This window comes from Oxobacter pfennigii, assembly GCF_001317355.1.
In the GTDB taxonomy this organism is placed as follows: domain Bacteria; phylum Bacillota; class Clostridia; order Clostridiales; family Oxobacteraceae; genus Oxobacter; species Oxobacter pfennigii.
Genome location: NZ_LKET01000039.1, coordinates 115,343 through 173,013, shown reverse-complemented (window position 1 = coordinate 173,013; position 57,671 = coordinate 115,343). Strand labels below are relative to the sequence as shown.

The 57,671-nt window shown below is 39.4% G+C and carries 55 protein-coding genes and 4 riboswitches (2 of these 59 running past the window's edge); of the genes, 15 read left to right on the top strand and 40 right to left on the bottom strand.

All coding sequences use genetic code 11. The features are described from left to right. Both OXPF_RS14105 and OXPF_RS14100 read right to left on the bottom strand, forming a co-directional pair. On the bottom strand, positions 1-604 hold the 5' end (the start) of the coding sequence (locus tag OXPF_RS14105; protein WP_083479969.1) for a methyltransferase domain-containing protein. Its footprint begins 1,043 nt before the window's first position; only the first 604 of its 1,647 coding nucleotides appear in the window; it begins with the start codon at positions 602-604; the stop codon falls past the left edge of the window. Positions 605-791: 187 nt separating this feature from the next. Beyond that, positions 792-1,529, bottom strand: a complete 738-nt coding sequence (locus OXPF_RS14100) for a sugar phosphate nucleotidyltransferase (RefSeq protein ID WP_054875864.1) — start codon at positions 1,527-1,529, stop codon at positions 792-794. Between the two features lie 195 nt (positions 1,530-1,724). Between OXPF_RS14100 and OXPF_RS14095 the strand changes: the two genes are divergently transcribed. Next, positions 1,725-2,615 (top strand): phage holin family protein, encoded by an 891-nt coding sequence (locus OXPF_RS14095; RefSeq protein WP_054875863.1) that lies wholly within the window; start codon positions 1,725-1,727, stop codon positions 2,613-2,615. 44 nt (positions 2,616-2,659) lie between these two features. On the opposite strand, the gene OXPF_RS14090 is transcribed toward OXPF_RS14095, so the two are convergent. The 15 genes from OXPF_RS14090 to OXPF_RS14025 all read right to left on the bottom strand — a co-directional run bounded on the left by OXPF_RS14090 (position 2,660) and on the right by OXPF_RS14025 (position 16,590). Beyond that, the gene (locus OXPF_RS14090; protein ID WP_054875862.1) at positions 2,660-3,337 is read right to left on the bottom strand and encodes an N-acetylmuramoyl-L-alanine amidase family protein; all 678 of its coding nucleotides are present in this window, start codon (positions 3,335-3,337) and stop codon (positions 2,660-2,662) included. A 304-nt stretch (positions 3,338-3,641) separates the two neighbouring features. Beyond that, positions 3,642-4,889 carry a PDZ domain-containing protein gene (locus tag OXPF_RS14085; protein WP_054875861.1) on the bottom strand — a complete coding sequence of 416 codons (1,248 nt, stop codon included), beginning with the start codon at positions 4,887-4,889 and terminating at the stop codon, positions 3,642-3,644. A 38-nt stretch (positions 4,890-4,927) separates the two neighbouring features. Continuing rightward, positions 4,928-6,136, bottom strand: coding sequence for a S41 family peptidase (locus tag OXPF_RS14080; protein WP_054875860.1), 1,209 nt, complete (start codon positions 6,134-6,136; stop codon positions 4,928-4,930). A 160-nt stretch (positions 6,137-6,296) separates the two neighbouring features. Next, positions 6,297-7,466, bottom strand: a complete 1,170-nt coding sequence (locus OXPF_RS14075; RefSeq protein ID WP_054875859.1) for a murein hydrolase activator EnvC family protein — start codon at positions 7,464-7,466, stop codon at positions 6,297-6,299. Positions 7,467-7,707: 241 nt separating this feature from the next. Continuing rightward, complete coding sequence (ftsX, locus tag OXPF_RS14070; RefSeq protein ID WP_054875858.1) at positions 7,708-8,595, bottom strand: permease-like cell division protein FtsX; 888 nt, start codon at positions 8,593-8,595, stop codon at positions 7,708-7,710. Then, positions 8,585-9,271 carry a cell division ATP-binding protein FtsE gene (gene ftsE / locus OXPF_RS14065; RefSeq protein ID WP_054875857.1) on the bottom strand — a complete coding sequence of 229 codons (687 nt, stop codon included), beginning with the start codon at positions 9,269-9,271 and terminating at the stop codon, positions 8,585-8,587. Before ftsE ends, ftsX begins: the two co-directional genes overlap by 11 nt. A 277-nt stretch (positions 9,272-9,548) precedes the next feature. After that, entirely contained in the window at positions 9,549-10,403 is an 855-nt protein-coding gene (locus tag OXPF_RS14060) for a YitT family protein (RefSeq protein ID WP_054875856.1), read from the bottom strand. 361 nt (positions 10,404-10,764) lie between these two features. Then, positions 10,765-11,121: a type II toxin-antitoxin system PemK/MazF family toxin gene (locus OXPF_RS14055; protein ID WP_341442588.1), complete on the bottom strand. Its 357-nt coding sequence runs from the start codon at positions 11,119-11,121 to the stop codon at positions 10,765-10,767. Then, on the bottom strand, positions 11,081-11,401 hold the full coding sequence (locus OXPF_RS14050) for a CopG family ribbon-helix-helix protein (protein WP_054875854.1): 321 nt from the start codon (positions 11,399-11,401) through the stop codon (positions 11,081-11,083). The genes OXPF_RS14055 and OXPF_RS14050 overlap by 41 nt, the downstream gene beginning before the upstream one ends. 287 nt (positions 11,402-11,688) lie before the next feature. Beyond that, the gene (gene alr / locus OXPF_RS14045) at positions 11,689-12,858 is read right to left on the bottom strand and encodes an alanine racemase (RefSeq protein WP_054875853.1); all 1,170 of its coding nucleotides are present in this window, start codon (positions 12,856-12,858) and stop codon (positions 11,689-11,691) included. A 33-nt stretch (positions 12,859-12,891) separates the two neighbouring features. Further along, on the bottom strand, positions 12,892-13,527 hold the full coding sequence (locus tag OXPF_RS14040; RefSeq protein WP_054875852.1) for a LolA family protein: 636 nt from the start codon (positions 13,525-13,527) through the stop codon (positions 12,892-12,894). Between the two features lie 71 nt (positions 13,528-13,598). After that, positions 13,599-15,164, bottom strand: coding sequence for a bifunctional ADP-dependent NAD(P)H-hydrate dehydratase/NAD(P)H-hydrate epimerase (locus tag OXPF_RS14035; RefSeq protein ID WP_054875851.1), 1,566 nt, complete (start codon positions 15,162-15,164; stop codon positions 13,599-13,601). A 1-nt stretch (position 15,165) separates the two neighbouring features. Then, on the bottom strand, positions 15,166-15,546 hold the full coding sequence (gene acpS, locus OXPF_RS14030) for a holo-ACP synthase (RefSeq protein WP_054875850.1): 381 nt from the start codon (positions 15,544-15,546) through the stop codon (positions 15,166-15,168). Positions 15,547-15,781: 235 nt separating this feature from the next. Continuing rightward, positions 15,782-15,937, bottom strand: a complete 156-nt coding sequence (locus tag OXPF_RS22555; RefSeq protein ID WP_160317225.1) for a hypothetical protein — start codon at positions 15,935-15,937, stop codon at positions 15,782-15,784. Between the two features lie 281 nt (positions 15,938-16,218). Further along, positions 16,219-16,590 (bottom strand): DUF6514 family protein, encoded by a 372-nt coding sequence (locus tag OXPF_RS14025; RefSeq protein WP_054875849.1) that lies wholly within the window; start codon positions 16,588-16,590, stop codon positions 16,219-16,221. A gap of 415 nt (positions 16,591-17,005) precedes the next feature. Between OXPF_RS14025 and OXPF_RS14020 the strand changes: the two genes are divergently transcribed. The 5 genes from OXPF_RS14020 to OXPF_RS14000 all read left to right on the top strand — a co-directional run bounded on the left by OXPF_RS14020 (position 17,006) and on the right by OXPF_RS14000 (position 23,043). Further along, complete coding sequence (locus tag OXPF_RS14020) at positions 17,006-18,124, top strand: peptidase G2 autoproteolytic cleavage domain-containing protein (protein WP_054875848.1); 1,119 nt, start codon at positions 17,006-17,008, stop codon at positions 18,122-18,124. Between the two features lie 112 nt (positions 18,125-18,236). Continuing rightward, on the top strand, positions 18,237-19,646 hold the full coding sequence (locus tag OXPF_RS14015) for a hypothetical protein (protein WP_054875847.1): 1,410 nt from the start codon (positions 18,237-18,239) through the stop codon (positions 19,644-19,646). A 327-nt stretch (positions 19,647-19,973) separates the two neighbouring features. Next, entirely contained in the window at positions 19,974-20,972 is a 999-nt protein-coding gene (locus OXPF_RS23155; RefSeq protein WP_054875846.1) for a glycine betaine ABC transporter substrate-binding protein, read from the top strand. A 29-nt stretch (positions 20,973-21,001) separates the two neighbouring features. Continuing rightward, positions 21,002-21,865, top strand: a complete 864-nt coding sequence (locus OXPF_RS23150; protein ID WP_054875845.1) for an ABC transporter permease — start codon at positions 21,002-21,004, stop codon at positions 21,863-21,865. 2 nt (positions 21,866-21,867) lie between these two features. Further along, positions 21,868-23,043, top strand: coding sequence for a quaternary amine ABC transporter ATP-binding protein (locus tag OXPF_RS14000; protein WP_054875844.1), 1,176 nt, complete (start codon positions 21,868-21,870; stop codon positions 23,041-23,043). Between the two features lie 138 nt (positions 23,044-23,181). Here OXPF_RS14000 and OXPF_RS13995 read toward each other — a convergent pair whose 3' ends face one another. Next, a complete protein-coding gene (locus OXPF_RS13995; protein ID WP_054875843.1) occupies positions 23,182-24,360 on the bottom strand; it encodes an NAD(P)-dependent malic enzyme in 1,179 nt (392 codons plus the stop codon). Between the two features lie 392 nt (positions 24,361-24,752). Between OXPF_RS13995 and OXPF_RS13990 the strand changes: the two genes are divergently transcribed. Beyond that, positions 24,753-26,138 (top strand): PhoH family protein, encoded by a 1,386-nt coding sequence (locus tag OXPF_RS13990; RefSeq protein WP_054875842.1) that lies wholly within the window; start codon positions 24,753-24,755, stop codon positions 26,136-26,138. Positions 26,139-26,269: 131 nt separating this feature from the next. On the opposite strand, the gene OXPF_RS13985 is transcribed toward OXPF_RS13990, so the two are convergent. From OXPF_RS13985 to hsp18, 5 genes are all read right to left on the bottom strand, one after another. Then, positions 26,270-28,063 (bottom strand): cell wall-binding repeat-containing protein, encoded by a 1,794-nt coding sequence (locus OXPF_RS13985; protein ID WP_054875841.1) that lies wholly within the window; start codon positions 28,061-28,063, stop codon positions 26,270-26,272. Positions 28,064-28,100: 37 nt separating this feature from the next. Continuing rightward, the gene (locus OXPF_RS13980) at positions 28,101-29,273 is read right to left on the bottom strand and encodes a DNA polymerase IV (RefSeq protein WP_054875840.1); all 1,173 of its coding nucleotides are present in this window, start codon (positions 29,271-29,273) and stop codon (positions 28,101-28,103) included. 171 nt (positions 29,274-29,444) lie between these two features. Continuing rightward, positions 29,445-29,963 carry a nitroreductase family protein gene (locus OXPF_RS13975; RefSeq protein ID WP_054875839.1) on the bottom strand — a complete coding sequence of 173 codons (519 nt, stop codon included), beginning with the start codon at positions 29,961-29,963 and terminating at the stop codon, positions 29,445-29,447. Positions 29,964-30,020: 57 nt separating this feature from the next. Then, positions 30,021-30,242 carry a DUF1653 domain-containing protein gene (locus OXPF_RS13970; RefSeq protein ID WP_054875838.1) on the bottom strand — a complete coding sequence of 74 codons (222 nt, stop codon included), beginning with the start codon at positions 30,240-30,242 and terminating at the stop codon, positions 30,021-30,023. Between the two features lie 329 nt (positions 30,243-30,571). Next, positions 30,572-31,012, bottom strand: coding sequence for a heat shock protein Hsp18 (hsp18, locus tag OXPF_RS13965; RefSeq protein ID WP_054875837.1), 441 nt, complete (start codon positions 31,010-31,012; stop codon positions 30,572-30,574). Positions 31,013-31,411: 399 nt separating this feature from the next. Continuing rightward, positions 31,412-31,591, top strand: a riboswitch (cobalamin riboswitch). 133 nt (positions 31,592-31,724) lie between these two features. On the opposite strand from hsp18, the gene OXPF_RS13960 reads away from it, so the two are divergent. The 3 genes from OXPF_RS13960 to OXPF_RS13950 are packed head-to-tail and all read left to right on the top strand — an operon-like array spanning position 31,725 to position 34,565. Beyond that, positions 31,725-32,699, top strand: coding sequence for an ABC transporter substrate-binding protein (locus tag OXPF_RS13960; protein ID WP_054875836.1), 975 nt, complete (start codon positions 31,725-31,727; stop codon positions 32,697-32,699). 32 nt (positions 32,700-32,731) lie between these two features. After that, positions 32,732-33,760 (top strand): FecCD family ABC transporter permease, encoded by a 1,029-nt coding sequence (locus tag OXPF_RS13955; RefSeq protein ID WP_054875835.1) that lies wholly within the window; start codon positions 32,732-32,734, stop codon positions 33,758-33,760. Further along, positions 33,753-34,565: an ABC transporter ATP-binding protein gene (locus tag OXPF_RS13950; protein ID WP_054875834.1), complete on the top strand. Its 813-nt coding sequence runs from the start codon at positions 33,753-33,755 to the stop codon at positions 34,563-34,565. Before OXPF_RS13955 ends, OXPF_RS13950 begins: the two co-directional genes overlap by 8 nt. A 13-nt stretch (positions 34,566-34,578) precedes the next feature. Here the strand turns inward: OXPF_RS13950 and OXPF_RS13945 are convergent, their stop codons facing one another. Continuing rightward, entirely contained in the window at positions 34,579-35,103 is a 525-nt protein-coding gene (locus OXPF_RS13945) for an FmdE family protein (protein WP_054875833.1), read from the bottom strand. Positions 35,104-35,219: 116 nt separating this feature from the next. Between OXPF_RS13945 and OXPF_RS13940 the strand changes: the two genes are divergently transcribed. Further along, positions 35,220-35,462 carry a hypothetical protein gene (locus OXPF_RS13940; RefSeq protein ID WP_054875832.1) on the top strand — a complete coding sequence of 81 codons (243 nt, stop codon included), beginning with the start codon at positions 35,220-35,222 and terminating at the stop codon, positions 35,460-35,462. A gap of 83 nt (positions 35,463-35,545) precedes the next feature. Here the strand turns inward: OXPF_RS13940 and OXPF_RS13935 are convergent, their stop codons facing one another. The 5 genes from OXPF_RS13935 to OXPF_RS13915 form a co-directional block, all read right to left on the bottom strand. Continuing rightward, positions 35,546-36,133, bottom strand: coding sequence for a class I SAM-dependent DNA methyltransferase (locus OXPF_RS13935; protein ID WP_054875831.1), 588 nt, complete (start codon positions 36,131-36,133; stop codon positions 35,546-35,548). Between the two features lie 2 nt (positions 36,134-36,135). After that, positions 36,136-36,672 carry an ECF transporter S component gene (locus OXPF_RS13930; RefSeq protein WP_242854412.1) on the bottom strand — a complete coding sequence of 179 codons (537 nt, stop codon included), beginning with the start codon at positions 36,670-36,672 and terminating at the stop codon, positions 36,136-36,138. A gap of 363 nt (positions 36,673-37,035) precedes the next feature. Then, entirely contained in the window at positions 37,036-37,233 is a 198-nt protein-coding gene (locus tag OXPF_RS13925; RefSeq protein ID WP_054875829.1) for a CooT family nickel-binding protein, read from the bottom strand. Further along, positions 37,220-37,654: a DUF3842 family protein gene (locus OXPF_RS13920; RefSeq protein ID WP_054875828.1), complete on the bottom strand. Its 435-nt coding sequence runs from the start codon at positions 37,652-37,654 to the stop codon at positions 37,220-37,222. Before OXPF_RS13920 ends, OXPF_RS13925 begins: the two co-directional genes overlap by 14 nt. A gap of 369 nt (positions 37,655-38,023) precedes the next feature. Further along, entirely contained in the window at positions 38,024-38,920 is an 897-nt protein-coding gene (locus tag OXPF_RS13915; protein ID WP_054875827.1) for a formate/nitrite transporter family protein, read from the bottom strand. Between the two features lie 277 nt (positions 38,921-39,197). Between OXPF_RS13915 and OXPF_RS13910 the strand changes: the two genes are divergently transcribed. The 4 genes from OXPF_RS13910 (at position 39,198) to OXPF_RS13890 (ending at position 44,489) form a co-directional block, all read left to right on the top strand. After that, a complete protein-coding gene (locus OXPF_RS13910; RefSeq protein ID WP_083479992.1) occupies positions 39,198-39,662 on the top strand; it encodes a winged helix-turn-helix domain-containing protein in 465 nt (154 codons plus the stop codon). Positions 39,663-39,777: 115 nt separating this feature from the next. Continuing rightward, positions 39,778-42,465: a formate dehydrogenase subunit alpha gene (fdhF, locus tag OXPF_RS21875; RefSeq protein ID WP_083479966.1), complete on the top strand. Its 2,688-nt coding sequence runs from the start codon at positions 39,778-39,780 to the stop codon at positions 42,463-42,465. Further along, on the top strand, positions 42,465-43,040 hold the full coding sequence (gene mobB, locus OXPF_RS13895) for a molybdopterin-guanine dinucleotide biosynthesis protein B (protein WP_054875824.1): 576 nt from the start codon (positions 42,465-42,467) through the stop codon (positions 43,038-43,040). The genes fdhF and mobB overlap by 1 nt, the downstream gene beginning before the upstream one ends. After that, positions 43,040-43,157, top strand: a riboswitch (molybdenum cofactor riboswitch). Its footprint overlaps the gene before it by 1 nt. A 117-nt stretch (positions 43,158-43,274) precedes the next feature. After that, positions 43,275-44,489 (top strand): molybdopterin molybdotransferase MoeA, encoded by a 1,215-nt coding sequence (locus tag OXPF_RS13890; protein ID WP_054875823.1) that lies wholly within the window; start codon positions 43,275-43,277, stop codon positions 44,487-44,489. Positions 44,490-44,741: 252 nt separating this feature from the next. Here OXPF_RS13890 and OXPF_RS13885 read toward each other — a convergent pair whose 3' ends face one another. The 11 genes from OXPF_RS13885 to OXPF_RS13835 form a co-directional block, all read right to left on the bottom strand. Continuing rightward, on the bottom strand, positions 44,742-45,527 hold the full coding sequence (locus OXPF_RS13885; protein ID WP_054875822.1) for an ABC transporter ATP-binding protein: 786 nt from the start codon (positions 45,525-45,527) through the stop codon (positions 44,742-44,744). After that, the gene (locus OXPF_RS13880) at positions 45,527-46,516 is read right to left on the bottom strand and encodes a FecCD family ABC transporter permease (protein ID WP_054875821.1); all 990 of its coding nucleotides are present in this window, start codon (positions 46,514-46,516) and stop codon (positions 45,527-45,529) included. The genes OXPF_RS13885 and OXPF_RS13880 overlap by 1 nt, the downstream gene beginning before the upstream one ends. A gap of 79 nt (positions 46,517-46,595) precedes the next feature. Further along, positions 46,596-48,134, bottom strand: coding sequence for an ABC transporter substrate-binding protein (locus OXPF_RS13875; RefSeq protein ID WP_054875820.1), 1,539 nt, complete (start codon positions 48,132-48,134; stop codon positions 46,596-46,598). A gap of 90 nt (positions 48,135-48,224) precedes the next feature. Further along, complete coding sequence (locus tag OXPF_RS13870; protein ID WP_054875819.1) at positions 48,225-49,040, bottom strand: class I SAM-dependent methyltransferase; 816 nt, start codon at positions 49,038-49,040, stop codon at positions 48,225-48,227. A 143-nt stretch (positions 49,041-49,183) separates the two neighbouring features. Further along, positions 49,184-49,364, bottom strand: a riboswitch (cobalamin riboswitch). A gap of 223 nt (positions 49,365-49,587) precedes the next feature. Continuing rightward, the gene (locus OXPF_RS13865; RefSeq protein ID WP_054875818.1) at positions 49,588-50,445 is read right to left on the bottom strand and encodes an ATP-binding cassette domain-containing protein; all 858 of its coding nucleotides are present in this window, start codon (positions 50,443-50,445) and stop codon (positions 49,588-49,590) included. Next, complete coding sequence (cbiQ, locus tag OXPF_RS13860; RefSeq protein WP_054875817.1) at positions 50,446-51,237, bottom strand: cobalt ECF transporter T component CbiQ; 792 nt, start codon at positions 51,235-51,237, stop codon at positions 50,446-50,448. After that, positions 51,224-51,562, bottom strand: coding sequence for an energy-coupling factor ABC transporter substrate-binding protein (locus tag OXPF_RS13855; RefSeq protein WP_054875816.1), 339 nt, complete (start codon positions 51,560-51,562; stop codon positions 51,224-51,226). Before OXPF_RS13855 ends, cbiQ begins: the two co-directional genes overlap by 14 nt. 3 nt (positions 51,563-51,565) lie before the next feature. Then, positions 51,566-52,306: an energy-coupling factor ABC transporter permease gene (locus tag OXPF_RS13850; RefSeq protein ID WP_054875815.1), complete on the bottom strand. Its 741-nt coding sequence runs from the start codon at positions 52,304-52,306 to the stop codon at positions 51,566-51,568. Between the two features lie 142 nt (positions 52,307-52,448). After that, positions 52,449-52,629, bottom strand: a riboswitch (cobalamin riboswitch). A 635-nt stretch (positions 52,630-53,264) separates the two neighbouring features. Continuing rightward, positions 53,265-55,313, bottom strand: coding sequence for a cell wall-binding repeat-containing protein (locus OXPF_RS13845; protein ID WP_054875814.1), 2,049 nt, complete (start codon positions 55,311-55,313; stop codon positions 53,265-53,267). Between the two features lie 28 nt (positions 55,314-55,341). Next, on the bottom strand, positions 55,342-56,481 hold the full coding sequence (locus tag OXPF_RS13840) for a DUF4430 domain-containing protein (RefSeq protein WP_054875813.1): 1,140 nt from the start codon (positions 56,479-56,481) through the stop codon (positions 55,342-55,344). A 124-nt stretch (positions 56,482-56,605) separates the two neighbouring features. Further along, positions 56,606-57,671, bottom strand: partial view of an Ig-like domain-containing protein gene (locus tag OXPF_RS13835; RefSeq protein ID WP_054875812.1) — the 3' portion only. Its footprint extends 1,019 nt past the window's final position; the window shows 1,066 of its 2,085 coding nt (coding positions 1,020-2,085); the start codon falls outside the window, past its right edge — the gene reads right to left on this strand; it ends in the stop codon at positions 56,606-56,608.

Genomic DNA, 57,671 nt, shown 5'->3' with positions numbered 1-57,671 from the left:
AAAGTACCAATGAATATCCCGCTATCCTTATTCTGAAAGAATAATCATCAGCCTCACAGATACCTGGTGTAAATCTTTCATCCAGCAAACCTACCTTATCGATAACTTCCTTTTTAATCAATAGGCAGAATCCATTAAGTCTAAGTTTTTCTTCCCACAAATCAGGGTTTGATCTATTATACTGCTCTGCAAAATCAGCTGCCTCATCAACATTTTTACAGGCTGCATCGATTACTTGATAATAGGGTCCACTATTTGTCACTGCACCAACGGCTCCATTTTTTTTCAAATTATATAGGCATGTTGTTAAATTATCCAGCCATCTTGGTGTAACTACAGTATCATTATCTAAAAGCAAAATATTATCTCCAGACGCAATTTTTATTCCATCATTAATCACCCTGCTAAATTTCATATTATCTTCATTAAATATTGTTACTATATCGTTTTGCTCCTTGAACCAACTTTTTGTGTCAATATTGGGCTTCTCACCAGCTACAATAATTTCATATTCCCCTGGATTTGTATATTTCCTGATACTTTCTATGCATAATTTAGTATAATCAAGCTTATCGTAAGCTAATATGATAATGCTAGTCTTCATATCATTTTTCCCTTCCTTATTTCATGAATTTAATTTAGCCTTATATATATTACTCATTATTTAAAAGAATGCTTATATTTACATGTGCCTTATACTCGAAAGGTATATGTTAATTCCAGGTTAATTTAAAAACAGGCATATCACAAATGGTATACCTGCTTATATACATATAATAATAATAATAAATTTAATTTCTATTTAAAATATCAGCCAGATTCATATCCTTTGCCAATTCGGAAGCAGTCCGCAGGGAGTCGAAGGTTCCGGCGTCTGTCCACCAATCCTTGAAAACATCATAATAAAGACAGCTGTTTTTTATATACCAGTTGTTTACGTCGGTTATCTCAAGCTCCCCTCTGCCGGAAGGCTTCAGTGTATTTACCGCTTCAAAAACCCAACTGTCATACATATAAATACCCGTCACGCAAAAATTGCTTTTAGGAAATTTAGGCTTTTCTTCTATACTCACTATTCTGTCTTTATTAAATTCAGCCACGCCAAATCTTTGAGGGTCTTTAACCTCATGGATTATTATCCTGGCACCGCAATCCTGAGATTTGAATTTTTCAACAAAATAGGCAATTGATTCATTGAAAATATTGTCACCCAGTATGACAACGCATTTGTCATTTCCTACAAAATTTCTGCATAATCCCAGAGCTTGTGCAATTCCCCCCGGCCTGTCCTGTATTCTATAAGTGAATTCAGCTCCTAAATCATATCCGCTGCCCAGCAAATTCACCACAGCACCCATATGCTCTTTGCCTGTTATAACGGCTATTTCTCTGATACCCGCCTCCTTTAGCTTTGAAACGGGATAATATATCATAGGATATCTCCCTATGGGAAGGAGATGCTTGTTTGTCACCTTTGTCAAAGGATAAAGCCTGGAACCGGTTCCGCCGGCTAATATTATGCCCTTCATAAAAATCCCTTCATTTCTGTATGGATTATATAATTCTGATTAATCAGCTATTCCGATACATAATATTCCTGCAAAAATTGAATGTGCCTTTTTTTAAACTATAATTATTTTATGAACAACATCTGCCTGTATTTGAATACTATATTGTGAAAGATGTCGAAGGATGTATGAGATTATGGGAAATGAGGTGATATTATGGATAATTTTTTTGAGATAGTACAAAATTGGCATGAAAAACTGGCTATAAGCCTTGTTATTTCGTATTTTTCGCAATTTCAGACATCTATTCTGGTATTGGTTATTTTGATTATGCTGGATACCATTTTCGGTATTTCCAATGCCATAAAACAAAAGAGATTTTATTTTTCAAAACTTAAGAAGCTGTTTAAAAAGCTCATAACCTATTTTTCCTCCATAGCCACTATTAGGCTGGTGGAAATAGGTGTTGCCTCTTTTATACAAACAAGCTTTCTTACCAATATTATTTCCAGCTTTCTTATCATTACGGAATCCTTGAGCATCCTTAAAAACTTAACTTTGTTGGGCGCACCGCTGCCTTCTGGGTTTTCAAAATTAATAATGAAATATTTAAGGATAGAGCCCTTGGATGATCTTTTAACCAGCAATACAAACGTTCAGAGCTATATATCCGAAATAATGGACATGATGGATTATCAGGTGCCGGGTATCAAGGATGAACCCATGAAGGTTATTTTAAAAATAAGGCTGGAGGAATGGGCCAGGTTCATAACCAGCCTGGACCTGCAATTTCTGGAGAACAATACAAAGGATAATGATCTCATATTCTTTCGTGTGGCGAGCTTGTTCAATACCGCTGAAGAGGTAATCAATACAAAGATAGCTGACGCAGGCATATCCGATGAATGTATAAAAACTTTCAATAATTGGAATGAGCCCCAATTCAAAAAATGGCTGGAGGGTATAAGGGAAGTATGCTACAGTGACATTTCCCCCGAAAGAAAGAAATCTTTGATTTTTGAAAAAATAATAGTAGCCGCATATCAGGCAATAGTAGATGTTCAAAAGGGGGAAGCTCTTTTATTTAAAAACAACTGCAAAAATTAAATTTAGCAGGCGCTGCACCTATTCCTGGTACAGCGCCTGCTCTTTTATCTTATTATGTCTTTCAGCTTATTTACCGATTGAGTCATAAGCTCCAGCATTCTTTCAAGCTCTTCAATGGCTTTTTGGCGGTCTTCATCACTTAATTCCCTTCCTGATGACCCTGGCTCCTCCGGGATTGTGCCATCATTGGGCTTAATCCCAAGATAGTTTAATATAGCTGAGGAAATATTTTTTACAAAGCCTTCCTGCCAAGTTTTATCCATTAACATATTCTCTTCATTCTCATTGGATATAAAGGCAGTCTCCAGTAGTACTGCAGGCATGGCAGTATATACAAGCACATAGTAACTGGCAGTCTTTATGCCTCTGTCTTTATTTTTGCTGTATTGGACGGCTGCATTCTGTATAGCCCGGGCCAACTCCATACCTTCTTTGCTTCCATTATAATAGTAGGTTTCGGTGCCCGATACGGATGTATCTGTAAAGCTGTTGCAGTGTATGCTTATAAAATAATCGCACTTGTTCTTGTTTGCTATATCACATCTTTCCTTCAGTTCAATATATACATCCGTTGTCCTGGTCATAATGACTTCTATCCCGTTTTTTACAAGCTCATCTCTCAATTTCAATGCCAGTTCAAGGTTTATATACTTTTCCAGGGTTTTCTTTCCCTGGGCACCGGGTGTCTTGCCTCCATGGCCTGCATCTATACATATTTTCATATATATCCCCCCTTGTGACAATAAATTGCCCTGCAATTAATTTTTAGTACATTTTAATAATTTTCCCCTATATATTATTCATAAAAATTAAAAATGATACGGAAAGGGGCTGTGCCTTTTAAACAACGTAAATGAATTGTGAGAGTTCTGAACAAGTTCTTGGTGATGGCAGAAAACACTTAAAATTTTTGATTGCTTGAGCGGTAAGAAGTTTAAAAATTCTCGTATTTTCAATGCAGGGAGCCTTAGAACTTGCAAAACTTGAACATAGCAATGCAAAGTTTAAAAGACAACAGCCCCTGTATTAGCTTTCCTTATTGAACAATCTTTTTAAGATACTTCTGCTTTCTTTAACCATTATCCTGTTATTGCTGTTGCTTCCGGGTATGCATATAAGCTCCAGTGAATCAATACCCTCATTATAATTTTTAAATTCCAGTGTCTTTATATCTCCCTTTATATCCTTGACATCCACCCAAATAAAGGATACATAGTCCTTGAAAAATTCATCCATATCCTCTTCTGTTTTTACGCTTTTATTGTTGATAGACATTACTGTATCTCCTGGTTTTATACCCATCTTTTCTCCGGGACCATCAGGTATTGTATCCAATACCTTTATACCTTCCGGTGATGATGAAAAAAGGGGCGCTCGCTCCAATTCCTGCTTCCTGTCCAGCTGTATCAAAAACTCATGGGCAAGAGGTGCGAAAAGCGCGGCAATATATTTAAATACATATATAAATGAAGAAAGTATTGAAAGTATCAAGAGCATGAGTGCAAATACGGCAAGCTTGAAAGATGTATCTTTACATTTATCCTTAGGCATGTAGGATGCCGTAAAGGAACCATGTCCCAATATTGCCGTTAGGGGAAGAGCAACAAATAAAGCTTCCTGCATGCGCTCCGGATCCATAAAAGGCCGAATGATAGGCCACCAGCTTGGGGTGGCTACCACGTCTCCCGTAACTTGCTCATAACCCATGAAAACTATGAGGGCTATGGGCACCGGCCAATATCGCTGCATGGAAAAGCCGCCGGTTATTTCGCCGTTCTTTCTCTCATAAAATACCGGCACTGCTCCGCGAAAGCCATCAACATAGATAAGCAAAGCTTCCATGAGGTGCAACGATGCTACCAGAATCATTATTCCGGTAGGGTCAATTCCCTTTATACCAAATATTAAGCTTACTAATGAAAGTATCCCTCCGGAATATGAGAAGCATAAAAATCTGGGTTCTATAAACATCAAAACCAGAGATATCAATATTAAGTACTGAAGGCCCATATCCCGGCTGAAGGAAATACCGATTATGGTCATGGGCATGCTTATTATAAGGCCGGCTGCAATACCCGACAATACCGAAGTTACCATAAGATTAGTCAAGTCATATTTAGGCTTGCCGTACACTATCTCCTGCAGCCTGATATTTTTTTTATATTGAAAATAAATAACCATCAATAATAATATAAACCAGAGATTTGCATCAGGCATCAGGACTGCAGATGCTACCGCGCTAAAGCATATCTTCAGCATAGCAAGTATATCCATATTCTCACCACCTATTTAATGTCAAGGGAAATATATGCTTATTTAGTCTGCTCCTCTACTATCTCAAGGGCTTTAATAAGCTGAACATCCTCCTGCCGTGTCAATTCCGACTTCCTCTGCAATTCTTCGGGAAGCTCCACCACCACATCGGGTTCGATACCCTTTCCCTGTATGGATATTCCGCTGGGAGTATAATATCTTGCTATTGTAACCTTTACAGCCGATTTGTCCCATGTAAGAGGTATTATTGTTTGAACAAGGCCTTTTCCGAAGGTCTTTGTACCAACCAGCGTGCCTGATTTTGTATCTTTTATGGCACCGGACACTATTTCAGAAGCACTGGCAGTACCGCCGTTTACTAAAACCACTATTGGCACATCTACTTTATTGGGGTCAGATGTCAATACTTCTTTTCTGTTCTGGTTATCTATGGTATATACTATTGTACCTTCACCTAAAAGCATATCAGCCACTTTTTTGCATTCGCTTAAAAGTCCGCCGCCGTTATCCCTCAAATCAAGTACAAGTCCTTTCATTTTCTTGATTTTAAGGCTTTGCAATGCCTGGTTGAAGCTGTCTGCCACATTTTCCTGATTAAAGGTGGAAATTCTTATATATCCAATATTATCTCCCATCATTTCGCTCTTGACGGGATTTAGTACAATGTTTTCCCTTACAATTTTAACTTCAACAGGAGAAGATTCTCCGTTTTTTATAACCGTAAGCTTGACCTCGGTTCCGGCCTTGCCCTTCATCATTGACACGACATCATTGAGCTTTTTACCTGTGGTGGGAGTATCATTTACACCGATTATTACATCACCGGATTTCATGCCTGCCTTATATCCCGGAGTATCCTCAATGGGGGATACAACGGTCACCTTGTCGTCTATCAGAGTGACAATAAGCCCTACCCCCGCATACTCGCCTTCCATGGCTTCAGTACTGGCAGAGTATTCTTCAGGGGTCATGTATTCGGTATAGGGGTCGTTGACTCCTTGGACCATACCTGCTACCGCACCCTCTATAAGCTTGCTCTCATCAATAGGGTCCACATACTGCTTTTCAATTATATCTTTAACCACAAAAAGCTTATTAAACTTTTTTATGAGTTCATTTTCTTTTTCCGTTACTATGTATTTATTCCCCAAGCCTACTGATATAAAATTTGACAACATGAATGTAGAAATATTTGTTACCAGTACTGCAGCAACTACCCAAAGAATCGCCTTTCTTTTAGTTATCATTCCAACACCTCGTATATTCGTATAATAGTGATTATCTCTAAATATTTTATTATATTTTCCTTATCATTATAACACTTGGCATTTTTTTATTCAAAATTATTGCGGGGAAGAAAAAAGATAAGGACAGTAATTCTTTTGAATTCTGCCCTTTAACCTTCTATTAATTTCCTATCAATAAATAAGGAAGAGAATCAATATAATTGCCGTCTTGCATAGCGCCGAAATGTATATGCGGCCCGGTGGATCTTCCAGTGCTTCCTGATAAGGCAATTTTCTGTCCTCCAAGGACTGTTTGTCCAACTGACACCAGCAGCTTATTATTATGTGCATAAAGGGTGGAAAAACCGCTTCCATGATCTATAACCACAGCATTACCATAGCCTCCGTAATATTTTGAAAGTATTACTTTGCCCGGTGCCATGGCATATACGGGAATATTAGTCAAGCGTGCCGTGCCAATGTCTACCCCCGAATGGAAAGCCCCTGCTTTTCCTGTTATGGGGTCTATCCTGCTGCCGTAATAAGAGGTTATTCTGGGGGATGAGCCGCTGGGGAAGTCGGACTTTCTTACAATAGCATACTTGCTGCCGTCATATACTCCCTGGCTGCTCAATAGAAGCTTAATTTCCTCTTCTAACTTTTTAGCAGCTGCTTCTTCCTGCTCTATAAAATTCTTAAGCTCGGCCTGCTTCTTTTCCAAAGCTACAATTCTGCTTTTTCTCTCATTGTTTTTGCTTACAAGCTCTTTTTTCTTCTGGTCCAGATTTGCTTTCAATGCTACTAATTCAGCCTTGTCCTGCTCCAGCTTAATCTTTTTGTTGTTTATTTCTTCCCTTTTAGCCTTCATTTCCTCCAGCATACTCATATCATAATCCACTACTTTTTGCATGATATCAGCCCTAGTTACGAAGTCGGAGAAGCTTGAGGATTCAACCAGCACCTCAAGGTAGCCCATGGATGTGCCGTTCTTGTACAATGCGTTTATTCTCTTTTTCATGAGTTCGTCCTGGCTGTTGTAATCTTCAATGGCAGCATCCAGCTCTTTTGTTGTCACATTTATTATTTGCTGCACATCGGCTATTCTTCCTTCCATTTCAGTTATATCATATTCCACAGTTTCGATATCCTGTTCCAGTGCCTTTACCTGCTTTTGATCTGCTGCAACCTGGTCCTCCAGGCTGTCGTATTCATCTTTTGCGCCTTCAATTTTATCTTGTATTTTATCATAATTGTTTTGCTTTTCCGTAAGCTCGTCTGCAAAAGCCGCAGCATTGAAAACCACCGTCATGGCTGCAACCAGAAGTAAAACCAATAGCTTCTTTCCTTTCAAAAGATACCATCTCCTTACCTATTTATTTCTCCAAAACTTAGGTTTCTTCAAGCAACAGATTACAAAAAGCTATCCAGTTAAAAACCATCCTGATTTTGATGGCCGAGCTCGCATAAGTTGGGGACATTCAGCCAATGTAAGGTGACGCTCCTAAAGGAATGTCACCAACTTATAGTTGTCCCCTTTCCTTTAAGGCTTCGCTTGTCGCTTTTTGCAATCAGTTGCTCCATAAGGTTTTGCTCTAAACTTTTAAAAATCTGCGGAGGGATATTATACTGCCTATGGACCCTAATACCACACCGACGGATATGAACATTACTGCCAGGTAAGGTACTATTTCAAAAGGGTCTACAAGCTGAATAATTGCAAATCTTGATATAGTTGCATCCACAGCTACAAAATATCCGTAGCCCAGTATTATGGCTGAAAACAGGGCTCCGAATGTACCCAAGAAAACTCCTTCTATTATAAACGGCCATCTGATGAACCAGTCTGTGGCTCCTATATATTTCATAATTCCTATTTCTCTTCTTCTGGCCATTACCGTCAATTTGATTGTATTGGAAATTAAAAACACCGCTACTATAAGAAGAATCCCCATCAGGCTTAACCCCAGGACCTTGATAAAGCTGGTAATTTGAATCAGCCTGTCCATTATGGAACGGGCATCGTTTATTTTATCAATTCCGCTCATAGAATTAAGGGTTTCAACAACACCGTCAACATACTGGGGGCCATACATTTTTATGATATAAGAGTTTGGCATAACCTCCTCAGGGTCAATATCGGCTACCAGATCAGCCTTTTCCCCCAATTGCTCTTTAAAATTCTCAAGGGCCTGCCTTTTAGATTCAAATTCTACCTCTTTTACGCCTTCTGATAATTTCAGGCGGCTTTCTATATCGCTTTTCTGTTCGTCCGTAATATCATCCTTTAAAAACACCTTTATCTCAACGCTGCCTTCGACATCTTTGACCACTGAATTCACATTGTACAACGTGATGAAGAAGACTCCGAATATAAGCAATGATGCCATTACAGTACTTATGGATGCAATGCTCATCATCTTATTTCTCATAATGCTCTGGATGCCTTCCTTGAAATAATACTTTACGGTATTAATCTTCATATCCATAACCCCCTTTTTGTTCATCCCTTATAAGGACTCCCTTTTCAAGGGCTACAACTCTTTTCTTCATACTGTCCACAATGTCTTTTGCATGGGTTGCCATAATCACAGTAGTTCCGGAATTATTTATATCCTTTAAAAGCTCCATGATACCCCGGGATGTTTCGGGGTCCAAATTTCCCGTAGGCTCGTCCGCTATAAGTACGGAAGGATTGTTAACAATGGCTCTTGCAAGTGATACCCTCTGCTGCTCCCCCCCGGATAATTGCCCGGGCAATGAATTGGCTTTTTTGCTTAAGCCCACCATACTCAATACCAGGGGCACCCTCCTCCTTATATCCCTAGAAGATGCTTCTATAACATGCATGGCAAAGGATACATTTTCATATACCGTCATTTCCGGAATGAGCCTGAAATCCTGAAACACCATGCCGATGTTCCTTCTGTAATATGGAATTTCTCTTCTTTTTAATTTGGAGAGGTTTACGTTGTTGACAATGATATTGCCTGAAGTGGGGTCTATTTCCTTGAGCATCATTTTGATGAATGTAGACTTTCCGGCTCCGCTGGGGCCTACCAGAAATACGAATTCGCCTTTATCAATCCTTAGGTTTATATTGGAAAGTGCCATTATATTTTCATTATATATTTTGGATATATGCGTCAATTCTATCATAATTTTTAACAGCTCCTGGTTTCGACAAGATTAATAAAAATTACGTCAAACCATCCGAACACCAAAGCCTCTTGGTAAGTTTTGTGTCGAAATGGTTCCACGGAACTATTATATCATACTTTATAGTTATATTAAAAACCTTATAAAAATAATTTTTTTTACATATTTTGCTATTGCTTAATTAAACTGATGAGTATACATGTAGAATATATAAAAAACCTATATCATGGTCGCTGATACAACCACGATATAGGTTTTTTAAGAAAAGCGTCCTGGCTTATTCCGCATCTATTCTTTTAAAGCCTTCGCCTAAGACTTCATGGGCATTACTTACGCTTATGAAGGCCTTTGGATCAACTTCCTTTATATAATCCCTGATTTTTATAAATTCCTTTCTGCTTATTACAGAATAAATTATTTTCATTTCCTTGTTTGTAAAGCCTCCCTCGCCTGAAAACAATGTTACGCCTCTTTCTAGTTCATTCATTATATATTCGGCGATAATATCGTATTTTGAAGACATTATAAATACCTGCATGGCGATGTTGAAGCCCTCTATGGAGTAGTCTATTATAAATCCGTTTAAAATGACAACGATTAGTGCATATAATCCCTTTTCAACACCGAAGGTATAGGAAGCCATTATGGTGATTATAAAATCCGAAGCCAATAGTGATTTGCCTATATCCATGTGAATATACCTGTTCATTATTTTAGCTATGATGTCCGTACCACCGGTGGAGGCATTTTCATTGAATATCATGCCCATCCCCAACCCCGACAGCATAGTTCCTATAAAGGCTGCAAGAAGCACATCTTTCGTTAAAGGAACCTGCATTGGATATATGTGCTCTAATGCCCATATGGCGCCTGACATCCCCAGGCTTGCATAAATGGTTTTAATTCCAAAGCTGCTGCCTAAAAGAATAAAGGCTATTATAAATAAGATGATATTCATAATCAGCATTAAAAGCCCTATATCCAGAAAAGAAAAATAACTGTTGACTATCATAGCCAGCCCGGATACCCCTCCGGCGGCAATGTCATTAGGTATGAGAAAAAAGTGCATGGCTATAGCCACAACTATTATTCCCAGGGTTATTATCACATAACTTTTCATTACTTTTTTCATAGTTATCACCCGCTAAACCTTAATCATTTACTACATAATTATATCATTAAATTTGCTGTGTAAATTTAATGTCAAAAATGATTTCCACGGCTAGGAGCTGTTTTGTTTTGAACACGTAATGAGCATTGTGAGAGTTCTTTAAAAGTTCTTGGCGACATGCCGCAGAAAATGCTTAGAATTTTAGATTGTCTGAGCGAAGCTAAGTTTAAAAATTCTTGCATTTTCAAGGCAGGGAGCCTTAGAACTTGCAAAACTAGAACATAGCGAATAGAGTATTCAAAACAGCGCACCTTAAAGCAAGTCCTAAAAATATAAAAGCTGTTGAAATATCTCAACAGCTTTATGAGGAGAATTTCTCTCCTTATATATCCTTCAAGCCGAAACTTATTTGTAATCCTTCGTTTACACTGAGCATAATCTGCTCATTTATGTGGCCTATTTTCTCTTTAAGCCTTTTCTTATCGATGGTCCTTACCTGTTCGAGTAATATGACTGAATCTTTGTTTAACCCGTATTCATCAGAACTAATTTCTATATGGGTTGGCAGCTTTGCTTTATTAATCTGGGATGTGATTGCTGCTACAATTACCGTAGGGCTATACTTGTTGCCTATATCGTTCTGAACTACAAGCACGGGCCTTACCCCACCCTGTTCAGAGCCGATGACCGGGCTTAGATCAGCATAATATATATCTCCTCGTTTCACCGTCATCGTCATCTATAACATCACACTCCGCAAGCCTTGCTTCATATTTGCACAGATCTATCTGATCTATGGCAAAACCAAATTCTGCAATTTCCTGGTTCATATTTGCCATTTCAATATAACCAAGTCTCATTTTTTCTCTGAGCCTGTGTTTTTTTTTCTCCTCAATATATAGTATTATAGCTTCCATAATAAATTCACTTCTATTTTTATTATCTTTCATTAAAATTTCATCAAATTCATCCAGCATACTCTCGGGGAGATCTACAATTATTTTTTTTGATTCAGCCATAAAATTACTAACCCCCTAAAACAGATATCTTATGTATCCTTTTTTATTATAATGTATGTACACTTGGGGTGTCAAACTATTGAGAGCCGCTGCCGGTACTGCACATTAATATCATTATTTCCATTTAATAAATAAATAACACAAAATTTTATAAGTTGCTAAAAGGCAAAGCGTTATTACTATTATAACCATTTACAATTAATAATCCAACAAGTTATACTTTACACTTATGGAAACAATAGCCTAACCGGCAAAAATTATGTTACACCCGAATAGTACAATATTTTTTATCTGACAAGGTAATTTTTTACCTTTACTATTTCGCCTTTTCTTATATACACCCTGGGAACACGCCTGCTTACCATGCATACTATCTCATAATTAATAGTACCAAGTGCTGCTGCAATATCATCTGCGGAAATTTCAAGGTTTCCGTCGCTGCCCATTATGATTACTTCGTCACCTACATTGACTTCTTTTATATCCGTTACGTCTACCATGCACTGATCCATGCATATCCTCCCTACAATGGGAGCATATTTGCCATTGACTATAACATGAGCTTTGCCAAAAAGAAGCCTTGTAAAACCGTCGGCATAACCTAATGGCAATGTTGCAATTTTGCTCTTTCTCTCTGTTATGAACTTCCTTCCGTAGCTTATGGGCGTACCGGCATCGACTTCCTTGACATGAACTATATTTGCTTTAATTGACATAACAGGCTTTAATTTAAGCCTTTCTTTAAATACCTGGTCTGATGGGTATAGCCCATATTGTATTATACCCGGCCTGACTGCGTCCAGATTGGTATGAGGAAGATCCATTAAAGCAGCGCTGTTTCCGGCGTGCTTCATCGAAACCTCAATTCCTCTTGCTTCAAGCATTCTTAAGAATTCGTTATATCTTTCATATTGATTGTTTGCATACTCCTTATCCTTTTCATCTGCAGTTGCAAAATGAGTATATAATCCCTCAATCTTAAGGTTAGGAAGGCAGCTAATTTCCTTTATTATATCGGCGCTTTCCTCATGAGGCAAAAAGCCTAACCTGCCCATACCGGTGTCCACGGTTATATGGGCTTTTGCAATCTTTCCAAGCTTTACCGCCGCTTCCGATAAAGATTTAGCCAGCTCATAGGAATAGCAGGTCTGGCTTAAGCCGGAATTCACAATAACCTCTGCCATATTATAAGGCGTGTAACCTAATATCAATATGGGGTTTTTAATACCTGCCGCCCGTAGCTCCAGCGCTTCATCCAAAATAGCTACCGCCATCCATTCCACATGGTTTTCAAGGCAGATTTGTGCAAGCTCAATTGCTCCGTGACCGTATCCGTCAGCCTTTATGACGCTTATTAATTCAGTATTTTTTCCTATCAGATTTTTTATAGACTTGATATTATGATCAAAATTGTCAAGGTTTATTTCTGCCCATATCGGCCTGAAATCTTTAAACATAGCTTTCCTCCTTGGTTACTGTGAAGCCTTTGGCTATAAACTTTCGGCAACCATCCTCTTAAATATATCTTCATCCAATTCTTCGTTATATTTAAAATCCCTGTAATAAACCGTAATGGTGGTATTCCCCGATGAATCCAATACTTCCATTTTTACAGGAATCATCTTTTCTTTATCAATATATAATATTTGGTGCTTTCTGTAAGGGTTGGTACCCGGAATTAAAACCTTTATGGTTATGTATTCCGCTTCACCGTCCCTCATTATATCATACACTGCTTCTTCACCCGAAAAAAGGTTTTTGGCAAAATACCCGGGAAACATACCCGATTCTTCAACCTCTTTGAAATTTTCCATAGTATATGTCTGATTTATCTGGGGGTTATATATCCATATACCATATCCATCATATATGGTTATCTTTCCCCGCTTGTCATCCGGGCTGACTGTTTCCAATCGGTATCTGTCAGGGTATTTGAAATGCTGCTTCACTATATAGCTTCCCACTAATTTATTACCTCTTATAATAATTTCGGCTGTCGTGGTATAGCTTTCAAGCCCCGAAAGCATTTTGTGAGCCTTTGAGAAGTCATCCTCTCCCGGTTTTGAACATCCCTGGGCTAATATGATAATCAGTATAATCAATATATATAGCCTGAACTTTTTCAAAAAACATTCTCCCTTCAATGTCTAAAATAATGGGAAGCTTCTAGCTTCAAGCTATATAATATATATTCATATTATTTCTTTGTTATTACCTCGTAAAGCATTATTGATTTTATAGCCGCAGGAATAAATTCAATAATATCTCCTGCTTTCATGCCGTATTCCCCCAATTCCTTTGAGGCTAAATCACCGGCCAATCCATGTATATATACGCCGGCATTTACTGCGCCTATAGGCTTTAATCCCATAGCCGCAAAAGAGGATATGATGCCTGTCAATACATCGCCGGAACCTCCCTTTGCCATTCCGGGGTTGCCGGTAGGATTTATATAAACTTCCCCGGAAGGCTGTGCAATAATTGTATTTGTACCCTTTAACAGGGTAATTACATTGTATATGGAGGAAAATTCCCTTGCACATTCAGTCCGGTTTATCTGGATGTAATCAATGCTTTTTCCAATAAGTCTGGACATTTCTCCCGGATGGGGAGTTATGATAATCTGGCCCTTAGCCTTTCTTAGAATGCTTGTATCTTCAGATAGAATATTAAGTCCGTCGGCATCTATAATTAAGGGTATATCAGAAAATTCGATAAGGGAAAAGAGAAGCTTTTTTAAATCGTCACTTTTTGAAATTCCGGGTCCAATTGAAAGGCTGGATGCCTTTTTTATGATATTCTTTATTTTATCAAGGGAACTTAAAGAAATTGTGCCGTCTTTTTCATCAAGCCCATGTACAATTGCTTCCATTAATACAGGAGCAACTCTTTCCTTAATGGATTGGGGTACGCAAACTTCCACAATTCCCGCACCGCTTTTAAGGGCGGCAAGTCCTGACATGGCGGGAGCCCCCATCATATTTTCAGAGCCTCCTATTATAACAGCCCTTCCGTAGCTTCCCTTATTGGTATCCTTCCGCCTTACAGGCAGCAGGCCTTTTATATATTCGGGAGTCAGAAGGTTTACGGATATATTCTGCTTTTCAATTGCTTCACATGGAATTGATATATCCTCCACCGCAATTTCTCCCGTGAAGGCTGCTCCAGGATATGTATATAGACCGATTTTTGGAATTACAAAGGTCACAGTTTTATCTGCCCTGACTGCTGTGCCTAATATTTTTCCAGTATCGGCATCAATCCCCGAGGGAATATCAACAGATATAACATACGCCTGTGATCCATTGATTAAATCAATTGATTTCTTATATAATCCCGTAACCTCCCCCCTGGTTCCTGTACCTAAAATAGCATCTATTATAATATCACAGCTTTTTAAATTATCGTAAAGCTCTGCAAGATTTTGAGCATCTATAGAAGTAACCTTAAGCCCTATATTATTTAATATTTTGTAATTTATAAGAGCATCTCCTTTGATGTCTTTATCATTCCCTATAAGATAAACATCAATCTTTATACCGGAAACATAAAGCAGCCTGGCAACAGCAAAGCCGTCGCCGCCGTTGTTTCCTTTTCCGCAGATAAGGGTAATTCTTTTGCCTTTAAGCCTAAAAATGGCCCCTAATACATGCTTTGCCACCTTTATAGCGGCATTTTCCATCAGCACTATGCCGGGGATTCCAAAATTCTGTATGGCATAATTGTCAATTGCCTTCATTTCCTTGGAATCAGCTATCTTCATACTATACTCCTCCCTCAGCCACAGCTTGGGCGACGGCATAATCCCTGCAGTGGGAAATGGATATATGGATTGTATCTATACCTCTGCTTTTAGCTATATTCAATGCATTATTGCAGAGGACAACAAAAGGCTTTCCCAATTCATCTCTCATAATCTCAATATCCTTCCAGCCCATTTCCCGCAAACCCGTGCCTAAGGCTTTTAAAACCGCTTCCTTAGCGGCAAAGTTGCCGGCTATGTTCATTGGGCTTAATTTCTTCTCCCTGAAATATTCAATTTCTGCCATTGTAAATACCTTGATTAAAAATGTGCTGTTTTTATCTGCAGCATTTTTTATTCTCTCTATTTCAATTATATCAATACCCGTTCCTTTAATGGACATAAGTAAAAACCCCTTGTAACTTTATATTCTATATGTAATTATTAACAATCTTTACAGTATAGTATATATCAAAGCCGGTAAAGAATAAAATATTTATCCCCAAATTAAAAAAAGTTGCTGCGCAACTTACCGAAAAAGGACCTATGTGACCCTTCGAAGCACCCCCACTTGACGGCAAGGACGTCCCGTCCTATGCAATCCTCTTTTTTATATAATAGGAAAGAAAACTTTCTTATTATATAAAAAAGCTTCCTGATGGAAGCGTTTTTTCGACACTGCTTTTTACCGGCTGATTCTTTTTAGTTTCCATATCTTCTAATTTTTGATACACACCCATGGATAAAAGAGATATGAGTATCAAAATAGTCATTATCAGGAAGAATTTTCTCATATAATCACCTCAAGAATTTATTATAAGGCGCAATAAACTTTTAAGATGTAATGTGTTCCCACCGCTTAATCCGCAAATTGATGAATAATACAATATATTTGCCGCCTTATATATATAGACGCACAAATGCTCTTAAAGTTTCAGCTTTTATAAATTTTTTATAAGTTTTTTTATGCAACTCCATTTCAGAAAAATGAAAAAACCGGGCCTTAAATTAGATAGCTTCTAACCGTCAACCCAGGTTTAAAAATGCATTTTAATACTTTATAATATTCAAATTCTCATTGTACTGCCATGGCGCTTAACTGCTCATCAAAATCCTTAATCCATTCGTCAGCATATATTCCTGCTATATCAATAAGATGCAGAGGAGAGACTGTGTTATCATACAATTTTTTAAGCAGCTGCACGGCTTTATATCTGTATGTAGTTAAAAACTCTATGCTGTCTTTTTCAATACAGCCTGCACCGTCACCAGTCAGTTCTTCACGTACAATTTCAATACCAAAACAGGGTAAATCAATCTTTTTACTTCCAAATTCGATTTCCTTATGAGTTTCTATAAGTATATATCTGTATATAGCTTGTCTCTTTCTTAAAAAACCTTCGATTGTCTGTGAAGATGAATATAACTCTATATGTCTAGAATCCATTCATATCCCTCCCGTTGAAATTTATTTATATTTTAACATTAAATTTTTGTTAACTTTGTAGTTTCATGAGGTATAGTCAATAGCAATTATATCAACGTATCGACAATAAACATTAAATCAATTTCCTTAATTTAGCATATATGTTAATATTGAGGCCAATAGATACAGTAATTTCCATATCAATATCAGTTTTTTAATGTCTTTTGTCGTAAATATAAATAATTTGATGCAAATTTTATTTCAATTAAAATTATGTGTCTATTTTTGCTTGGATTGAGATGAATATCCAATTGCTTTTTATTATAAAAAAACTGTCAAAAAAGATAACAACTCAGCGTCACAAATCATAATAATATATTAAAGAATATTTTGAAGCAATTTATGGTATTCAATATTCCAAAAGGAGGGATAATCCATGTCTGAGAAAAACAAATCCGAGAAAAATAACCTTCTTGAGAATACCAGCATCAGCAACTCACCTTCCAGCACAGGCTCAAAAGAAGGCACCGGAACAATTGCCGGTTATATGTATTCTCATGCCGAAGGTTATAATACCATAGCAAGCGGGAAGGCCTCCCATTCCGAAGGATATTCGACACGTGCCATCGGTATGGGATCTCACGCTGAAGGATCCGCATCCAAAGCTATAGGACCTAATTCTCACGCTGAAGGCCTTACAGCTACTTCTTCAGGTAATGCTGCCCATTCCCAAGGTATCCATACCTCAGCGGCAGGATGCGCATCCCATGCTGAAGGAAGTTTCACCAAGGCAAATGGCGCAAACTCACATGCGGAGGGCTGTAATACAACTGCCAACGGTGATTTATCATATGCAAGCGGGCTTTACACCGATACATCGGATTTTCAGGGAGCATATATTATAGGTAAATTCGGAAAAGCTACTCACCAGTACTCCTGGCATCTGGCAAACGGAAGCAGTCCCAGCGACACAAATCTTGCTGCAAGAATAGAGGGCAGCGGTACAGGTGTTGTGGACATGGGATGGCTGACGGGTAATTTTGGCTATGCCGAAATGTTTGAATCCTCAGATAGCAGCCCCATAGACTGCGGCTATTTTGTAACATTGCAGGGAAGTAAAATAAGGAAGGCAAATACTTCAGATTCCTTCATACTGGGCGTAACCAGCGCCAATCCGGCAATTATTGCCAATGCCGGTGAACTCAGGTGGAAGAACAAATACTTAACCGATGAGTGGGGCAGGATCCTTTATGAAACGGCAACCATAGCAAACGTAACAGATGAGGCAGGAAATATAATTCTTCCGGAGCACAGGGAAAGGCGCCCTATATTAAATCCAAAGTGGGAAAAGAACAGAGAATATACATCCAGGCTTCAAAGACCTGAATGGACTCCCGTCACATTAAAGGGCAGGGTTTTGGTACGGGATAACGGACAGTGTGCCCCCAATGAATATTGCCGGCCCAATGATGACGGCATTGCCGTGCCCAGCCCTAATGGGTGCAGGGTTATGGAAAGAACGGGCTCCAATCAGATTATGATTTTCATTGAATAAAGTCTATGGTGGTTTAGTTTTTAGCTAAGCCGCCATAAATACATAAGAGAATCTGCAAAACGCAGCATCTCATGTATCAACCCATTGCAAAGATATTAAAGGAGTGAATACAATGGCTGACCTTCGCCGACAATATTCAACGGTTACAAACGAGAACATCAGCTTTTGTCCTTCCCAGTACGGGATTTCAGCCATACTTCCAAAATTTCAGACCCTGTCAGACGGAAGTGCGGCCAACAACCCCTGCTTTGATCCGGATTCAGGTTTCTCTACCTGGACCTATAAATTTTTTATAGATTATTATAATGGAGAGTCTGCCGGTACCATAAGCAGTTTTCTTCTGCCCATATGCAAGGACATAAGAGACATAAATATAACGGCAGAAGAAAGAATAGACGGATGGGGGCAATTTAATAATGTTGACTTTACATTAAGTACTGCCGATGATGACTTTGGCCATGCGCCTACGGGTTTTCAATGGCTGCGAATAGATAATACTCCTCAAAGATATAAAAGGGGAGTAAGCGTGGAGTACAGAATAGGTATACTTGGCAATTACCCTGCTGCATCACAGCCTCTAAGGGTAATGACAGGAGAAAACTCCATAGTATTTGGCAATCTGACAGAAACAGCATTTTTGGTCCCGGGCTATGCGGAGCCGGGAAAGCTTGAAGTCAACAAGTTGTGCTCTTTGATAATTTCAAACAATCTCGCCACCTTGCACTATGAGGTTACGGTAAAAAATATAGGCGGACAGACGCTAAATAACGTAAAATACAATGATGTAATATCTTTTAACTCGGATGATCTGTCCTTAGGTACCCCTGTGGTAGTTCCCTCACCTCCGCTTTCAGCCATAGCCGGCCCCGGAGGCGTGATAAATATCTCAGGGATAATAACATCCATCAATCCCGATGGTGCCATATTCTCCGCTGCTTATGATATTCCCGTATCATCAATTAAATTACCAGGGAAGCTTGCCATATCGGATATTGTAACTGCCTCTGCAAAGGATACCTCTGATTCAAAAAGCAATGTAATCCATATAGAGGCTGTAAAGGTTGCCGGCAGCAGATCCTATGACAATATAATTAATGGAAATGAAATCACTTTCACCATAGGCATATCCAGCGTAGGAGCATCTCCCGAAACCTTTGTATCGATATCTGACCGCTTAATCATACCTCAGGGAGTTACGGTTCAATTTACCGACTTCGGCGGATGGAAGGCAGTTTTCCAGGACGGCCGGCCGGTAGCTGTAAATACTGATGTTACAAATGCCGTAATCAACATTTCGGGAACCAATATAAAGCTGCCTTCAGGGGGCGGAGTGCAAAAATTAATAAGGCTTTTAATAATGTCCACCTCTGCCTTTAAGTCCAGCGTCACCATTACAAACAGCATACAGCAGGTTACGGGCTTAAACTCAAGCCAGGTATTTATGCCGCCTGAGGGAATACCTTCTTCATCCTCAATTGACATAATAGGGGTAGCTACAGTCAACAATCCCATGTTAAAGTAATACTGTATCTTAAAGAGATAAAAAACCTGGTCACGATATATCGTAACCAGGTCAAGGCAAAAAGCTGACCGTGACAATTAAGACAAGATACCATCGGATGAGAAGATCCAGATAGTTGAAATGTATCTGAAAAGCTGGCACCGATAATATAGTGGGCAAGTCGGAGACAAAGTCCCTGAGATAAAAAAATAAACCGTGTAGAATCCTTGATTTTACACGGTTTTGCATATGATTGAAACTCTAAATGGCAAGCTGTAAATTTGACTTATGTGACAACTCTATGTTAGCATAAAGTTGTCAGTTTTATCGCTAAAGGGGGAATTTAAAATGAAAAACAAGCGAATAGTAACACTGATACTGGCTATAGTATTCTGTCTGCCTGTATTTTTAGCAGGCTGCAACAGCAAGACTGATACTGTTACTATAACAGCCACTGACAATGGCTGGGATAGCCAGAAACTGCACAATTCAATCGCCAAATTCATAGTTGAGAATGGATATGATAATTATGAATTTCAGCTTTCTACAGGTTCATCCACAATGAACTGGCAGGCAATAATTGCAGGAGATGTGGATCTGGATATCGAAAGTTGGACAGACAATGTAGCAACATATCCTGATGATGTAAAAAATGGCGATATAGTAGATGTAGGTATTCTTGTGCCTGATAGCGCACAAGGATTATATGTACCGCGTTATGTCATTGAAGGAGATGCAGAGCGCGGAATTGAAGCTGTTGCACCCGACCTTAAAACCGTCGAAGATCTCAAAAAATATGCGGATGTCTTCCCAGATGATGAAGATCCAAAAAAAGGAAGAATTTACGGCTCAATTCCAGGCTGGATGGCAGATGAAATACTTTATAAAAAGTATGAATATTACGGCCTTAATGAAGGTTATAACTATGTAAGGCTTGGAAGTGAGGCAACTCTTTTCGCATCTTTGAACAGTGCATATAATCTGGGAAACCCCTGGGTAGGATATTGCTATGAACCCACCTGGATAAGCGGCAAGCTAGATTTAGTGCTTCTTGAAGATGCACCATATGATGCTGGCCTTTTCACAGAAGGTAAGAGCAGCTTTCCGTCACAAGCCCTTAAAATTGTAAGCAGCAATAAATTTGCTGAAAAAGCTCCTGACCTTTTAGAATTTTTTAAAAAATATAAAACAGGCAGTGAGCTTATAAGTAAAGCGCTGGCCCATTTGGATGAGACAGGGGAGACCCATGACGAGACAGCAAAATGGTTCTTAAAAGAATATGACTATCTATTAGATGAGTGGCTGCCTAAAGAAAATGCTGACAGGGTAAGAGAAGCTTTGAAGTGATAGGAGCCTTAAAAAGGAGGAAGCTATAATTGACAAAATATCTTTTACATTTTCCTGAAAAGTGGCAGTTTAACGCAGGTACAATTATTGATGATATTATAAAGGCTTTTAGCAGAGAACACAGAGATGTGTTCTCTGCTATTAGAACTGCAATTGTAGGTTCAATTAATGGGATTAACTGGCTGCTCTCGATTATTCCGTGGTGGTTGCTGATTCTGGCAGTGGCTTTGCTGGGAATCAAGGTAAGCGGGAAAAAGCGTACCGGCTTACTCTATGCTGTTATGCTATTTTTCGTAGGAAGCTGCGGGCTTTGGGAACAAATGCTGGAAACTTTGAGTATAGTAATCGCATCAGTTATACTTTCAGTTATAATGGGATTTCCGCTGGGAATTTTGGTTGCCATGAATAAAAGGGCAGAAGGCATTATACGTCCTGTTTTGGATTTGATGCAGACAATGCCTACTTTTGTTTATCTTGTACCTGCTGTGATATTATTCAGCACAGGGAAAACCCCTGCATTGATAGCAACCACCATCTATGCCATTGTACCAATGATACGAATGACCAGTCACGGAATTACTCATGTAGATTTTGAAGTGGTGGAAGCTTCCAGAGCATTTGGTTCTACTACTATGCAATCTCTTGTAAAGGTCCAGATACCGCAAGCACTGCCAACTATTATGACAGGCATCAACCAAACCATTATGATGGCTATGTCAATGGTGGTAACCTGTGCACTCATTGGTGCAAATGGACTTGGTATGGAAATTCTGCTGGCAACAAACCGTACAGAAATGGGCAAAGCTTTAATGCCGGGTATATCCATAGTAGCCGTGGCAATTATAATCGACCGCCTTACCCAGGGACTCATAACTAAAAAGGAGGCGGAATAGAGATGAAGGACGACAGTATAATAAGTGTAGAAAATGTTACAAAGCTATATGGTATGAATAAAACTGAGGCTATAAAGCTTATTAAAGAAGGAAAAGATAAGGAAACTATCCATAAGAAGACCGGCGTCACCGTAGCACTCTGGGACGTATCCTTCGAGGTAAAAAAAGGTGAAATATTTGTTATAATCGGTTTATCGGGTTCAGGAAAATCGACTATAGTACGATGTATTAACAGGCTCAACAGGCCTACTTCCGGAAAAATATTTTTTGAAGGAAGCAATATAGAGGATTTTAATAAAAAGGAACTTCTGCAATATCGCCGTAACAAAATTTCCATGGTATTTCAAAATTTTGGTTTAATGTCTCATAGAACTGTTTTGGAAAATGTGGCTTACGGCCTTGAAGTTAAAAATATACCGAAGGAAGTCAGGGAAAGAAAAGCCATGGAAATGGTTTCACTCGTGGGATTAGATGGTTGGGAGAACCAATCTATAGCCAGCCTTTCGGGAGGCATGAAGCAAAGAGTGGGAATTGCCAGAGCTCTTTCTAATGATCCCGACATATTGTTAATGGATGAGCCCTTTTCTGCTTTGGATCCACTTGTAAGAAAGGATATGCAGTTTGAGCTTCTCTCTATCCAAAGAAAGCTGGAGAAAACAGTAATATTTATTACACATGATATAAACGAAGCATTCAAACTGGGGGATACAGTAGCCATAATGAGAGACGGAAAAATCATTCAAATTGATACTCCTCAGAATATGTCTTCAGCTCCTGCCGATGATTATGTCAGACAGTTTATTGACAGTGCTGATAAAACCAGGGTATTGAGTGCCAAGCATGTAATGGTTACCCCAACTTGCATTGTAAGGCCTAAAGATGCTCCCAATCAGGCTATACGCCAGATGAGAGATAATAGTGTATCCACGGCATATGTGGTTGATGGTAAAATGCAGTTATTAGGTGTGATAACTATTGATAATGCTATTAAAGCACGAGATGAAGGCTATTCCATGGAATCATACATTACTTCAGATGTATATACAACACAAGAAGACACCCTTATAAGCGATATATTATCATTGACAGCAAAATCTAAGTATCCTATAGCCGTGTTGGATAATAACCGCGAATTAAAAGGAATTATAAGTAAAGCAGCAGTTTTATCGTCACTTTAAGGAAAATAAATTTAATTAGACTATAATTTTGTACTAAATATATAAAAAAATCCCTCCAGGTTAATGTTTAAATAAATATTAATCCGGAGGGATTTTATATATCAATTATAAAAATGCTCTACACTTTGATACTTTGTTTTACCCCTTTATTCTTGCTGCGCCTGAATCGATGGCAGCCTTTGCAACGGCTGCCGCTACATTTTCGCTGACCTTTTTATCAAAGGCTAAAGGAATTATGAATTCCTCGCATAAATCCTCGGGATTTACCGTTTGCGCTATGGCATAAGCCGCGGCAATTTTCATTTCATCATTTATATCCCTTGCTCTGACATCCAAGGCTCCTCTGAATATTCCTGGAAAGGCCAGCACATTGTTTATCTGATTTGGAAAGTCTGATCGGCCTGTTCCCACTATCCTTGCACCGGCAGCCTTTGCATCATCGGGAAAAATTTCAGGAACGGGATTTGCCATTGCAAATACAAAGGCATCCTTATGCATGGATTTTACCATTTCAGCAGTAACGGAACCGGGAGCCGATACGCCAACAAATACATTGGCACCTGCCATTACATCCTTAAGGCTTCCTTTTTTCCCTTCCTTGTTTGTAATCTGTGCAATCAATTCCTTGGAAGGATTCATATTATCCCTTCCCTTATATATTGCACCCTTTGTATCACAAAGGATGCAATCTTTAACCCCTGCCTTAATAAGAAGCCTGGTTATGGCATTTCCTGCGGCACCGGCACCGTTTATAATGACAGTCAAATCACTTAAGCTTTGTTTTGTAATCTTCACTGCATTCATAAGGGCGGCCAAGACTACTACAGCAGTACCATGCTGATCGTCATGGAAAACCGGTATATCAAGCTCTGCCTTTAATCTGTCCTCTATTTCAAAGCATCGGGGGGCGGATATATCCTCTAAGTTAATTCCTCCTAGGGATGGTGATATGAGCTTTACCGTCCTTACTATATCCTCCACATCCTTGCTTCCTATGCATATGGGAATGGCGTCCACATCTCCAAAAGCCTTGAATAATACGGCTTTTCCCTCCATTACAGGAAGTCCGGCTTCAGGCCCTATATCTCCAAGGCCTAATACTGCGCTGCCGTCTGTCACAACGGCTATCACGTTGCCCTTAGCAGTATATTTATAAACATTTTCAACATCTTCGTGTATTTTCTTGCAAGGCTCTGCCACACCGGGAGTGTAGGCAAGACTCAAATCATCCTTATTGCCTACCTTTACCTTGCTCCTTATTTCATATTTTCCCTTCGTCTGCTCATGGAGCTTCAAGGATTCCTCGTATACATTCATTGCTTTTAAAATCCTCTCTCTTAATGTTAGGGGATACCCCTACTATAAATATATGCTTTTGATTATAGTTGCCACGGCAAACAATGTCAATTGTTTTGACCTAATTATCGTCTATCATGAAAATTTTAATATTCATAAGCTTTAAACATTATTCCCAACATTTTAGTTAGTTAAATTGTTAAAATCTATTTAACAAAAACTTTGCAGGAATTAAATTGCTTCGTACAGAATAATTAAAAGTATAGTTTCTTTATTTTAAAATTTCATTTCTTTTGCCAGGGGGTGTAGCCCTTCAGTTTCCCCGGCAGTACAATATTGCTGCTGAATAAATTCAAATGCCAATACCATTTGAATTTATCATAATCATATCCACTTATAAAGGAGAGGACTGTATGATTAAAAACTTTATTATCGATACCAATGTAATGATCCATGATCCCAATTTTCTGCAGAACTTCGAAGACAACAATATAATTATTCCGATTATCTGTATTGAAGAACTTGATAATCTTAAGAAAAAGGGAGATTTAGTTGGTTATCATGCCAGAAGCGCAGCCCGTGAAATCAATAAATTAAGGGAACTAGGCAGCCTTCATGAAGGCGTAAAGCTTGAAAACGGAGGCTCACTGCGAATAGAAATAAATCATATGAATACATCCATACTTCCAGACGGAATGGATGTATCAAAAAATGACTCCAAGATACTGGCTATTACTAAAAACCTTCAGAATGAGTACAGAAACATGCCCACCGTTCTTGTCACAAAGGATCTATATATGTCCATAAAAGGAGATGCCCTCGGCATTGAAGTTCAGGACTACAAAAATGACAAAGTCATTACAGAAGAATTATACAAAGGATATACCGAAATCCTTCTTCCCTCTTCAGACATCGATGAGATTTACAAAGAAGGCCTTGCCCTGCCTAAAGAGCTGGATGAACCTATCTATCCCAATGAATTTCTACACATCAAAAGCAGTACGGGTATGAAACATGAAATACTGGCCAGATATGACGGTAAAAAAATTGTGCCATTGAAGTATTTAAACGATACTGCCTGGGGGCTGTCACCTATTAACAGGGAACAGAAAATGGCCTTTGAATTGCTGATGGATCCGAGTTTGGATTTTGTATCCATAACCGGTGGTGCAGGCTCTGGCAAAACCATATTGTCAACAGCTGTAGCCCTTCAAAAAGTCATAGAGATGGGAGTATACAGAAAAATTGTTTTTGTACGCCCTGTTGTAGCTGCCGGAAATGATATAGGCTTTCTCCCCGGAACTGAGGACGAGAAGCTGCGTCCATGGATGGGAAGCTTTTATGATGCAATAGAAAATCTCATGAATAATAAGTATACAAGAAAGGAAAAAGAAAAGCAGCCAAGACTGCGTCACAATCACAACGATGACCATCACAGTATGGAATTTTATGTGGATGATTTCATAGATATGTATAAACAGCAGGGTGCCATTGAGACCAAGACCTTTACCTATATGAGGGGAAGGACATTGTCCGATGCCATGGTTATAGTAGATGAAGCTCAGGAAATAACGCCTCATCTTGCCAAGCTCATGCTGACTCGTGCCGGTTTTGGATCAAAATTCGTATTTTTAGGAGACCCCAGTGACAATCAGATAGACAACGTTTTGGTAGATGCCAAGTCCAACGGTCTTGTATATACTGTGGAGAAAATGAAACCCTTTAATATAACCGGCCATGTGGCATTAAAGCGTGTAGAGCGAAGCCCCCTTGCCGAAATCGCCGAAAAATTTATGTAAAAGTTAGGGCTGCTTTACGAACAATGCAATAGACCCTTTTTCTTACAATACCTAGCAAAAGTTTGGGGATACTTCTTTAGAAGTGTCCCCTTTCCACTTACCTGAAAGCAAAGCTTTCAGGATTTTGATTATTATTTATATACCAGCATTGTATTTGTGCTGGCCCAGGAAGGATATTGACTGGGCCCTTCTATAAAGTCAAAGGTTATTCCGTCATTCGGCACATCATAAAGTATGCTTACAGCATCCTTTTTGGCTATGGGAAAACTTATAAAGGTAGTGCCGTTAATCTTTTTAGTTGATGCAGGAAGCACATTCTCAAGAGAATAGGAAGCAAAGAGCTCGGGAGGGTTTTTAAAGCCCTGCCTGCAGTATGCTACATAATCATTAAGGGAGTCTGCCTCATGAATATTTCCTGCTATATAATCGCTGGCATGATAATCTTCAAGATTTCCGCTCTCTACTGCAGAATATCTGAAATCATTTCTGTAATGGGTAAGTGTGAATATATAATATTTTCCGTTATGCTTTACATAGTTTTGGGCATATCCCGTACCGTCTTCCTGGAAGTATTGCAACACGCCTACTTCTTCATAATCACCGCTTAAAAGATACACACCTAAATTAGCCATGCTTCCATAGCCGCCCTTGTTTGCTACCAAGGTATTGAACCCGGGCTTGTAATGCTCCCACATGTTGCCTTTATCATCTATATATGCAACATCATATGCCCCTTTAAAATCGGCATATCTTATATACTGTATAACATCATAAAGAGTGTTCAAATTAGTCTTTAATATGTCCGGATCCTCAATCAGATAAGACAGCTGTTCCTTTGTAAACTGAGGCTTGCCTAATACATTTGCCGGAACCCAATTCACATTTTTATGCACCTTTACTTTAAAATCAGCATTATATCTTAAGCTGAAGTCGTTATATTTATCGCTGGAAACCACATTCACAAGTTCATTTAATGTGGAAGTCGCCACTGCTCCTTCTCCGCCTAACACCTTGATCCTGTCTATGGATTGCATTTTCAATGCCACGTAATTTTTCGTTACTACTCCGGGCTCCTTATCTACGAGAATAATAGGCGATGATGATACCGGCGCTATCGCCGAACCTGCAAGGGCATCGGGAAAATTGTTTCCGGTAGCTATATATGTAACACTGAAATTAAGAATATTTGAAAATTCCTTAAGTATTTCCACATTGGTCTCGTACCTGTCCTGTCCGAAAATCCTCTTGGGATTTGGTACCTGAAAGGCCACTTCACTGCTGATTTTATCCGGTCCGCCGATTATATAAGTATTTTTGACCCCGGTATTTCTGATATATTCCACAACGCTTTTAGGCAATACATCGCCTGATGTCAGTATTACCGGCATACCTTTTTTGGCAGCAATGGGGGCGATGGACAATACATCTGCAAAACTGCTTTCAGAAGCAATGACTATTTCACTTGAATCACCCAGAGTTTTTGCAATCTCCAGCTGAGTTTCGTATTTATTACTTCCTGAAATCCTGGTGCAGGATATACCAAGAGCAGTCACAGCATCCTTGACATTTTCCCAAATGGCTTCTCTATCTCCGATTATGTATACCTTTTTAACTCCCAATCTTTTCAACTCATAGCTTACCCTTGAATCCAGGGAATTTTTGGCGTTCAATAATATGGGGGCATTAAGCTTGTGTGCTAACGGCGCTGCACAAAGTGCGTCGGCGTAATCTTCACCAGTGGCTATAATGGCATATTCCGTTGAGTCTGCCTTCCAGCCATATTTTGAAACCTCAATTGCCGTGCTGTAACGGTCTTCTCCCGCCAGGCGGTCTATCTGTGTCCATGCATATGCCTTGACAGATGTAAAGAGTATACATGCACAGGCAATTATCATGATGCTTAATATGGATCTTGCTTTACTCATAATAGTACTTCCCCTTAATATGGTTTAATCCTTAGACTTATATTAATTTAGCTCTTTTAATTTTATCCCGCCCGTATTTATCTCTGATTTTATCCATAACCCGCTCTATACATTCCTCTTTATTACTGTCATTAGAAGATTCAGCATCTAAAAGTGATATCTGCTCTATAGCCTGGCCTTCAAAATTATCTATGCCGATGCCCAATAAGCGTACAAAACGGTTGATATTCCAATTTTCTTTCAAAAGGCTTATGCCGGTATTATATATATCTTTAGTAAGGTATGTAGGAGGTATTGATCTCTGCCTTGTTATGGACTGAAAATCGCTGTACTTAATAACTATTGATACAGTTCTGCCTTTCAGGCCCAATTTTCTTGCTTCTTCTCCGACTTCTTCGGAAAGCTTCATAATTACCGTCTTTGCATATTCTATGTCGTTTATATCCCATTCCAATGTCGTCGAACGGCTTATGGATTTGCTTTTATGAACCGGACTATTTGATACAGCTCCATAATCTATTCCCTTTGCAAGATTATATAGCTCATAGCCATATTTGCCAAAGGCTTTGAAAAGAAGCTCTTTATCCCATTTTGCTATATCACCAATGGTCTGGATACCGAAATCCAAAAGCTTCTTTTCCGTTTGCTTTCCTATGCCATACATGTCCCTTACGGGCAGAGGCCATAGTTTTTCTTTTATATCACCTTGCCATAATTCTGTGATGCCTAAGGGCTTTTTAAGCTCTGAGGCCATTTTGGCAAGAAATTTATTCTGAGAAATACCTATGGAACACCATAAATCCAGCCTTTCCATAATATCCTTCATTATCTTTTGTGCCATATCGACAGGTTTTCCAAAGAGAGCTTCGCAGCCTGTCATGTCCATCCACGCTTCGTCAATGCTGTTCTGCTCAATTACAGGAGAATATTCCCCAAGGAGCTCCATCACTTTTTTTGATACGCTTTCATAATATTCATGGTCCGGAGGCACCAGTTTCAATTGGGGGCATAATTCCCTTGCCTTATGTACCAGCATGGTGGTTTTAACACCGTATTTTCTAGCATCGTAATTTGCCGCAAGTATGATACCCGTTCTCTTTTTAGGATCTCCTGCAACTGCCGCAGGCTTTCCTTTTAACTCCGGATTTCTCGCCATTTCACAGCCTATAAAGAAGGCATTCATATCAACAAGAAAAATAACTTTATCCATATTTTTCCCTCATTCTACAGTAATCACCTTGACAGCATAATTATTATAGCACATTTCTTCATCATTATTTCAAATGCAAGTGTAAACTTTTTATTACCAAAAAAATAAACAGCTATAGGATTTTGTAAAAACATGCAATTTAATCCTATAGCCATTATAATTTTCTATTGCTTAAAATTTATTATTGTGTATTTTGCCGTAAAGCAAATCCTCATCACTATAAGGCTTCTTATCTTCTGCAGGATAGCCTATGGCTAAAATACACAGTACGCTGTATTTGTCGGGAATACCTAAAAGCTTTTTGACATAATCTCCTGCCTTAGTATTTTCATCATGTACCCTTTCCCTTGTTTGCATCCAGCAGGAGCCAAGTCCCAGGGAAACGGCGGTCAGCTGCATAATGGAAGCTGTAATGGAAGCGTCCTCCACCCATACATCGCAAATTTCATGATCTGCAAGGACCACAATTCCCAAGGGCGCGTCGGCTAAAAACTTTGATCCGTTTCCTCTGAAATTGGAAAGCTCTTTTAAAACTTCCTTGTCGGTCACCGCAATAAACTCCCACGGCCTTAGAGCTCTTGAAGAAGGTGCAAGCAAAGCTGCCTTGAGAATGGTGTCAATCTTTTCCTTCTCCACTTCCTTGGGTTCAAATTTTCTTATGCTTCTTCTTTTTTTAAGTAAATCCAGCATTAATAATCCTTCCCTTCATATATATAATAAACATTTATTTATCCTATTATTTAATTTTTACAGGCATTCCTCAAATCTGCTGATCAATTGTCCATTAATCTCCACCTTTTCAGTAAACATGGAAAGTGGTCTTACCCATATGCCGCCTTCACCGTACAGAGCCTGATATACAACCAAGTCCTCCATGGTCTCGGAATGCTTTGCAATATGGAGCACCAGATATTCGTTGCCTTTAAAGTGCCTGTATTTTTTTCCCGGCTTTATTTCCTGCTGTGCCATTTTATGCTTTCCTTTCCTATTTATATATACTAAATAATATCAAAGAAATTTTCAGCAGTACAGTACGTACAAAAAAAAGTTACTGCATAGCTTCCTCTAGGGGGATCTATGTCCCCCTTCTGTGTAAAAATGCCTTAGCATTTTTACTTAGCACCGCCCTTAACGGCAAGGACGTCCCGTCCTTTGCAATCCTGGTTTTTTGTATAATAGGAAAGTTTTTTTTCCTATTATACAAAAAATAAATCACTGTCGGGGACTATGACAGTGATTTTTTAACGCTATGAAATTTTAATCAAATAGCTTTTGAGAATTTCTTAATTTTTCTGTTCTTACTGAATGTCTATTTTCTTCTTTTTGTCATTGCCTTTGTTGAGCTTGGGAAGAACTACTTTTAAGACACCGTCCTTAAAGGATGCATCAATGCCGTTCTGGTCTACATTATCTATATGGAAGCTTCTTTTGAATTCACCGTAATGTCTTTCTCTTCTTACATAGTTTTCTCTTTTATCCTCAGTTGTTTCATCTCTTTTTGCTGTGATCACAAGATGGTTTTCATTAAATTCAATGTCTATAGCTTCCTTTTTGATTCCCGGCAAGTCGGCTTCAATGAGATAATTTTCTTCTGTTTCCTTCAGGTCAGCTTTGAAATTACCGCCCATGTTAGTCATGAATGACATAAAATCATCATCAAAGAAGTTTTTAAAAAACGGTGAGAAGAATTCGTCCCTGCCTGTCAAATCATTCTTTCTGAAAGGTACCATATCAAACATTATCACTCACTCCTCTTAAAGTATTTTTGTTGTTTTAACTATATAATAATAGAATAGTCAAAGAAAGTCAAAGTCAAAAAAGAATATATTTTTTGAAATATTTCAAAATAATCAATGTCATCTTTACATAATTCATTGTAACTAGTTTTTTTCAAAATAAACTTGGATTTTTGAGCTAATTTGGCTTCTTTATGGTAAAAATTTTCATTATGAAAAAATATTTTTTAATTTATATTTATTTATTTATTTTTATCTATAAACAAGAATCCGAATCTATCTGGACTATAGTATCATTTTTAGGAAAAATTCATAGTTTACAATCATCATGTGGAATAATCAGTAAAAATAATAAAATATTAAGTAGAATAATTATAAAGTTAGTGTTAAAATGTTCATACAAATAAATATCAGACAACAAGTGGCCGGTGATGAACCGGCATAATAGGGAAACAGGTGTAAATCCTGTGCGGTGCCGCCGCTGTATAAGGGGAGAAGTCCTATGTTACCACTGGGAAACCGGGAAGGTAAGGCCTTTGATGAACCTTGAGCCAGAAGACCTGCTTGATGCGTATTCATTGTTGAACCTACGAGCTATAGGGAGATGAAAAACAGGTGTAGTGAGTGTGTCTGTTTGAAGATAAATATGCCCCTTTATCCATGTAGGATAGAGGGGCTTTTTATATTATATATTAAATTTAGGAGGAATATTAAGATGAAAAAAACATTAAGAAGTTTGCCCAGATTACTATTTCTGCTTGTGATTTTATGTATTGTTTTAGCCGGGTGCGGCTCGAACAATAAGCCGGCACAATCCGGCACCATTGGTCCGGAGTTTATAAAAAATGAAACCGAAAGCACTATAACTATTACGGATCCTTTAGGGAATGAAGTGACCCTTCCCAAAAACCCTCAAAGGGTAGTCAGCCTATATGCATCCTACCTTGATTTGTGGTATGAAGCCGGAGGAAAAGCTATTGCAAGCGTATCATCAGCTTCACTGCCGGAAGGTGTTGAGGATTTAGGCAGCATGAGCCAAATCAGTCCTGAAAAAATACTTGCACTTAAACCGGATCTCATGATTTTAACCAGCAGTATGGAATCTCAGGTTGCTCTAAAGGATATATTGGAAGAGAATAAAATACCTTATTTATTTGTAAAATATGATCTTTACCAGGATTATATCGATAATCTTGAGTTAATGTCCAGGCTTAATGGAACTCAGGAACAGGTAGATCCCAAAGTTAAAGAGATCGAAGATAAAATTAATGCGACAATCGATGGAGTAAAAGGAAAAACAGCTCCAAAAGTACTTATTATGTTCACAACAAGCAAAGCCATATCATGCGAAGTATCAAAGGGAACTACAGGAAATATGGTTGAACTCCTCGGGGGAACTAATATAGTAAAGGATATACCAGTTGAAGGCGAAACACGTGTGGATTTCAGTATGGAAAGCATTGCAGCAGGTGATCCGGATATGATTTTGATCAAAACCATGGGCGATGTCGAGGCATGCAAAGCATTGGTCAAAAAAGAACTGGAATCTAACGAGGCCTGGGCAGCCATGCGCGCCGTGAAAGAAGGCAAGGTCTATTACCTGGATAAAGAATTATTTTTAAATAAACCAAATGAGAGATTCCCTGAAGCATTTGAAACATTGGCCGGATATTTGTATCCGGATAAATAAAATCTTAGAAATACTATTTTCAGGCAGATAACATGACGGTACAATTAACTGATTCCTTAAAAAAAATACGAGAAAGAACAGTATTCAGGGTTACTGTTTTAATCTCATTAATTATTATTTTAATTTTATCACTATTTATAAGTACAGCACTGGGAGCCTATAAAATAACTGTCGGGGAAGTCTTGAGAACCATATTTGTAGAAAGAGAAGGACTAAGCCGCCAGATTATTTGGACAATCCGGTTTCCCAGGACATTGGTGGCAGGATTGGTAGGTGTGTGCCTTTCATTATCGGGAGTTATATTACAGGGGATTATGAGAAATCCCCTGGCCTCTCCCAGTATTATCGGTGTTTCTTCAGGTGCGGGAATAACGGGAATATTCATACTTATACTTTTCCCGGAGTTTATTTATTTAGTACCTCCCGTATCTTTTATCGGAGCTTTATCGACCACTCTTCTTATATATGCACTTGCATGGAAAGACGGTATAAATCCCATGCGCATGGTTTTGGCAGGTGTGGCAGTTTCAGCCTTCTTAGGCGCAGGAATCAATGCCTTGCTTATTTTCTTCCCAGACCGTGTCCAGGGAGTGGTGGATTTTATGGTGGGAAGCCTTGCCGCAAAAACCTGGAAGCATTTTAGAATGCTATGGCCATACACCTTTCTGGGTACGGCACTTCTTATGCTCTTGTCCAAACAGTTAAATACCTTATTACTAGGCGACGAAATAGCAATTGGCTTAGGAATACATGTTGAACGAGTCAGAATGATTTTTATTGCCATATCTTCTCTGCTGGCAGCAAGCGCTGTAAGCGTTGTCGGCCTGTTGGGATTCGTAGGGCTGATTGTACCCCATATGGCAAGGCTTTTAATTGGTTCCGACTACAGATACCTAATTCCTGCCAGTGCGCTTTTAGGAGCAATAACCCTTATATTTTGCGATACAGTAGCCAGGCTTGTTTTAAGCCCGATGGAAATTCCCGTGGGAATTATTATGGCGATGCTTGGTGCTCCGTTTTTTCTATATCTTTTAAGAGGAGGGCTGAAAAAAAATGCTTAAGGCTGTGAACCTGTCCATTGGATATGGAAATAACAAGGTTATTAATAATTTTGATCTAACCATAGATAAAGGCGATTTGATAACCATTATAGGGGTGAACGGCTGCGGAAAGTCAACGCTTTTAAAAAGCCTTTCCAGAAGCTTGAAACCCTTGAAGGGTGTTGTTTATCTCGACGGGCAATCCATATTCAGGCTGGATACTAAAAAAGTTGCAAGAAGGCTATCAATACTTCCTCAGGCTCCGAAGGTTCCTGAGGATTTCACAGTCCGGGATTTGGTCAGCTATGGGAGGCAGCCTTACCTTGGACTGACCGGTAAACTAAAGAGACAAGACCATGAAGTAATTGACTGGGCCATATCTGCAACCCGTATTGATTATCTTCAACATCGCCCGGTAAACACCCTTTCAGGTGGAGAGCGCCAAAGGGCATGGCTGGCCCTTGCACTGGCACAGCAGCCGGAGGTTCTTCTCTTAGACGAGCCTACCACATTTCTTGATGTTTCATGTCAATTTGAAGTATTGGAGCTTGTAAAAGCATTGAATTCCATCCTTGGGATTACAATTGTCATGGTGCTTCATGACATAAATCAGGCTGCCAGGTATTCAAAACATATGGTCGTTTTAAAAGACGGCAATGTTTATAGATCAGGCACACCTGAAGAAATCGTAACAGAAAAGGTGCTGGAGGAAGTTTTTAATATTAAAGTTAGAGTTTTTAGTGATCCTGATAATAATTGCCCCTATTTCATACCTGTAAGAGGTAACAGTGAATGCGCTGCCGCCCTGGACTTGTATAAGAAATAATATAGCTCCTATTTTACCAGCCTCTGCTGTAATCCTCAAAGCAGTCCAGGCATACTTTTTTGCCTTCACTAAGCCTTATTTTATGCTCCGGAGCTCCCTCTCCGCAAACTTCGCATATTATGGTCTGAAATATTCTTGCCTCTTCAGGAAGTTTAAATTTAGGGGCTTTAATATCAAATATTTCATCAGCGGGAGCGCTTAATATGTATTCCTGGCGCTCCTTTCTTTCCATCTTTCTTGTAAAAGGTTTCAATACAAGCCTTATACTTTCTCCTGTCTTTCTGTTAAAAAAGCTATAAGCCTGTTTTCCCGTACCTCTATATATAAGATTGCCTTTCCCCAGACTGCAGCCTGTGATGACCTGAATTGCATCCACACCGCAGGCATCATTTTCTGTGATACACACCAGCTCTTCATCGGATGAAAATTTTATACCCAGCTTATCTACAGCTGCTTCACTGGCCTTTACTCCTATGGCCAGACCTGGGCATTCATGTCCATGAAACTCCACACATTTTTCCCATATCTTTTTGTCCATTATTGATCCTCCCTGTTTTTTAAATTAATATATTTCTATTATTAAATTTACATATTTTATACTTATAATGCAAACTCTAAGTCAAAATACAGATACAATTTGGAGGTAATTTTACTATGAGCTGTTCAGTATTAAAAAAACAATTTGAAGATGAAATAAATAGGGGCATAACCTTTGAAAGAACCATGGAATTTTATAATGATGTTAAAGGATCAATAGATGCCCATAGGATAGAACTGGCCCAGCTTAAGCAATCTAACAGCGACCCCAATGAAATCCATCATTTGCAGGAACACATTGAAGAAGGAGAACAGCTTTTAAATGAAATTAAATCCCTCTCCTTGACATTGAAAAACTGATTTTAAGCGGGATAAACCATCAATTACGGTTTATTCCGCTCTATTGTTCTCTAAATTTTACGTATTTTTCCCTGTAACTTATTTTATACAGAAGTTCCGGAAACTATATACATATTATCATTTTCCAAGCAGACTTTTATTGCAAGACCTGTTTTCTTCATCATATATGCAGTATAATGAGCCTCCGGCAACACGTCTTCTTCCACCATCTTATTTTTACTGTGAACCCGGTTTATATCATCCCTGCTCTGTGAGTGGCAGATACTTAAACTGCCCCCTTTATCCACGTATCCGTACAGCCTTTTTATAAGTTGTTCTTTTTCCTGAAAATGAGGAAAACATGAATACAGTATAATAGCATTATATTTCTCCGATGGTTTAAATTCCATAATATCCTGCGCCACGAATTCCACATTATCATAACTAAATTTTTTCTTTGCTGCCTCAATCATATTTTCCGATATATCCACCGAAGTAATACTGCCACCATCCCCCGTCAGCTTACGAAGAAAAAGTGTAAGTACCCCCGTACCGCACCCTACATCCAGGATTTTATCTCCTTTGTTTATACCCACATAGTCCAGCAGCATTTCAATCTTTTTTGAATCGTGATAGCAGATTTCATCCCATTTATGGGCCAGATTGTTAAAGTACTCCCTCTGACTCTCCATAATTATACCGCCTCCTTCACATTGTGAGGGGCTTTTTCACTTTTTTTAACCAGTTTCACTATGATAGGAACAAGAATAAGTTGAATTATAATACCTGGTAAAGCTACAATAAACAAGCTATTCATGAATGCAATAAAGTTAAAAGCCTTACCCATGACTAATGCTGTCAATATCCAGTTACCCGTAATTGAAACAAGTCTTCCGGATAACATCGATAATATCAATGCAATATAAAGGTTAGATTTGTATTTATTAAATAGAAGTGATGCTGCTGCTCCATATACTGTCAGTTCAAGCATCATCACAATTCCGCTGGGCATTGGAGGCATTCCGGTAATAAGAAAGCTCAAGAGCGGAGCTAAAAAACCTGTAATGGCCGCGTATTCCCAAGGTATCATAAACGCTGCTATCAGTATTGGAATATGCATAGGCAAAAATATTTGCCCTCCCAGCCTGAATGTGTGAAAAACCGTGGGAAGCAATACAGCACAGGCAAGAAATAATGCTGCTTTTACTAAATTTTTTGTACTTGTGTTCATAATTAAATCCCCCTTAAAAATAATTTATAAAAAATAAAAGCCACGGAAGTTATATAACCTCCATGGCTATTAGTTAATCAATATTTACTTTATTTAGGCAGTAATATAATAAATTTATTTACTGATAAATTATTTTATCGGTAATTTTGAATTCTGAAATGGCGACTTTCACATATGCAATCTTCATGACTGCTAATTATATTATTATACTAATATTCTGTTATTATTTTGTCAATGCCTCAGAAAATAGAGTGCCAATTATTACAAAAGACAGATGTTTTTTTATATCTTTATTGTTACCTATCATTTCTTCTTAAGTTCTTTTCCAGCTTTCCTTATCATCCAGCTCATATTTACCGATATTTACTTAATCAACTTTTCAAGAATAATCTTATGTTCTACAAGAGCCATTTCCTTTATCCGCGCTTTTATCTGCTTCCTTTGATAAAATATGTTTTCAAGAAATATCTCATCTCCTTCGGGAATAATTTTATCGACTGATTCAAGATACAACCGAGGCATTCCATCTTCATCAAGAAGATAAACATTAGCTTCGCACATTTTCATACCCCCCTATAAAGTCTTTGACAATTTGAACCGCCTTATCTGAGAGATGCGGCAGCGGCTCGCTTTTATCCACGCCTACAATTTCTATATTGCATTTATTAAGCGGTAAGAGAATCTTCCTTGCCGTACTTTCTGCAATTGATTTTGACATCATAGGTGTCAATTCACCATGCATTGAATTTGCCGATATAATACCTATGGGCCCCATAATTACATCAACCTTACCTGAACTATAAACTATTGCATTTTCACCGGTAGCCCCTTCATTTGCGCCTGCCTTAATCATAGCTGCCGTAGCAAGAGCATTTGTACCCAGTGCGATTATCTCGGTATCCTCCGGCAGTTCTTTTCTTAGCTTTTCAACAATTGTTTTACCAATGCCGCCTCCCTGTCCATCTATAACAGCAATCCTCATAGTATCCTCCAAATCATGATAAGCTTTCTTAAATGAAATTTCTCCGATGGGCGCCTCATATTATCTCCTTAAAAATAAGAACCCCACCCGCTATAGAAATCAAAGATTGCTATAGCTTCCGGGAACCTATGTTTGCGCAATAATAAAAGCCATGAGGGCTATTTCTGTCATAACAGAAACATATAACCTTCATGGCTATTGTTACTTAATATATAATAATTTCACCAATATCATGTTGTAAAACCTTTGAGCCTTCGTGACTCTATTTAAATATATATTATACCATTTATAAAGATATTGCTATAATTATTTTAATTTAAATTGCATAATAGCCTTGTTCCGCTGTAGCTAATTTATTACCACTAAATATTAAGCCGTTTCTTTCAATAGAGTATTGTTAGGTGAATTCTCTTCCACCAAATTTACGCTCTTGTGGCTGTATATGAACCAGTAAGCAAGACCAACGCAAACTGCTCCCCCTACGATATTCCCCAAAGTTACGGGGATGAGGTTTTTAGTAATGAATGTTCCCCAATTCAAGGCTGCTATCTTCTCAGGGCTTACCCCTAATTTAATCGCCTGCTCAACGAATGCAGGGTTGCTCTTTGCCATTATACCGGCAGGTATATAGTACATATTTGCTATGCTGTGCTCAAATCCTGATGTTATAAACAGCCATATTGGAAAGAATATTGCAAATACCTTGCCTGTTATATCCTTTGCGGCAGATGCCATCCATACAGCTATGCAGACCAGCCAGTTACAAAGTATACCCAAGATAAATGCATTTGTAAAAGTTAAGCCCGTTTTATACGTTGCTGTTTTTATTGTGTAACCTCCAAGAAGTCCGCCTGAAAAGCCAAGCTGTCCCGACTTGAAAATCAAGTATGCTATCAATACTGAGCCTATAAAATTACCTATATAAACAAAGAACAAGTTTTTAGCCATGTCACGCCATCTAGTCCTGCCCTCGGCGCAAGAAATTATAATAAGACAATTGCCTGTAAATAATTCTCCGCCTGCCATGATAACCATCATAAGGCCCGTTGAGAATAATGCACCTGCCAGAGCTTTGCCTATACCAACAGATTCAATAGTATGAATTGCCTGATTGGAGCCTTCAGCCGCAAATGCTATAAAAGCACCGGCAAGAATTCCTAAAAGAATCAATTTCTTAGATGATAAAGTGGCTCTTTTATGACCTGATTCAACATAGTTTTTTGTTATTTCCTGTGGTGTATAAAACAAATCATTCCTCAATTTCATTCACTCCTTCCCTACATATCGATATCCCGTTTGACTCGCCTTTACTATATTAAGATAAAATCTAATTCAAATCAACACTTTGACAAAGATGAGCAAATTACTTCAAAAATTAATAAATATTTTGAAATAATATGAAAAATTAAATTACTTTCTTATAAAATAGTTAATTATTTAAAAGTTTAAAAATCAAAACATCAAATTTTTTGTATTGACAAGGTGAATCTGCTATAATAGCCAATGGAAGCTCTATATGGAGTTGTTATATATACAGCATATAATGAATTTATTCTATATAATAGAGAAAAAGATTGGGCTGCATAGATGTTTTCATAATAATGAGGTGGTTAAACTGGTTGATAAAAATTCTACAAGGTTATCTCATAATAAACTTAAGTCTAAATCTAAAATATGGATAGAAGTTGACGGGCAGGTAGTTTTCGGTGATGGAAGAATAGCTCTTTTTGAAGCCATAGAAAAATTAGGCTCAATACGTCAGGCAGCGGCTTTATTAGGTATGTCCTACAGGGCTGCCTGGGGTAAAATAAAATCAACAGAGGAGCGTTTAGGCCTTGAGCTTATTAAAAAGTATACCGGCGGAGCAAACAGCGGGGCAGTTCTCACTGATGATGCCAAAGAGCTACTGGACATTTACCGGCAATTCAAGAAAGATGCCATAAACTCGGTAGATAGTTTATTTGCCAGCTATTTCAACAAATTCCTGAAAAATTCCGATAATTTATAAATCATTATGCCAACATTGACATAACCAATCCGAATAGTTAAACTAAAAATAGTCGGATTTTTTTATTTTCATTATGTCTATTTTGGCATAACATTTTTAGAAAGGAGGACTTAATTTGGTTAATTTAACTATTGATGGACAGAAGATAACCGTTCAAGATGGAACAACCATACTGGAAGCTGCCAGAGAATTAGGTATCGACATACCCAATTTCTGTTATGATAAGGATTTAACTGTAACAGCTGCCTGTCGTATGTGTGTTGTTGAAGTTGCCGGCGCCCGTAATCTGCCTGCAGCCTGCGCCACACCCGTAACTGAAGGAATGGTTATACAAACCGAATCGCCCAGGGTTGTTGAATCCAGAAAAATGAATTTGGATCTTTTGCTGGCCAATCATCCACAAGACTGTTTAACCTGCGAAAAAACAGGCGATTGCCGCTTGCAGGATTATTGCTACAGGTACGGCATCAAGGAAAGCTCCTACAAGGGCGAGAAAAAGCAAATAGCAATAGACAGCGAAAATCATCTGATTGAGCGCGATCAGAACAAGTGTATCTTATGCGGAAAGTGTGTGAGTGTCTGCCGTGAGGTACAGGTTACAACGGCTGTGGATTTTATCGGACGCGGATTTGACACCAAAGTTACACCTCCCTTTGATTTGCCTTTATCTCAAGATTCATGCCGCTTCTGCGGGCAATGTGTAAGCATGTGCCCGACTGGTGCCCTTACCAACAAGCAATTTAAAGGGGTAAGGCCATGGGAAGTCAAAAAGGTTCAGACAACCTGCCCTTTCTGCGGTGTAGGATGTAATTTTGATTTAAACGTAAAGAACGGAAAGGTGGTAGGTGTTACACCAAATGCCGATGCACCCGTTAATGGCCGTTCAATGTGCGTAAAGGGCCGTTTCCATACGGATATGATATACAGCCCTGACAGAATTACTACTCCCCTTATTAAAAAGGAAGGAAAATTTGTGGAGGCAAGCTGGGAAGAAGCCCTGAGTCTTGTTTCTGAAAAATTTAAAGAAATAAAAGCCCGGGACGGCGGTGATGCAATAGCTGCATTAAGCTCTGCACGCTGTACAAACGAAGATAACTGGGCAATGCAAAAATTCATGCGCGCAGTAATAGGTACTAATAATGTTGACCACTGCGCACGTACCTGACATGCTCCGACAGTGGCCGGTCTGGCTGCAACATTAGGAAGCGGAGCAATGACAAATTCCATCGATGAGATAGAATTTAACGATGTATTATTTATAATAGGTTCAAATGCCCCGGAGGCACATCCCGTAATCGGAAGTAAAATGAAGAGAGCTGTAAGACGCGGCGCCAAGCTTATTGTCGTTGATCCAAGGCGTACTGAGCTGGCACAGCATTCTGAAATTTGGCTGCAAATCACTCCGGGTACCGATGCCGCATTGATTAACGGTTTGATTTATTTAATCGTTAAGAACGGCTGGGCTGACATGAAATTCGTTGAAGAACGCTGCGAAGGCTTTGATGACATGTGGAAGGTGGTTCAGAATTATCATCCTGAAATGGTAAGTGAAATTACAGGTATACCTGTGGATAAGATTTACGCTGCTGCCGAGCTTTATGCTAAAACAGAGAAGGCTGGAATCTATTATACCTTAGGTATAACCGAGCATACCACAGGAACTGAAAATGTTATGAACCTGGCTAATCTCGCCATGGTTACAGGACATTTAGGAATTGAAAGCGCAGGTATAAATCCTCTGCGCGGCCAGAACAACGTTCAGGGTGCCTGCGATTTGGCTGCACTTCCAAACGTATATCCCGGTTACAGATCAATTGCAGATCCGGCAGCTAAGGCAGCCTTCGAGGAAGCCTGGGGAGTACCATTAAGCGAAAAGATGGGCTTGCGTATACCCGAAATGATAGATGTAGCTGTTTACGGCAAATTAAAAGCTATGTATATCATGGGTGAAGATCCTGTGCTTACTGACCCGGATGCCAACCATGTAAAGAAAGCAATGAGCAGCCTTGAGTTTTTGGTAGTTCAGGACCTTTACATGACAGAAACCGCAAAATTTGCTGATGTATTCCTGCCTGCTGCATTATATGCAGAAAAGGACGGTACATTTACAAATACCGAAAGACGTGTACAAAGAGTAAGAAAAGCTGTGGAAGCTCCCGGACAGTGCAGGGCTGACTGGGATATCATCTGTGATATATCAAAACGCATGGGCTATAACATGGATTATAAAGATGCGGAAGAAATATTTGAAGAAATCAGAAGATTGACCCCCAGCTATTCAGGAATAACCTATAAGCGTATTGAAAAAATAGGCTTGCAGTGGCCTTGTCCAACGGTCGAACATCCGGGAACAAAATACCTTCATAAGGGTGTATTCCCGAGAGGAAAAGGTTTGATGCAGGGTATAGAATACAAAGCGCCTGCCGAACTTACAAACCAGGATTATCCAATGCTTCTTACTACAGGACGTATGCTTTATCATTACAATATAATGACAAGACATTCATCCAATCTTGATACATTAAGACCCCATGAGCTGGCGGAAATTAATCCGGAAGATGCAGAAAAACTGGGAATCCAAGACGGAGAAGAAATAAGGGTTACATCCCGCAGGGGTTCCATAGTAACCAAAACAATTATTACCGATAAAGTATCTCCGGGTGTGATGTTTATGACATTCCATTACAAGGAATCGCCGGTTAACGAGCTTACAAATTCAGCATATGACCCAATATCCAAGACTGCTGAATACAAAGTTTCTGCTGTGAAAATTGAAAAATTTGCCGCAGCAGGAGGCGTATAATGGCGCCCGCCGTATCCTTTGTGGGTTGGAGTAATTCAGGAAAAACAACTTTTATATCAAAAGTAATAAGAGAGCTTAAAAGCCGTGAAATATCAGTCGCCGTTGTTAAGAATACCTGTCATGATATAGAGACGGATATACCTGGAAAAGACACCTGGAATTTTGCACAGGCCGGAGCGGACACCGTTATATTAAACGGTCCCGGCATTTATGTATGCCAGGAAAAGGTAAGCAGACGGAAGGATATTTCAACCATATTAAAAGATATAACAGGAGTAGATATCATTATACTTGAGGGTGCAGCAGATCCTAACATCCCCAAGGTGGAAATATGGCGCAAATCTTTAGGGGAAAAGAACAGATTCCCGGCCGAAGATTTGATCGCTCTGGTGGCCGAAGGCCACCCCGAAAAGGGCTATGAAAAGCTTCCGCTTTTTAAACATAATGAAATAGGCGAGTTTACCGATTTTCTTTTATACAGCGCAGGCTTGGCAAAACGGCCCTATAAGAAAAAATTCAGGGATAATTTATCTTTTATACCGCTGCTGGGCAAAATCTCTCTTAAATTTAAATAATAGAATATGAGCTCCGAGCTTATGTTCCTAAGGTTTAAACTATGGAATGTCAGCCGATAGGGTGGGGCCGGAAACAGCCCCGCCTCCCCATTGGAAAGGAGTAATACCAGTTTGGTTTAAAAAAAGACCAGGCCTATTTCTCTTTGGCCTGGTCTTTTTTTAAACCAAACTTATTTATTTCAAATTTATAATCTTATATAATTTTAAGATAATATTTAACTAAGGGGTGCACAAATGAAAGAGTTTGTTAAACTTGAAGAAGCATATGAGATAATACAAAAGCAGGTAAGAGTCGTACAAAGTGAATGCGCTGAACTGTCTGAAGCCCTTGGGCGTGTTTTGTATGAAGATGTGAAATCCCCCATGAACTTTCCGCCTTTTGACCGCTCGCCCCTTGACGGTTATGCCTTAAGATCTGTTGATACAACCGGCGCCAGTGCTGATGCGCCTGTAAAGATTAAAGTTATTGAAGAGGTTCCTGCTGGCAGCCAAAGTCAAAGCATTGTGGGCAAAGACCAGGCGGTAAAAATCCTTACCGGCGCTCCCATACCAAAAGGAGCTGATGCTGTCATACGTTTTGAAGATGTTAAAGAAGGCGGCAGTTTTATTGAAATCTTTAAACCCTTAAAATCAAGTGAAAATATCTGCTTTGCCGGAGAGGATATAGCATTAGATGAAACTCTCATTGAAGCAGGAGTTATGCTGGAACCTGCGGCTATCGGTGCCTTAGCCTCCCTTGGAATTTCAGAGGCTAAGGTTTATAAAAAGCCCGCCATAGGCATTTTAAGCACCGGCGATGAGCTTATTGAAATTACTGAACCATTAAAACCTGCAAAAATATACAACAGCAATTTATATAACCTGACTTCCCATTTGAAGCAAATGGGCTGCAATGTGATAAACGGCGGCATAGCCACCGATAGTTGTGATATGATATCTCGAAAAATATCAGATATTTTACCACAAGTTGATATTCTCATTACTACAGGAGGAGTATCTGTAGGGGATTATGATGCCGTAAAGGATTCTTTAATAAAAATCGGCGCAGATATATTGTTCTGGAGAGTGGATATTCGTCCGGGAACTCCAATGGTATGTTCCATAAAGGATAATAAACTTATTTTGAGCCTTTCAGGAAATCCATCGGCTTCAATTATTACTTATTTGCTTCTTGCAGTGCCGGCAATAAAAAAGGCCATGGGAATGAAATCTGCTGAACATATAATAACTCCCGCTGTCTTAGAAGATAATTTTAAGAAAACAAGTCCCCAGAGGCGGATGCTGCGGTGCCGCAGTTTCATAGAAGAAGGTATATTAAAAGTAACACTGACGGGAAATCAGAGTCCGGGAATAATAAAGTCATTGATGGGCTGCAACACCATAATTGATGTACCGGCAGGCTCAGGTCCATTAAAGAAAGGGGATAAAGTCAAGGTAATACTGCTGTAAATATAAAAGAGGCCGCTTCATAAGTCAAATTTATAAAAAATGGTCTCCTAAAACATATTAAAATAAATATAAAATTAAGCACTCCTCTCCACATAGTGATATGCTCCCTTTATGAGAGACAGTTAAACATAAAAACACTGTTAATCATGAAGGGAGCATATCACAGATTTAGGAAACGAGGTGCTTTTGTTCTCACCTTAATCCACTGAAGTAACTAATGACACAGCCCCTTTGCATTTTACCGGAAAATCTTTATACCTTCCGTACCGAACAGATAGGTGAAACTGTCGGTACTCCTTTTTCATCGTAAGTTAAATTAGCTATTACACCATAAACTTCTTTTAGCATTTGAGATGTAATTACATCTCCGGGTTTGCCGGAACTGTGAACCGAGCCTTTTTCATCAATGATGACTACATGCTGTGCATATCTTGCCGCAAGATTTATATCGTGAATAACGACTATGATATCCACGCCCTGCCTGCCCACTATTTTTTGAAGAAGCTGGCACAGCTCCAGCTGTTTTTGCAAATCAAGGGAGTTTACAGGCTCATCAAGTAGTATCAATTTAGGATTTCTGACCAGAGTTTGTGCGATAAACACAAGCTTTTTTTGCCCTCCGCTTAATTCACTGAAGTTGCGGGCAGCAAGAGAAGCTATATTAAGAGATTCAAGGGTGTCCATAACGATATTCAGATCTTCATCTGACACTTTAGACTTAAGTTCAGGCAATCTCCCTAAAATGACCATTTCCAGTACGGTGAGAGCAGATATATCCACATCCATCTGAGGCAAATATGACATAAGCTTTATCTTATTTTCGGTGTCCATGTGAGTAATACTTTCTTTGCCGTATAATATGTTCCCGTCATAATCCAGCAATCCGAAAATGGCTTTTAAAAGGGTAGATTTTCCTGCTCCGTTAGGCCCAAGGACTACATTAAAACCTCTGCCAAAGGCAAGATTCAGGCCGTCGAATACCTTGTGCGATGTTTTATTCTTTTTATAGGAAAAGCTCAAATTATTTAAGGTAAGCATCACATACTCCTCATTTTACTGAATATTATGATTATAAAAAAGGGAATTCCTATTACTGACGTAACAAGACCTATAGGCAATATGACCCCTCTTATAATGACCTTGCTTATTACAAAAGCCAGAGACATCACAAAAGCGCCCATTAATGCCGAAAGAGGCATGAAAAAACGCTGATCTTCTCCCACCAGCTGGCGGGCTATGTGGGGAGCAATAAGTCCTATGAATCCTATGGTCCCTACAAAGCAGACAGCTACGGCGGAAAGCAGAGAAGTGATAAAAATGATTATTCTCCGTACTTTAGCAGTATCCACCCCTATACTCCTGGCCTTTGTATCATCAAGGGTCATGGCTGTGAGTTTCCATGCGTTTTTAAGCAAAATGGCAAAGCATATCAGAAGCACTGCAAATACTATGAAGAACTTGCTCCACGTTGTTTTCAAAAGGCTTCCGAAGTTCCAGAATATTAAGCTCTGAAGCTTATCCTCGTCTGCGATATACTGCAAAATCATAGTAAGAGAGTTAAAAAGAAAATTTAAAGCTACCCCGAACAAAACAATGGCAGTCTTGCCGATTTGTCTCTGACGTGAAAATATATATATGGCTGCAGCCACAAGGAGCGAAAATGCAAATGCATTGGCTGTTACAGCCAGCGTATCCGAAACATTAAATAAATTTGTGTTTAAAATAAGCCCCATGGCTGCGCCAAATGATGCCGCGGCAGAAATTCCAAGGGTGTATGGGCTTGCTATAGGATTGCGCAGTATTGTTTGTATTTCACATCCGCCGATGCCTAAAGATGCTCCGACAACAACCGCCATAAGAGCCATAGGCAAACGTATATCCATAATTATCATGGGGTTATGTCCATTCCCTTTTCCCGTAAGCAGCACCTGTAATACCTCACCGATAGCTATTGAAGATGACCCGATTGAAATGTTCAGTATCATCAGGAAGGCTACTCCTGTAAGAAGTCCGGTTATTAATACCATCCTTTTCTTTATAAGCTTGTTGTATAGTTTCCGGTTTACACTTTCCTCATGCTTTATTTTGAATCACTCCCTAGAATTTTTAATGAGAAGTACTGTCATCAAGGCTCATGAACCAGGTAGTAATATCGCTGTCAAGGAGCATAAACCTGTCAAAGAATTCGTTTAAAGTTTGATCCGGGTCGACCTCGGCAAATTCTTGGGGGTAAAAAATCTTTGCCATTTTAAGGCAAGGATAAAATGCAAATATGGATCTGTTTGTAGCATGAGCAAATTCGTACAAATTGCCGTTTTTAACTGCCGTCAGGTCATTCCATCCCGTTCTTTTCACTATATCAAATTCACATTCTTCTTTTTCTTTGAGTATATCCAGCCACCCGTCATTGACTCCGCTTAAAATAATGTAGTCCGGGTCGGCCTTTATAACATACTCAGGATCAAGGGTGTTGCTGCCGCCGCCTGAAGCCGCAGTGTCCTTAAGGAGCGCATCGGCAATATTTTCGCCGCCGGCAATGGCAATGGAAGTACCCCAGCCAGAAGCACTTGATGATGTGCTGCCATAAACTTCGGAATATCCTGATTTTTCATAGTAGACCGTTGGCTTGTCTCTGCGCTCGGAAAGATTTTTTGAAGCTATTAATTCATACTGTTTATCAATAAAGGCTGCAACCTCTTGAGCTTTTTCTTCCTCTTGGAATATCTGTCCTAATATTTTCATTGTTTGTTGCACAGACTTGTCCATTTTCTTGCCGGGAACATCTATGAGGACTATGTCTATTCCTGCAGCCGTAAGTTGTTCTTCTATTTCCAGAGCATATTTATGGGCCGACATTGCTGAATTAACTATTATAACATCGGGATCCATGGACAGTATCATTTCAAGGTCAAAAGGAGCATTATGGTCGGATATCTGTCCCAAATGTTCCATATAATTGCCGACAGTGGATTCATACAGCTTTGCGTACTTCTGTATCCCTCCGCCGCCGTCCTGCCCTGAAGCCACCAGCATGTTAAAAGCATCCTTGCCTTTAAGGGGTATAATATAGTCGATGACATCCATTGTACTGATGGCATATGAAGAAATGGGAAGGTCTATGGTTACATTTCTGCCCTTTGCATCCGTTACCGTTATAGAGCCTGTGGTTTTTTGCTTTTCAGGTATGGCATTTTTATTTATTGCAACAGTTGGCAATTCTTCATTTTTTTCCTGAGGGGCGGTATAAGCGTATTTTGAGGGGTCCTCTCCCGCCGCCTTCAGGGAGTTTGCAACCGCATTTATTATCCCGTTGCTTGTAAGGGTAGCGCCGGAAACTATATCCACATTAAGGGATTGTGACTCTATGATGAGTTTAGGCATCTTTTCTATTGCAACAGTCCCTATGCCTTTTGTTTCCGTATTTTCTCCTATGGTAATATTCACAATCCTGCCTTCTCTATTGATTTCCGTTGTTACTGCAAGCTCTCCGTGGTAGCCTTCCGCCTTACCGGTATAGCTGCCTGCTCTGCTTGCAGCTTCAGTTGGATTGGCCGTATTGGTTGCGGCCGGTTGACTGCACCCGGCTGCTATCATAGATACCATGATAAAAAATGCAGCCATGCTTGTCATAAATCTTTTTTTCATTTTTATCCACCCTTCTTTGTTTTTATTTGGATTCTAACCAAAACGTTTTACTTTGGCTATTCACCTCCTATAAAACTAAAATTATATCTTTTAAGGATTTTTCCAGTACATCCATATATTTTTTGACTTAAAGGTATCCTTAACAAAACCCTCCTCTGATATTTCCTCAAGATATTTTTTAACGGCTTCTTTTTTACTGTCACTGAATTCTGACTTTCTCTGCAGCTGAGCGCAGTAATAATTGAAGGCATCTTCCAGGGTTCTTGTTATCTCCCTGTCCATGTTATGATACGTAATTTCGGCATGAATCCCGTATATCCACAATGTGTTAAAGCTTAAATAAATATTTTTGCCATATTCTATATTGGACGGTTCTCTATTAAGTGCTATCCTTTCGATATCTTCCATGACCTTTTCATGCCTGTCTAAATGTCCGCTCATAAAGCAGTAGCCCTTTGAAACCTTCATGAGCTTTTCGAGGCTTTCTCTGCTGTTTATAGCAGGGCTCATTATAGCTGCCGCAAAATCAAATTTTTTATTCCACCCTAATTCGTCCACATTTACTTCTTCCCAGGGCATCTCCAAAAATTTAATATTTACTGCTCCCTCTTTTTCAGCATTTTCCTTTGCATATTCCAGCATCTTCGGAGAAATATCCAGTGCGGTAACATTGCTTGCAATTTGGGAAAGTTCTATTGCGTACTTCCCTGCACCACAGCCTATATCGATAGCATCGCACCCTTCATGCAGCATTCCTTTTTCAAGAAAGAAGCTAACAACCTGCTTAACATTTTTCTCGGATTTGTTGCTGTTAAAGTCCTTTGCCCTGAAATCCCAGTGATTTCTGCTCTCTTCAACAGAAGACACATTGCTGTTCCACAGCTTGTCAAAATAATCGAAATTCACTTTCATCACTCCTTATTTAGAATTTACAGATAGACAAAATCAAATAAAAAACTCCTGATATCCATCCACAAAGATGAAAAATCAGGAGTTCATTGCAAATTTAAACAAACTCTAATACACCACCCTCCATCTCTCGCAGAAGTTTTATGGTTTACAAACAGGCAGGTCTTCTGGCTCAAGTATCATCATCCTTACAGCCTTCCCGGTTGCCCAGTGGCATATTTGCAAGGACTACTCTTTTACAGCGGCGGGACCGCATGGGATTTCAACCCATTTCCCTTTTCATCGACTCAATTAATCGACACCTGTTTATAGTCTTTAATTGGCTCAATAGTAACATGTGAAAAATTTCAAGTCAATTAAGAATTCATTTATTTGCAATCGTAATATTTAATTCTGTATTAATAAAAACTATAGCTAAATTTAAAATATTTTATGCTCTTTAACAGTTATATAAAGAAAAACGCACCTTGCAAAGCATATAAAAATACCTTCCTGATAACTTCGTATTATCAAAAAGGTACTCAAATATCATATTCACAATACTCTATTGCTGTTTGTTCTCATCTCTCCATTCCTTCAATACCTTGCGGGCTCCTGCTATGGTCACAGGTATTTCCTTGAAATCAAAATCATCCTTGTCCTTCAATATCTCCATAAGATGACCTATTCTTGGAAGCCTTAAATGCACACTGCGTATGGCATTTTTTTCGGAAAATACCTGCTTTGGCGTGCCTTCCATTATAATCTTTCCCTCATCCATCACATAGACCCGGTCGCAATAAAGGGGCACTATATCTATATCATGAGTGGAAATTATGATCGTTAGCCCAAGCTCGTCCTGAGTTTCCTGCAATAGCTTCATCAGCTCGCTCACCCCCATAGGATCAAGGCCTGCTGTTGGTTCGTCAAGGACAAGTACCTGAGGCTCCATAACCAATATACCTGCTATTGCCACACGTTTCTTTTGGCCGAAGCTTAAGTTGTGGGTAGGCTTATCCTTTAAGTGGTAAATTCCCGTCCTTTTCATTGCTGTATCTACCCTTTTACGCACTTCTTCCTCCGGAAGCTTCATATTCATTGCCCCAAAGGAAACATCCTGATAAACGCTGGCTGAAAATAATTGGCTGTCCGGGTCCTGAAATACAATTCCAATGGCCTGGCGCAGCTTATTTAGACCTTCTCGTGAATAATCAACGGGTTTCCTGTCAAAATTTATTCTCCCGGAAGTCGGCCTCAAAATTCCGTTTAAATTAAGAAAAAGCGTGGACTTTCCTGCGCCGTTTCCGCCAAGTATTGCAGTCGTCTGACCTTTTTTAATCTCCATATTCACACCTTTTAATGCATGAGTTCCATCGGGGTAAGAATAATGAAGATCAATTACATCCAGTATATTTTCGCTCATTTAATATAAACCCCCTGAATACTGTCTTAAGTACAAAGCAATTAAAATAAAAATTACATTTATCAATACGACACCGGCATATTTTATATTACTTTTTTCAAATTCTTCCTCTAAAACATTAAGCTCTCCGTCATATCCCCTGGCTTCTAGGGCAGTATATAAGTCATTTGAACGTTTATATGACCTTATAAAAAGAGTGGATGCAAGGGCGCCAAGAGAACGGTATCCCCTTTTTATACTTGAATACCCCAGCCTTGAGCTCTGGGCGGTATACATGGTATCTGCCGTATCTAAAAGTATAAAAATAAATCTGTATATAAGGCTCATCATTTCCACCATGAGCTTGGGCACCCTTAGCTTTCTTAAAACCGAAAGCAAATCTATCATAGGTGTCGTCAGAGACAAAAAATACAAGCAGGATACCGAGGCCATAACCTTGAAAAAAAGCAGTGCCGCATCATTTAATCCTTCTTTTGATACGCCAATCCAGAAATCAGACATTTTAAGTGAAACTAAAAAAATTTCAGGATTATTTGATACATTAATGGCTATGGTCAGCAAGCTGATAATCAAAAAAGACATAGGTAAAAGTAACATCTTTACAAAAAGCAGGAAGGGAGTGCCGCCCTTGCAGACGGCAACCCACCCCATTATGGAAAGTATTATGATGGATATCAATATAGAATTTGCCCAAAGACACACTCCGAGGGTAAGCATGGCGAAGACAAATTTCAGCATAGGATCTGTTTTTTTTAACTTTGAAGCATAGGCATATCTATCAATGTTTACCATGAACGTGCTCCGTCCGGCCTTTTTTACGCCCTGCAAAATAACCGATACCGTAGCCTATAATGCCGGCACCTAAAGCTGCCTGGGATGAGAATAAAAGACTTTCAATTTCACCGCTGGGTGGCTCGTATATAGGTGAAAACCATGGCTCATATTCTGTATTTATTTCAGTTATTGCTTCTTCGGCCTCACCGTCGGCACCTCCGAACTCTGCATCCTTTGCAATTATAAGGGGAACAACGGTAATGACGACAACCAGCAATAATAATAAGAGGTTTGTAGTAAAAAGACTGCCTTTACTTGTTTTATTAACTGCCTGACTTTGCATATATTAAGCCTCCTTCACCAATAAATTTAAATCTTGTAATTCGTCTTTGGCATATGCTGATATGGCATTGAATATTATAACTGTCAATATACCTTCGCTTATGGCAAGAGGTATTTGTGTTACGGCAAATATACCCATGAATTTAGCAAGAGATGCAGCAAATCCTCCGACTTCTGCCGGGAAAGCAAGAGCTAACTGTACGGAAGTAGTCATATATGTAACCAAATCGCCTAATGCTGCAGCCAAAAAAACTGCAAGCCACTGGGGGCCTTTTCCCTTCATTACCAGTTTATATACACCGAAGGATACCAGCGGTCCTACTACTGCCATTGAGAAAGTATTGGCGCCAAGGGTCGTCAACCCGCCGTGAGCCAGTAATATTGCCTGAAATAAAAGTACGATAAGTCCTAATACCGACATGGTTGTAGGTCCGAAAAGTATGGCGCCCAATCCTACTCCTGTGGGATGAGAACAGCTTCCTGTTACTGAAGGCAGCTTCAGCGCCGATAATACGAAAGCAAAAGCACCTGCCATGGCAAGAAGTATCTTAACACGCGGGTTTTCTTTAACCGTCTTATTTATTTTAAATAAACCTAAGACTACAAATGGTATTGTGAATGCTCCCCAGGCTATAGCCCATCCTGGCTGTAAAAACCCTTCCATTATATGCATGGCTGAAGCTTTAAAGGGTATAAAGAAAATCATCAGCATTATTCCTAAACAAACCTGCAAACGCTTTGACATAAAATCCACTCCTTAAATTTTAATACTGTCATGTAAAATTGCCAAAACTAAAGCCTCCCGACTTTAGGTCAAGAGGCTATATGAATCCACATAAATAAATTGTCTTCATCAGCTGCACCTCCCTATCCTTCGTAGAGTGTAATGGTGTTTTTAAATACAGGCAGGTCTTCTGACTTAGCATCATCACCATGACACGCCTTCCCGGATAACCAGTGGCTTAGAAGTGTAATGGCTCCACATTTACAGCGGCGGGACCGTACAGGACTTTCACCTGCTTCCCTTTTATAATCTAAATAGATTAAACCTGTATTTCGCAATTCAATTGTCTTCTATATTATATCAAGATATTGGAACTATCTCAATAGCTTTTAAATAATTATTTAATTGACTGCCGAATGCAGGAAGCTTTGAAGGCCTGTTTTCAAAGCTGAATTTTTCCCCTTAAACCCCCGGCTGCTTCCCATTTTAGCATGGGTAAAAATTGTGGTCAAGGTATGGTTCACCTTGTCATGCCTATTTTTCTGCTGAAAGCATCAGCCTATTTGATGCAGGTTATAAAGGGGTAGTCACAAACGACCACCCCTCGGATTACATCAGCCCGCAATGCGGGCTGATGAATATTTTTTAATTCTTCGACATAGAGGCAACAGTATCGTCAATGCGGTACATAATACTTTTTTGCCTGATCTTTTGATTTTCAAGTTAACACCTCCATATTAATAAAAAATAAAAATGGCGCAATTACCCTCTTACCACAAAGAAGCGGCAGAAAGGTAATTAACGCCAATAATAAAATCTGCTTTAAAGAAAACTCCTAAATTTATTTTATTGCCATAGTTGGTACTGCATTAAGGTTCATTAAAAGTTTTGGTCCCAATATTATATTTAAGTTTCACTAATCATACTATCTATGTGCCAACCGGACGGTTACAGGCTGCACATATCCATCTTATCCATCTTACTGTACAGATAACACCTGTTTTGCGGCATTTTCTATGGTTCCGCTCACTACGGCACTGCCTCCCAGTATTATAACGGAGTTTGTGTTATCCTTGTTTATAAATTGAAGCTGGGTGTTTATGGAGGTGTCGTCCACCAGCAGTATGGAACCGTTTATGGCTGCCGCCAAGGCGCAGCCTGACAATGCGTCGGGATAATCCTCTCCTGTAGCCAGCAACACATATTCATTGTAGTTGAAGAATTCGTTAACCCTAAGAGAAGTCTGATACCTGTCCATTCCAAACAGCCTTGTTATTTTTGACGACGGGTTCAAACTGCTTATCTCGCTTTCAATGCTTTTAGCCAGTACGCCTTCTCCCCCTATAACATATACATCTGAAGGCTTAATATTGCTTATATAGCTCTTTATGTTGGAAGGCAAGGTATCCTTATCGCTTAAAAGCACGGGATAACCCTTTATGCTGGCGGCGGCTCCGGCGCTCAAAGCATCGGCAAAACTCATGCCGTTTACAATAACTACGGGAGTGCCTGCTGCAACATTCAGTTCGCCGGCTATGGCTCCGCTGGTCTCAAATCTGTCCTGGCCCCATATTCTCTTTATATTGCTATATCCAAGCTCTTTTAGGCTGTTCTCTATGCTTATATCAACAGCGCCTTCTCCGCCCAGTATGTAAATATTTCCGGACTTATCAAGATTGCTGTTTACATAGTTTATAGCCTTCTGGCTTTCAGCTGCATTATTTCCTGTCAATAATATGGGAGCGTTAAGTTTTTTTGCAAGTACGCTTCCGCTTAATGAATCGGGGAAATTAAGGCCGGAGGATATTACCACATTTTGAAATTTCCCGCCGTCAACGTATGAAGCCAGCTTTTCGGCTATTTTCAAGGAAGTTTCAAACCTATCCTGGCCATATAGCCTTTGTGTGCTTTCTTCACCTGTAACGATGAAAATGTCCTGGTCGATTCCCGGGCCGTCTGCATAATAATTGGTGGTTTGACTTATGGATTCAGCCTTCATGTCATCAGCTTCCGGAGTTTTTCCTCCATCGAACCAGTATATTGAACCCTTTCCGTTTGCAAAGTCTCTGTAGGCGATAATTGCCTGATATGCCTGTTCTGTCGCCATACCATTGACTCCTTCGCGGCCATCCAGCAAATGATAGAATTCGCCGCTTTTCTGCTGGAATTTTAAAATATTCTCTATCAGGTTTGTGTCCTTGGTAAATTGCGGTCCCGCAGGGTCTACGCCATTGGCACAAAGGCCTATTATAGCCTGGGCACAGCTTTCGCTGTTGTTCTCCGTAAGCCAGGAATTAAACCCTCCGTCCTGCCTCTGGGCCTTTGACAGCCATTCTACAGCGCCGTCGACTGCATCCTTTACAGTTTTGCCGCCTGCACTGACATAATCATGATGGGGAGCCAGGGATATCAATGTCATGGCTGTTATATCCACATCGCTTTTTGTGCCGTTCATGTTTAAGTCCCATCCGCCGTCGCTGTTTCTGTTGTTCAGTATATAGTCAAGCATGTATTCCCTTGTATATTTTGCTCCTGCCGGTACTTCATAATTTTTTGAGTCCAATGCAATCAATCCGTATACAACCCCGTTTAACCCTTGAAAATCAATTTCCCTGTCAGGGTATTGAGGATCGTTAAAGTTATATATTTTATCCAAAAGGTTGTACCCGCCGACATTTGCCGGGTCTCCACCGGCTGCGGTCACGGCAAGTGCTGTCCTTTCGTAATCCGTCACCTTATAAAAATATCCGCCGGACTCTTCCAAGGATTTTGCGGCACCCTTCAAATAACTGCTGTTATATCCCTCCGGAAGGCTGAGCCCCGACTTATTGAAGGCCACCGTCTTCCAGTCGCTGCTCCAGGTATTGTTCTTTATTATATAGTTGTGGGTCTTTTCAATTGCCGCATTCACTTTTTGCAGCAGGCTTTGATCCGCTGCCCTCGCGTTTATACCGAATATATTCAAGGTGCTGAATGCCAATAAAAATACCATTATATAAGATAAGATAGACTTTATCTTTCTTTTCATAGTGAACTATCACCCTTTCACTTATATTTTATTTTACATTTACGGTAACGGGCTGAGGCCTCACCAGGTCCTTTAAATTTTTGTCGTTTACTCTTTCCGCCGACAGTATATAAACGCCGGGGGTATCGAATTTAATAACGGCCTTGCCGTCATCGCCTGTAACAACCTTATTCCCATCTACTATAAGGGGACTTCCATTTACATATATTTCTGCTTTCTTTGCAGGCTCCCGGTATTCCTTCCAGGTGCTTATGTCGTTTTTAATGCCGTTTAAGGTTACCGTTACCTCATCACCGGCCTTCACATCGGCAGAATCCATTTCCATTTCGGTTACCAGCGTGTCAAAACCATATACTCCGAAATACCAGAGTATTTCTTCTCCTCCCTTTATGGGAGTCCCGTCACATCCTACGCTAGGCAGCACATTGTTGACCCTGTACATCCAGCCGGAAGTACTCCTGTAATCAAATTCCCTGTTCCCTCCGATCATGGCTACATAAAGGCTCCATCCATAGTCCTGAAGGTCGTAATCCTTACCGGGCTCATATCCCGAATCCTGCAAAAGCTTTACCAGAGCATGGGCAGCTGTGGGCTCTTTAAATTTATCCACACCCCAACCGCTGGAAGGTCCTGCCGAGGAGCCTGATGCTTTGCCTAAATATGGACCCAGATCAAATATGCCTGCCGTTACTGACCTCCTGGGCACCAGAGTCCCATCATAGCCCTCCACTCTTATATATACTGTAGCCTGTTTATCCGGGGCCTGTTCATTTTCATCGCTGCCGGGAGTAACCTGTACGGCAGTTTCTTTTTGGGGCTCCTCATTTTGCCCGGCGCCTTCATTTTCCTTTACATCCTTGCTTTCTTCCTTTTCTTCTTTACCGGGCTCTTCCTTTTGGGTTTCATCAGCCTTTCCTTCCGGCATTTCACTGGTTTCATCTTCTGCCTTAACACTTTCCGGATTCTTTTCCTCTTCTGAAGTTTCACTTATATTGCCGTCTTCTATATTTTCAATCCCGTCCTTGTTATTATCACCGGGAGCATTTACTACCACCCTTGAAGGATTGGGAACAGCGGTATCTTTTTTACAGCTGACTGTTACTAAACAACAAATTAATATGGCAATGACGGCTAAACAGCTTATGATTATCTTTTTTTTCTTATTCATATTGCAGCCATGCCTCCATAAGTTTTAAATTATATATATGATGAAGCTATCAAAATGGAAATTTTGGATGCCATGGAAATTTCGGAGGTATATCCAAATTAATAGCCCACCATATAATCATTTTTTATTGGACTTCTGCAACAACCATATTCTTTCCGGCATCATATCTTGCATCAAGAGCAATCCATTTTTTAGCAACCCTGTCATAGTAGTTGACTTTAAGGCTATTTGCACTTATGTTCTGCATATCCGAAGGATTTACTTTCATAGACACCGTGGTACCCTTTAAGTCCATTCTTTCTTCATTTTTACCGTCTTTGCTTACTTTATATAAGCTCATGCTATATACCGAAGACAGTAATCTGGTGCCGGCAGGTACGGCCTCGTTAACATCCTGCAAAACATCGGCTGCTACATTGTCTTTCCTTATCTCTACAATTTCATCGGAAGTTATGGTTCCTATTGCAGCCGGAGGCAGCCTAAACTCCGTATCGTTAAAGACAATATTAATCCCAAAGCCCGCCGCCTTAAGCTTTTCGATGACATCGCTTTGAAGCTGCAAAGCAGTATTCAAATCCGCATCTTCGCTGAGCCTTATATTGACTACTTTTACGTCGTCACCCAGTGTTGTCCCGGGATTCTCTTCTTCTATTTCCTTAATAATCTTGTTTATTTCATCAATTTTTGTTGAGATTAAATTTGAATCCACTGCAGCTACTTTCTTGCCATCTTGTCTGGTAACCTGTAATTCACTCTCGCCTATATAAACCTCATCAATCCTGTTCTTGGCTTCATCTACTACCGGGTTGCTGGGTTGTGGAGTTGAACCGTTGCCGCTAGTTGGTGGTGGTCCAGATGTTTCACTGGTTACCTTTATAGTTACCGGTATGGGCCTTACTATATCTTTTTGGCTGCCTTTGTTGTTTTCTCCATATCTTACGGCAGACAGGGTGTAGGATCCGGCCTTATCAAATTTTATCGCCGCATTTCCATCTTTGTCTGTCTTTACAACCTTTCCGTCCACCTTGTATTCTTTACCGTTCACCAGTATGGTAGCATCTGCTATTTTAGCTGTTGTGTGCTTATTGGTATTTATATCTGCACTTGTTCCTTCAAGTTCCACCGATACTTCTTCTCCGGCTTTGACCTCTTTCTTATCTGCAGTCAGCTCGGTAACCCATGTTTCAAAT

Bases quoted from the DNA above. Each gene is read 5' to 3' on its own strand.
- OXPF_RS14015 (WP_054875847.1), top strand. From the start codon at position 18,237: ATGGCTGACCTTCGCCGACAATATTCAACGGTTACAAACGAGAACATC.
- OXPF_RS13930 (WP_242854412.1), bottom strand. From the start codon at position 36,672: ATGAACACAAGTACAAAAAATTTAGTAAAAGCAGCATTATTTCTTGCC.
- ftsE (WP_054875857.1), bottom strand. From the start codon at position 9,271: ATGATAGAATTGACGCATATATCCAAAATATATAATGAAAATATAATG.
- OXPF_RS13975 (WP_054875839.1), bottom strand. From the start codon at position 29,963: ATGCTGGATTTACTTAAAAAAAGAAGAAGCATAAGAAAATTTGAACCC.
- OXPF_RS13865 (WP_054875818.1), bottom strand. From the start codon at position 50,445: ATGAGCGAAAATATACTGGATGTAATTGATCTTCATTATTCTTACCCC.
- OXPF_RS13925 (WP_054875829.1), bottom strand. From the start codon at position 37,233: ATGTGCGAAGCTAATGTTTATCTTCTTGATGAAGATGGAATGCCTCGG.
- OXPF_RS13910 (WP_083479992.1), top strand. From the start codon at position 39,198: ATGAATTTATTCTATATAATAGAGAAAAAGATTGGGCTGCATAGATGT.
- OXPF_RS14020 (WP_054875848.1), top strand. From the start codon at position 17,006: ATGTCTGAGAAAAACAAATCCGAGAAAAATAACCTTCTTGAGAATACC.
- OXPF_RS13935 (WP_054875831.1), bottom strand. From the start codon at position 36,133: ATGGAGAGTCAGAGGGAGTACTTTAACAATCTGGCCCATAAATGGGAT.
- OXPF_RS14100 (WP_054875864.1), bottom strand. From the start codon at position 1,529: ATGAAGGGCATAATATTAGCCGGCGGAACCGGTTCCAGGCTTTATCCT.
- OXPF_RS14025 (WP_054875849.1), bottom strand. From the start codon at position 16,590: ATGGATTCTAGACATATAGAGTTATATTCATCTTCACAGACAATCGAA.
- OXPF_RS14085 (WP_054875861.1), bottom strand. From the start codon at position 4,889: ATGGATATACTTGCTATGCTGAAGATATGCTTTAGCGCGGTAGCATCT.
- OXPF_RS13985 (WP_054875841.1), bottom strand. From the start codon at position 28,063: ATGAGTAAAGCAAGATCCATATTAAGCATCATGATAATTGCCTGTGCA.
- OXPF_RS13880 (WP_054875821.1), bottom strand. From the start codon at position 46,516: ATGGTATTAATAACCGGACTTCTTACAGGAGTAGCCTTCCTGATGATA.
- OXPF_RS13995 (WP_054875843.1), bottom strand. From the start codon at position 24,360: ATGAATGTATACGAGGAATCCTTGAAGCTCCATGAGCAGACGAAGGGA.
- alr (WP_054875853.1), bottom strand. From the start codon at position 12,858: ATGTTTAAAGATTTCAGGCCGATATGGGCAGAAATAAACCTTGACAAT.
- OXPF_RS13960 (WP_054875836.1), top strand. From the start codon at position 31,725: ATGAAAAAAACATTAAGAAGTTTGCCCAGATTACTATTTCTGCTTGTG.
- cbiQ (WP_054875817.1), bottom strand. From the start codon at position 51,237: ATGGTAAACATTGATAGATATGCCTATGCTTCAAAGTTAAAAAAAACA.
- OXPF_RS13890 (WP_054875823.1), top strand. From the start codon at position 43,275: ATGAAAGAGTTTGTTAAACTTGAAGAAGCATATGAGATAATACAAAAG.
- acpS (WP_054875850.1), bottom strand. From the start codon at position 15,546: ATGTCCATTAAAGGAACGGGTATTGATATAATTGAAATAGAGAGAATA.
- OXPF_RS14060 (WP_054875856.1), bottom strand. From the start codon at position 10,403: ATGAAAAAAGTAATGAAAAGTTATGTGATAATAACCCTGGGAATAATA.
- OXPF_RS13945 (WP_054875833.1), bottom strand. From the start codon at position 35,103: ATGGACAAAAAGATATGGGAAAAATGTGTGGAGTTTCATGGACATGAA.
- OXPF_RS13845 (WP_054875814.1), bottom strand. From the start codon at position 55,313: ATGAAAAGAAAGATAAAGTCTATCTTATCTTATATAATGGTATTTTTA.
- OXPF_RS13955 (WP_054875835.1), top strand. From the start codon at position 32,732: ATGACGGTACAATTAACTGATTCCTTAAAAAAAATACGAGAAAGAACA.
- ftsX (WP_054875858.1), bottom strand. From the start codon at position 8,595: ATGAAGATTAATACCGTAAAGTATTATTTCAAGGAAGGCATCCAGAGC.
- OXPF_RS14050 (WP_054875854.1), bottom strand. From the start codon at position 11,401: ATGGCTGAATCAAAAAAAATAATTGTAGATCTCCCCGAGAGTATGCTG.
- OXPF_RS13980 (WP_054875840.1), bottom strand. From the start codon at position 29,273: ATGGATAAAGTTATTTTTCTTGTTGATATGAATGCCTTCTTTATAGGC.
- OXPF_RS14000 (WP_054875844.1), top strand. From the start codon at position 21,868: ATGAAGGACGACAGTATAATAAGTGTAGAAAATGTTACAAAGCTATAT.
- OXPF_RS14080 (WP_054875860.1), bottom strand. From the start codon at position 6,136: ATGATAACTAAAAGAAAGGCGATTCTTTGGGTAGTTGCTGCAGTACTG.
- OXPF_RS14035 (WP_054875851.1), bottom strand. From the start codon at position 15,164: ATGAAGATAGCTGATTCCAAGGAAATGAAGGCAATTGACAATTATGCC.
- OXPF_RS13875 (WP_054875820.1), bottom strand. From the start codon at position 48,134: ATGAAAAAAAGATTTATGACAAGCATGGCTGCATTTTTTATCATGGTA.
- OXPF_RS13850 (WP_054875815.1), bottom strand. From the start codon at position 52,306: ATGTCAAAGCGTTTGCAGGTTTGTTTAGGAATAATGCTGATGATTTTC.
- hsp18 (WP_054875837.1), bottom strand. From the start codon at position 31,012: ATGTTTGATATGGTACCTTTCAGAAAGAATGATTTGACAGGCAGGGAC.
- OXPF_RS13915 (WP_054875827.1), bottom strand. From the start codon at position 38,920: ATGAAATTGAGGAATGATTTGTTTTATACACCACAGGAAATAACAAAA.
- OXPF_RS13840 (WP_054875813.1), bottom strand. From the start codon at position 56,481: ATGAATAAGAAAAAAAAGATAATCATAAGCTGTTTAGCCGTCATTGCC.
- OXPF_RS13950 (WP_054875834.1), top strand. From the start codon at position 33,753: ATGCTTAAGGCTGTGAACCTGTCCATTGGATATGGAAATAACAAGGTT.
- OXPF_RS22555 (WP_160317225.1), bottom strand. From the start codon at position 15,937: ATGAGAAAATTCTTCCTGATAATGACTATTTTGATACTCATATCTCTT.
- OXPF_RS14090 (WP_054875862.1), bottom strand. From the start codon at position 3,337: ATGAAAATATGTATAGATGCAGGCCATGGAGGCAAGACACCCGGTGCC.
- OXPF_RS13885 (WP_054875822.1), bottom strand. From the start codon at position 45,527: ATGCTTACCTTAAATAATTTGAGCTTTTCCTATAAAAAGAATAAAACA.
- mobB (WP_054875824.1), top strand. From the start codon at position 42,465: ATGGCGCCCGCCGTATCCTTTGTGGGTTGGAGTAATTCAGGAAAAACA.
- OXPF_RS13970 (WP_054875838.1), bottom strand. From the start codon at position 30,242: ATGGCACAGCAGGAAATAAAGCCGGGAAAAAAATACAGGCACTTTAAA.
- OXPF_RS13855 (WP_054875816.1), bottom strand. From the start codon at position 51,562: ATGCAAAGTCAGGCAGTTAATAAAACAAGTAAAGGCAGTCTTTTTACT.
- OXPF_RS13990 (WP_054875842.1), top strand. From the start codon at position 24,753: ATGATTAAAAACTTTATTATCGATACCAATGTAATGATCCATGATCCC.
- OXPF_RS14055 (WP_341442588.1), bottom strand. From the start codon at position 11,121: ATGACGATGACGGTGAAACGAGGAGATATATATTATGCTGATCTAAGC.
- OXPF_RS13940 (WP_054875832.1), top strand. From the start codon at position 35,220: ATGAGCTGTTCAGTATTAAAAAAACAATTTGAAGATGAAATAAATAGG.
- OXPF_RS14095 (WP_054875863.1), top strand. From the start codon at position 1,725: ATGGATAATTTTTTTGAGATAGTACAAAATTGGCATGAAAAACTGGCT.
- OXPF_RS13920 (WP_054875828.1), bottom strand. From the start codon at position 37,654: ATGAGGATTGCTGTTATAGATGGACAGGGAGGCGGCATTGGTAAAACA.
- OXPF_RS23155 (WP_054875846.1), top strand. From the start codon at position 19,974: ATGAAAAACAAGCGAATAGTAACACTGATACTGGCTATAGTATTCTGT.